Source organism: Acidobacteriota bacterium, from assembly GCA_003225175.1.
Lineage (GTDB): Bacteria > Acidobacteriota > Terriglobia > Terriglobales > Acidobacteriaceae > Gp1-AA112.
On the sequence record QIBA01000037.1, the window covers coordinates 115,343 to 172,662 of the forward strand.

The 57,320-nt window shown below is 55.7% G+C and carries 55 protein-coding genes (1 of these 55 cut by a window edge); 21 read left to right on the forward strand and 34 right to left on the reverse strand.

Going from position 1 to position 57,320, the window contains the following annotated elements; translation table 11 throughout:
- Positions 1–3 precede the first annotated feature (3 nt).
- The 4 genes from DMG62_07740 (at position 4) to DMG62_07755 (ending at position 4,249) form a co-directional block, all read left to right on the forward strand.
- Positions 4–1,311 (forward strand): DUF1015 domain-containing protein, encoded by a 1,308-nt coding sequence (locus tag DMG62_07740; GenBank protein ID PYY23548.1) that lies wholly within the window; start codon positions 4–6, stop codon positions 1,309–1,311.
- A 123-nt stretch (positions 1,312–1,434) separates the two neighbouring features.
- Positions 1,435–2,865, forward strand: coding sequence for a hypothetical protein (locus DMG62_07745; protein PYY23549.1), 1,431 nt, complete (start codon positions 1,435–1,437; stop codon positions 2,863–2,865).
- Entirely contained in the window at positions 2,862–3,452 is a 591-nt protein-coding gene (locus DMG62_07750; GenBank protein PYY23550.1) for a hypothetical protein, read from the forward strand. Before DMG62_07745 ends, DMG62_07750 begins: the two co-directional genes overlap by 4 nt.
- On the forward strand, positions 3,449–4,249 hold the full coding sequence (locus DMG62_07755; GenBank protein PYY23551.1) for a glutamate racemase: 801 nt from the start codon (positions 3,449–3,451) through the stop codon (positions 4,247–4,249). Before DMG62_07750 ends, DMG62_07755 begins: the two co-directional genes overlap by 4 nt.
- A 174-nt stretch (positions 4,250–4,423) precedes the next feature.
- Here DMG62_07755 and DMG62_07760 read toward each other — a convergent pair whose 3' ends face one another.
- The gene (locus tag DMG62_07760) at positions 4,424–4,636 is read right to left on the reverse strand and encodes a hypothetical protein (GenBank protein PYY23552.1); all 213 of its coding nucleotides are present in this window, start codon (positions 4,634–4,636) and stop codon (positions 4,424–4,426) included.
- A 474-nt stretch (positions 4,637–5,110) separates the two neighbouring features.
- Here DMG62_07760 and DMG62_07765 point away from each other — a divergent pair, with 474 nt between their 5' ends.
- From DMG62_07765 to DMG62_07795, 7 genes are all read left to right on the forward strand, one after another.
- Entirely contained in the window at positions 5,111–5,623 is a 513-nt protein-coding gene (locus DMG62_07765) for a DUF2062 domain-containing protein (protein PYY23553.1), read from the forward strand.
- A 120-nt stretch (positions 5,624–5,743) separates the two neighbouring features.
- Positions 5,744–7,639 carry a peptidase M1 gene (locus DMG62_07770; protein PYY23554.1) on the forward strand — a complete coding sequence of 632 codons (1,896 nt, stop codon included), beginning with the start codon at positions 5,744–5,746 and terminating at the stop codon, positions 7,637–7,639.
- Positions 7,639–8,565, forward strand: a complete 927-nt coding sequence (locus tag DMG62_07775; protein ID PYY23555.1) for a hypothetical protein — start codon at positions 7,639–7,641, stop codon at positions 8,563–8,565. Before DMG62_07770 ends, DMG62_07775 begins: the two co-directional genes overlap by 1 nt.
- 167 nt (positions 8,566–8,732) lie before the next feature.
- Entirely contained in the window at positions 8,733–9,581 is an 849-nt protein-coding gene (locus DMG62_07780) for a 3-hydroxybutyryl-CoA dehydrogenase (GenBank protein PYY23556.1), read from the forward strand.
- 68 nt (positions 9,582–9,649) lie between these two features.
- Entirely contained in the window at positions 9,650–10,405 is a 756-nt protein-coding gene (locus DMG62_07785; GenBank protein PYY23557.1) for a hypothetical protein, read from the forward strand.
- 54 nt (positions 10,406–10,459) lie between these two features.
- Positions 10,460–11,287, forward strand: coding sequence for an MBL fold metallo-hydrolase (locus DMG62_07790; protein ID PYY23558.1), 828 nt, complete (start codon positions 10,460–10,462; stop codon positions 11,285–11,287).
- The gene (locus DMG62_07795) at positions 11,287–11,715 is read left to right on the forward strand and encodes a hypothetical protein (GenBank protein ID PYY23559.1); all 429 of its coding nucleotides are present in this window, start codon (positions 11,287–11,289) and stop codon (positions 11,713–11,715) included. Before DMG62_07790 ends, DMG62_07795 begins: the two co-directional genes overlap by 1 nt.
- A 340-nt stretch (positions 11,716–12,055) precedes the next feature.
- On the opposite strand, the gene DMG62_07800 is transcribed toward DMG62_07795, so the two are convergent.
- The 11 genes from DMG62_07800 to hfq all read right to left on the reverse strand — a co-directional run bounded on the left by DMG62_07800 (position 12,056) and on the right by hfq (position 23,167).
- Positions 12,056–12,451, reverse strand: a complete 396-nt coding sequence (locus tag DMG62_07800; GenBank protein PYY23560.1) for a hypothetical protein — start codon at positions 12,449–12,451, stop codon at positions 12,056–12,058.
- A 250-nt stretch (positions 12,452–12,701) separates the two neighbouring features.
- A complete protein-coding gene (atpC, locus tag DMG62_07805; protein ID PYY23561.1) occupies positions 12,702–13,130 on the reverse strand; it encodes an ATP synthase F1 subunit epsilon in 429 nt (142 codons plus the stop codon).
- A 3-nt stretch (positions 13,131–13,133) separates the two neighbouring features.
- Positions 13,134–14,576, reverse strand: coding sequence for a F0F1 ATP synthase subunit beta (atpD, locus tag DMG62_07810; GenBank protein PYY23562.1), 1,443 nt, complete (start codon positions 14,574–14,576; stop codon positions 13,134–13,136).
- A gap of 6 nt (positions 14,577–14,582) precedes the next feature.
- Complete coding sequence (atpG, locus tag DMG62_07815) at positions 14,583–15,626, reverse strand: ATP synthase F1 subunit gamma (protein ID PYY23563.1); 1,044 nt, start codon at positions 15,624–15,626, stop codon at positions 14,583–14,585.
- Between the two features lie 3 nt (positions 15,627–15,629).
- On the reverse strand, positions 15,630–17,171 hold the full coding sequence (locus DMG62_07820; GenBank protein PYY23564.1) for a F0F1 ATP synthase subunit alpha: 1,542 nt from the start codon (positions 17,169–17,171) through the stop codon (positions 15,630–15,632).
- A 48-nt stretch (positions 17,172–17,219) separates the two neighbouring features.
- Positions 17,220–17,759 (reverse strand): ATP synthase F1 subunit delta, encoded by a 540-nt coding sequence (atpH, locus tag DMG62_07825; protein ID PYY23565.1) that lies wholly within the window; start codon positions 17,757–17,759, stop codon positions 17,220–17,222.
- Positions 17,759–18,580 carry a hypothetical protein gene (locus tag DMG62_07830; GenBank protein PYY23566.1) on the reverse strand — a complete coding sequence of 274 codons (822 nt, stop codon included), beginning with the start codon at positions 18,578–18,580 and terminating at the stop codon, positions 17,759–17,761. Before DMG62_07830 ends, atpH begins: the two co-directional genes overlap by 1 nt.
- Positions 18,577–19,056: a hypothetical protein gene (locus tag DMG62_07835; GenBank protein ID PYY23567.1), complete on the reverse strand. Its 480-nt coding sequence runs from the start codon at positions 19,054–19,056 to the stop codon at positions 18,577–18,579. Before DMG62_07835 ends, DMG62_07830 begins: the two co-directional genes overlap by 4 nt.
- Positions 19,057–19,335: 279 nt before the next feature.
- Positions 19,336–21,279: a RecQ family ATP-dependent DNA helicase gene (locus tag DMG62_07840; GenBank protein PYY23568.1), complete on the reverse strand. Its 1,944-nt coding sequence runs from the start codon at positions 21,277–21,279 to the stop codon at positions 19,336–19,338.
- Positions 21,280–21,331: 52 nt separating this feature from the next.
- Entirely contained in the window at positions 21,332–22,834 is a 1,503-nt protein-coding gene (gene hflX / locus DMG62_07845) for a GTPase HflX (protein ID PYY23569.1), read from the reverse strand.
- Positions 22,835–22,849: 15 nt separating this feature from the next.
- On the reverse strand, positions 22,850–23,167 hold the full coding sequence (hfq, locus tag DMG62_07850) for an RNA chaperone Hfq (GenBank protein PYY23570.1): 318 nt from the start codon (positions 23,165–23,167) through the stop codon (positions 22,850–22,852).
- A gap of 299 nt (positions 23,168–23,466) precedes the next feature.
- Here hfq and DMG62_07855 point away from each other — a divergent pair, with 299 nt between their 5' ends.
- From DMG62_07855 to DMG62_07870, 4 genes are all read left to right on the forward strand, one after another.
- A complete protein-coding gene (locus DMG62_07855; protein PYY23571.1) occupies positions 23,467–24,030 on the forward strand; it encodes a transport-associated protein in 564 nt (187 codons plus the stop codon).
- Between the two features lie 101 nt (positions 24,031–24,131).
- The gene (locus DMG62_07860; GenBank protein ID PYY23572.1) at positions 24,132–25,967 is read left to right on the forward strand and encodes a glycoside hydrolase family 15 protein; all 1,836 of its coding nucleotides are present in this window, start codon (positions 24,132–24,134) and stop codon (positions 25,965–25,967) included.
- Complete coding sequence (locus DMG62_07865; GenBank protein PYY23573.1) at positions 25,964–26,446, forward strand: hypothetical protein; 483 nt, start codon at positions 25,964–25,966, stop codon at positions 26,444–26,446. The genes DMG62_07860 and DMG62_07865 overlap by 4 nt, the downstream gene beginning before the upstream one ends.
- 182 nt (positions 26,447–26,628) lie before the next feature.
- Positions 26,629–27,024, forward strand: coding sequence for a hypothetical protein (locus DMG62_07870; GenBank protein ID PYY23574.1), 396 nt, complete (start codon positions 26,629–26,631; stop codon positions 27,022–27,024).
- Positions 27,025–27,101: 77 nt separating this feature from the next.
- On the opposite strand, the gene DMG62_07875 is transcribed toward DMG62_07870, so the two are convergent.
- The 5 genes from DMG62_07875 to DMG62_07895 all read right to left on the reverse strand — a co-directional run bounded on the left by DMG62_07875 (position 27,102) and on the right by DMG62_07895 (position 35,576).
- A complete protein-coding gene (locus tag DMG62_07875; GenBank protein ID PYY23575.1) occupies positions 27,102–29,468 on the reverse strand; it encodes a penicillin acylase family protein in 2,367 nt (788 codons plus the stop codon).
- A gap of 435 nt (positions 29,469–29,903) precedes the next feature.
- A complete protein-coding gene (locus tag DMG62_07880) occupies positions 29,904–30,299 on the reverse strand; it encodes a peptidoglycan-binding protein (protein PYY23639.1) in 396 nt (131 codons plus the stop codon).
- A gap of 292 nt (positions 30,300–30,591) precedes the next feature.
- The gene (locus DMG62_07885; protein PYY23576.1) at positions 30,592–32,175 is read right to left on the reverse strand and encodes a peptidase S1; all 1,584 of its coding nucleotides are present in this window, start codon (positions 32,173–32,175) and stop codon (positions 30,592–30,594) included.
- Between the two features lie 707 nt (positions 32,176–32,882).
- Positions 32,883–34,547, reverse strand: a complete 1,665-nt coding sequence (locus tag DMG62_07890) for a hypothetical protein (GenBank protein PYY23577.1) — start codon at positions 34,545–34,547, stop codon at positions 32,883–32,885.
- Between the two features lie 168 nt (positions 34,548–34,715).
- On the reverse strand, positions 34,716–35,576 hold the full coding sequence (locus DMG62_07895) for a hypothetical protein (GenBank protein PYY23578.1): 861 nt from the start codon (positions 35,574–35,576) through the stop codon (positions 34,716–34,718).
- 165 nt (positions 35,577–35,741) lie between these two features.
- Between DMG62_07895 and DMG62_07900 the strand changes: the two genes are divergently transcribed.
- A complete protein-coding gene (locus tag DMG62_07900; protein ID PYY23579.1) occupies positions 35,742–37,847 on the forward strand; it encodes a hypothetical protein in 2,106 nt (701 codons plus the stop codon).
- Positions 37,848–38,090: 243 nt separating this feature from the next.
- Here DMG62_07900 and DMG62_07905 read toward each other — a convergent pair whose 3' ends face one another.
- The 3 genes from DMG62_07905 to DMG62_07915 form a co-directional block, all read right to left on the reverse strand.
- Positions 38,091–38,384 (reverse strand): hypothetical protein, encoded by a 294-nt coding sequence (locus DMG62_07905; GenBank protein PYY23580.1) that lies wholly within the window; start codon positions 38,382–38,384, stop codon positions 38,091–38,093.
- Between the two features lie 69 nt (positions 38,385–38,453).
- The gene (locus DMG62_07910) at positions 38,454–39,728 is read right to left on the reverse strand and encodes a hypothetical protein (protein PYY23581.1); all 1,275 of its coding nucleotides are present in this window, start codon (positions 39,726–39,728) and stop codon (positions 38,454–38,456) included.
- On the reverse strand, positions 39,719–40,321 hold the full coding sequence (locus DMG62_07915) for an RNA polymerase (GenBank protein ID PYY23582.1): 603 nt from the start codon (positions 40,319–40,321) through the stop codon (positions 39,719–39,721). The genes DMG62_07910 and DMG62_07915 overlap by 10 nt, the downstream gene beginning before the upstream one ends.
- A 180-nt stretch (positions 40,322–40,501) precedes the next feature.
- Between DMG62_07915 and DMG62_07920 the strand changes: the two genes are divergently transcribed.
- Positions 40,502–41,323: a hypothetical protein gene (locus DMG62_07920; protein PYY23583.1), complete on the forward strand. Its 822-nt coding sequence runs from the start codon at positions 40,502–40,504 to the stop codon at positions 41,321–41,323.
- A 205-nt stretch (positions 41,324–41,528) separates the two neighbouring features.
- Here the strand turns inward: DMG62_07920 and DMG62_07925 are convergent, their stop codons facing one another.
- Positions 41,529–42,476, reverse strand: coding sequence for an EamA family transporter (locus DMG62_07925; GenBank protein PYY23584.1), 948 nt, complete (start codon positions 42,474–42,476; stop codon positions 41,529–41,531).
- Positions 42,477–42,514: 38 nt separating this feature from the next.
- Between DMG62_07925 and DMG62_07930 the strand changes: the two genes are divergently transcribed.
- Positions 42,515–43,012: a DUF4112 domain-containing protein gene (locus DMG62_07930; GenBank protein PYY23585.1), complete on the forward strand. Its 498-nt coding sequence runs from the start codon at positions 42,515–42,517 to the stop codon at positions 43,010–43,012.
- A gap of 49 nt (positions 43,013–43,061) precedes the next feature.
- Here the strand turns inward: DMG62_07930 and DMG62_07935 are convergent, their stop codons facing one another.
- Together DMG62_07935 and DMG62_07940 are read right to left on the reverse strand one after the other, a co-directional pair.
- Positions 43,062–43,886, reverse strand: a complete 825-nt coding sequence (locus DMG62_07935; protein ID PYY23586.1) for a hypothetical protein — start codon at positions 43,884–43,886, stop codon at positions 43,062–43,064.
- 219 nt (positions 43,887–44,105) lie between these two features.
- Positions 44,106–44,795, reverse strand: a complete 690-nt coding sequence (locus tag DMG62_07940; protein ID PYY23587.1) for a succinyl-CoA--3-ketoacid-CoA transferase — start codon at positions 44,793–44,795, stop codon at positions 44,106–44,108.
- Positions 44,796–44,830: 35 nt separating this feature from the next.
- Between DMG62_07940 and DMG62_07945 the strand changes: the two genes are divergently transcribed.
- Positions 44,831–45,106, forward strand: coding sequence for a hypothetical protein (locus DMG62_07945; protein PYY23588.1), 276 nt, complete (start codon positions 44,831–44,833; stop codon positions 45,104–45,106).
- 103 nt (positions 45,107–45,209) lie between these two features.
- Here DMG62_07945 and DMG62_07950 read toward each other — a convergent pair whose 3' ends face one another.
- The 3 genes from DMG62_07950 to DMG62_07960 all read right to left on the reverse strand — a co-directional run bounded on the left by DMG62_07950 (position 45,210) and on the right by DMG62_07960 (position 48,706).
- The gene (locus DMG62_07950) at positions 45,210–45,905 is read right to left on the reverse strand and encodes a succinyl-CoA--3-ketoacid-CoA transferase (GenBank protein ID PYY23640.1); all 696 of its coding nucleotides are present in this window, start codon (positions 45,903–45,905) and stop codon (positions 45,210–45,212) included.
- A 150-nt stretch (positions 45,906–46,055) separates the two neighbouring features.
- Positions 46,056–46,916 carry a prephenate dehydrogenase/arogenate dehydrogenase family protein gene (locus DMG62_07955; protein ID PYY23589.1) on the reverse strand — a complete coding sequence of 287 codons (861 nt, stop codon included), beginning with the start codon at positions 46,914–46,916 and terminating at the stop codon, positions 46,056–46,058.
- A gap of 14 nt (positions 46,917–46,930) precedes the next feature.
- Positions 46,931–48,706 carry a hypothetical protein gene (locus DMG62_07960; protein PYY23590.1) on the reverse strand — a complete coding sequence of 592 codons (1,776 nt, stop codon included), beginning with the start codon at positions 48,704–48,706 and terminating at the stop codon, positions 46,931–46,933.
- 126 nt (positions 48,707–48,832) lie between these two features.
- Between DMG62_07960 and DMG62_07965 the strand changes: the two genes are divergently transcribed.
- Positions 48,833–49,627 carry a DUF72 domain-containing protein gene (locus DMG62_07965; GenBank protein ID PYY23591.1) on the forward strand — a complete coding sequence of 265 codons (795 nt, stop codon included), beginning with the start codon at positions 48,833–48,835 and terminating at the stop codon, positions 49,625–49,627.
- 53 nt (positions 49,628–49,680) lie between these two features.
- Here the strand turns inward: DMG62_07965 and DMG62_07970 are convergent, their stop codons facing one another.
- Complete coding sequence (locus tag DMG62_07970) at positions 49,681–50,073, reverse strand: RidA family protein (GenBank protein ID PYY23592.1); 393 nt, start codon at positions 50,071–50,073, stop codon at positions 49,681–49,683.
- Between the two features lie 155 nt (positions 50,074–50,228).
- Between DMG62_07970 and DMG62_07975 the strand changes: the two genes are divergently transcribed.
- Positions 50,229–51,926 (forward strand): peptidase S10, encoded by a 1,698-nt coding sequence (locus tag DMG62_07975; protein ID PYY23593.1) that lies wholly within the window; start codon positions 50,229–50,231, stop codon positions 51,924–51,926.
- A 74-nt stretch (positions 51,927–52,000) separates the two neighbouring features.
- Here DMG62_07975 and aroF read toward each other — a convergent pair whose 3' ends face one another.
- The 7 genes from aroF to DMG62_08010 form a co-directional block, all read right to left on the reverse strand.
- Positions 52,001–53,017 (reverse strand): 3-deoxy-7-phosphoheptulonate synthase, encoded by a 1,017-nt coding sequence (aroF, locus tag DMG62_07980; protein PYY23594.1) that lies wholly within the window; start codon positions 53,015–53,017, stop codon positions 52,001–52,003.
- A 56-nt stretch (positions 53,018–53,073) separates the two neighbouring features.
- On the reverse strand, positions 53,074–53,394 hold the full coding sequence (locus DMG62_07985; protein PYY23595.1) for a chorismate mutase: 321 nt from the start codon (positions 53,392–53,394) through the stop codon (positions 53,074–53,076).
- Positions 53,391–54,182: a tryptophan synthase subunit alpha gene (locus DMG62_07990; protein ID PYY23596.1), complete on the reverse strand. Its 792-nt coding sequence runs from the start codon at positions 54,180–54,182 to the stop codon at positions 53,391–53,393. The genes DMG62_07985 and DMG62_07990 overlap by 4 nt, the downstream gene beginning before the upstream one ends.
- 4 nt (positions 54,183–54,186) lie before the next feature.
- The gene (gene trpB / locus DMG62_07995) at positions 54,187–55,395 is read right to left on the reverse strand and encodes a tryptophan synthase subunit beta (GenBank protein PYY23597.1); all 1,209 of its coding nucleotides are present in this window, start codon (positions 55,393–55,395) and stop codon (positions 54,187–54,189) included.
- Positions 55,392–56,114 carry an N-(5'-phosphoribosyl)anthranilate isomerase gene (locus DMG62_08000; protein PYY23598.1) on the reverse strand — a complete coding sequence of 241 codons (723 nt, stop codon included), beginning with the start codon at positions 56,112–56,114 and terminating at the stop codon, positions 55,392–55,394. The genes trpB and DMG62_08000 overlap by 4 nt, the downstream gene beginning before the upstream one ends.
- Positions 56,051–56,875, reverse strand: a complete 825-nt coding sequence (locus DMG62_08005; GenBank protein PYY23599.1) for an indole-3-glycerol phosphate synthase TrpC — start codon at positions 56,873–56,875, stop codon at positions 56,051–56,053. The genes DMG62_08000 and DMG62_08005 overlap by 64 nt, the downstream gene beginning before the upstream one ends.
- A 215-nt stretch (positions 56,876–57,090) precedes the next feature.
- On the reverse strand, positions 57,091–57,320 hold the 3' portion of the coding sequence (locus tag DMG62_08010) for a hypothetical protein (GenBank protein ID PYY23600.1). It continues 136 nt past the right edge of the window; 230 of the gene's 366 nt are visible here — the last part of the coding sequence; the start codon falls outside the window, past its right edge; the stop codon is at positions 57,091–57,093.

Below are 57,320 nucleotides of genomic sequence, written 5' to 3' on the forward strand. Positions count from 1 at the left end.
GAGATGGCCCAGATTTCAGCTTTTCCTGCGCTCCGTTACAGCCCAGAAAAGGTGCGCCTAGGCGACGTAGTCACCCAGCCTTACGACAAAATCACTCCGCAAATGCAGGACGGCTACTACAAAGCCAGCCCTTATAACCTGGTGAGAATCATCCTGGGACGACCTGAAGGCAACGAAACAGAGCACAAGAACCGCTATACAGATGCCGCTGAATGCCTCAAAAACTGGCGAAAAGCCGGTATTTTTTCCCAAGATCCGCCCTCAATTTACGCGTATTCGCAGCGATTTGTAGTGCCCGGAAGCTCTGAGAGCGTCGAAAGAAGGAGTTTTATCGCCGCAGGAACACTCTATGACTACTCAGAAAAGGTCGTATTTCGCCACGAACAAACGTTAGCGAAGCCCAAAAGCGATCGCTTGAACCTGCTGCGAGCCACGCATGCGCACTTTGGGCAGATCTTTATGCTCTACAGCGACCCGGCTCAGACCATCGATTCGCTATTTTTTGAGGATGGAAATCACGAGTGGCAAGAGGTTACGGACGAGTACAAAGTGCTTCACCGGTTGCGCAGAATCAGCGATCCTGCCACTTTGAACATCGTCAAAACCGAGATGGCGGACCGGAAATTGATCATTGCGGACGGTCATCATCGCTACGAAACGGCCTTGAATTTCCGCAAGGAAGCGGCAAACGCGTCAAATCAGTGCCTGAAAGACAACGCAAATCGCGTGATGATGGCGTTTGTGAACATGGATTCGCCGGGATTAGTGATCTTACCTACCCATCGCGTGGTCTTCGGATTGCCCAATTTTGATGTTCCAAGCTTTGTGAAAAAGGCAAAAGAGCTATACGACGTGCGCGAACTGGGTGCACTCGATGCCGCAAAAGCAGCAAGCTTGCTGGCACAATCGGGCAAGAACGCTGTCTCATTTGTTGCGGCGACCAAACAAGGAAGTTTTCTTCTCGCTGCAAGGGTAGGCAGCGAGGCGCAAATTCCGGGCGAGTTTTCTGCCCGGCAGCGCAAGCTCGACGTCGTGAACCTGCATTCGCTTCTGCTCGAAAACACACTGGGAATCTCCCATGAACAAGTGACAAATCAGCAGCACATTCGTTATTTGCGCGGCGCTGAGGAGACATTCCGCGCTGTGAAGTCCGATCCAGAGGTGAATGTCGCATTCCTTATGAGTCCAGTTTCGATCGAGCAGGTACGCGAAATCGCTTTTGCAGGCGAGGTTTTGCCGCAGAAATCGACTGACTTTTATCCCAAACTTCTCAGCGGACTGACGATTTATTCACTCGACAACGGGTGTTGAACTGGGGCAATAGGCAATCGGCAAAAGCCAGGTGATGTTCAGCCTCCAAATCTGCTCGGCCACGGCTCATGCGAGACACGTCGCGTGAGGAATTGTGGAATATTGCCTATCATTTATTGCCTATTGCTCTGCTTTCTGCTTCCTCTCTCGGCGGCGGAGCCGGAAAAGCTCTCCGTTTACGCACCGCAGGCGCGCTACAGCATTCCCATAATGACTCTCGACGGCCGGCAATATATCGGCCTACTGGAGCTGGTAGAGCCTTTGGCCGCGCCGCAATTGACGGTGGAAGGCAAGCGATGGCGGCTTCGCATGCCCGATCCCAAAACTGCAGGCAAGTTTGCTGAAGTGGAATTCGAGGAAGGCAGCACTGTGGCCAGGATTCGCGGTCACCTGACGAACCTCGCTGGCCCGGCGCGAAGCGAAAATCGACGCTTGCTGGTGCCCATGCACGGCATCGGCACGATCCTAATTCCCTTATTAGGAACCGACGTAACCTTTCACGAGGCCGCGCGACGACTGTTTCTGGGAGGAACGGCGTCAGCGATTTCTTCAGAACTCCGAAAAGGCGAACCCAGCACGCTCGCCTTGCACTTCGCCGAAACCATAAACCCGAACATACACTCCGAGGGAAACGCGCTGATTCTGTCTTTCACGCGTGATCCGGTTGTCTCATTTACGGAATATCAAAGCCTCGATGACAAGCTCTTCAGCTCCTCCGCCTACGAGGAAAAGAATGGCACGGCGACACTGACGATCAACGGCAGCGCGCCTTTACTGGCGAAGTTCGCCGACAACGGTAGAACGATCTTGATCAGCGCAGCTCCTGCGCCTCCGGCGGCTCCGGCGGCTACAGCCTCGACTCCTCCGGCTGCGCCGCCACAGTCACAGCTGGAACCGCCGGTTCAAGTCCCAATTCAGAGTGAGCCCGCCCTCCCGGGCGCCGTGCCAGCTCCCGTGCGACGTCCGCAGATACCGGCTTTTGTGGTCGTGATCGATCCCGGACACGGCGGCACCGACACAGGAGCTCGCATCACTCCGAGTCTGCCGGAGAAGGAGATAACACTTTCCTTAGCGCGAAAGCTGCGTCAGGAGCTGCAAGCGCGGCACATTGCAGTCAGCATGCTGCGCGATTCGGACGCGGATCTCACGCTCGACCAGCGTGTTGTAGCCGCGAACCTGGCTCACCCCGCCGCGTTCATTAGTCTGCACGCAGAGCCCGGAGATTCCCTACGCCTCTATACGGCGGCGCTTCCTGCATCCTCCGGAACGGCATCTGAGCGAAATTCATTTCTGCTATGGCAATCCGCTCAGGGCGCCTTCTCCTCTGAGAGCAGTTCTCTTGCTTCTGCCGCCGCAAGTGCAATCAACAAACGCAAGCTGAGCGTGCAGGTTCAGCCTGCGTTCCTTCAGCCTCTGCATTCGATCGCCGCACCGGCGATTGCCGTCGAGGTGCCGGTCGACGCAAAAGGAATAAAGATCCCTGAGGATCAGGTTGCCGACGCTCTCGCTGAGGCGATAGCGCAGCGCAAGCCCAACCTCGGAGGCGGACAGTGATCCCGCGCAACGTTCAGATCACGCTGGTGCTGCTGCTGGCCGCTATCTTCGGCAGCGGAATCTACATCCTGGCGCTGCATCTTGGAACGCAAGAGGGCCTGCGACGCGGTGCAGATCAGCGTCCGATGACGGCTCCGGTGGCGGGCGCAAACGAGATCGTGAAGCTCACGATCGCATACGACGAAGATGGCGTCTTTCGGACGCGGGACGTTTCCGCAGTTGTTCCTGCAGAACCGAGCGCTCGCGCAAAGAGTGTGCTCGAGACCCTGATCGGTTATTACCTCAGTAAGCCTTCTCCACACGAATTAGCAGACGGCTCAGGGGTAAACAGCGTATTCATGGTGAATAAGAAACTCGCTGTCATCGACCTGAACCAGGCGCTTGCAGAAGGTCATCGTTCAGGCGTGATGGTTGAAGACTTCACCCTCATGTCGCTCATCGACACCCTGGCAACCAACCTTCCCCAAGTGGAACAGGTGAAGATCCTCATCAACGGCAAAGAGCGCGAGACACTCGCCGGCCACGCGGATATCAAAAGCACTTACAGCACGGCGGCAATACACAAGGTAGTCGCGCAACTGCAATGAAGATCGGTGTCTTCGACTCTGGAGTCGGCGGCCTCACGGTGTTACGCGAATTGCTCAATGCAATTCCGCAAGCGGATTACCTGTACCTGGGCGATACAGCGCGTTTGCCCTACGGCTCGAAGTCCGCAGCTACGGTCGCGCGCTACGCGGTCTCCAGCGTGCAATTTCTCGTAGAGCACGGCGCTGAGTATCTGGTCATCGCCTGTAATACCGCCAGCGCTTTGGCCATGCGTGAGATTCGCGCGGCCGTTTCGGTGGAGGTTCTAGGCGTGATCGAACCAGGAGCGCGCGCTGCTTCGCAGATCACGCAAAGTAAGAATGTCTCCGTGATTGGCACTGCCGCGACCGTGGCCAGTCACGCTTACAAGAAGGAGCTGCAGAAGCTGAGCATTCAAGCGGTCGAAAAGGCGTGCCCTCTGCTCGTGCCGTTAGTTGAGGAAGGCTGGACCGATCATCCGGTTACGGAACAGGTGGCGAGAATCTATTTGGAAGAATTGGCCTGTGAACAACGCCGCTCTACCGGAAACCATGCAGACGTCCTTGTACTAGGATGTACCCATTATCCACTGCTCAAGCCGCTGCTTCGCCGAGTACTGCCAAGCGATGTGCATCTGGTGGACTCAGCGCAATCTACAGCTCACGATGCAGCGAAGTCTCTCTCCAGTCGGAGCTCGAGTTCCAGCAAACCTCACGTGCGATTCTTCGCGACAGATTCTGTGGAGAAGTTCCGGCAATTGGGCAGCAGGTTTCTTGGACGATCAATCGACCATGTTGAGCTGATCACGTTGGCGGAGTGAAACAAGCGTTCGGCGCTCGGCGTTCAGCGTTCGGCCAGCTAACGGGGTGGGCAACTGAAGGAAGCTCTTGTCCCGAAAAGTAATGCTCGGAACAACCAGGAAAATAATACTTTTATAACAACCATAGGTCTCAAGGCCGAACGCTGAATGCCGAGTGCTGAGCGCCGCTCTTCTTCACAGCCTTTTCACTGCAACACTCTTTACGTGGCCATCATTGCCGTAAACCGGAACGGAACCGTGCTGCGCGAGGTGCCAGGTATCGAGAATGTGAACTTTGCAGAGGTGTAGTGCAAGCGCCGGGCGTCCGAGGTAACTGATCGTAATGGCGTACGACGCATCGTTAGCGCAGTTCTCAAGCGCGCTCAGTTGTTCGACCTCACACTGCATGCGGGGCCGCGTTTCGTGGGGGAGTGCTTCGGAGTGTACTAGGGATTAAGGCAAACAGGCGGCAATCACTAACGCCATCATACGCCACCGGACCCAATCGCCTTCGCGGAGACCAGCAAGCTACGTTCTCCGTGCTTTAAAGCCATCGATACGAACTCTTCTCATGCTGTTCTTCGAATCAATCGTCATATTCATCGTGACAATTATCTGTAGCAGTGGATGCAAGTCATTTGTTTTTGGACTTCCTGATTCGCGTCGACACCCTCCTTTGAACCGATAAAAATCTTTGGGGCGCGTACTTTGGATTCATCAGATTCTTCGTATGCTCTGCTAAAAGAGATATCTATGAGGTGCAGGTCTCATGGTTTCTAGTGATTATGAGATTGGGAATCTAGCGCTATCCTTCTATGTATTGCCCCCATTTGCTTTGGCTGAATCGGATGAAACTCTTACGAATATGGTCGCCCGCCGCGGATGAAGAATAGCTTTTTCCATCGCAAACTGGTTTTGCCGGTTATCAATCTCCTCCGACAGGGAATCACGCCAGAGAAGATCGCGCTGAGTCTTGCCATCGGCATTTGCCTTGGAGTGTTTCCTCTCCTAGGCAGCACCACGATTCTCTGCACCTTGGCCGCAATCCTGTTTCGTCTGAACCTGCCGGCGATACAGCTGGTGAACTACTTCGTCTATCCTCTGCAACTCGCGTTGTTGATCCCATTCATTCGCCTCGGGGAAGCGCTTCTCGGCGCGCCACATGTGCCCTTGTCCTTGACCATTCTGTTTGAATCATTCAAGCGCAGCGCCTGGGCAGCCGCAAAGACATATTGGATCTGCGACTGGCATGCACTCATCGCGTGGTGCCTGGTGGGCCCATTTGCGATCTGGATCCTATATCTCGTGCTTGCTCCCGTGTTGCGAAACCTCGCTGCTGTCAGCGAAGCTGTTATGAAGCAGGAGGAGTCGTCCCGGCCGGGCGCGCAAGCGTAGGGAGCGCGGCCGAGCAGAACCAACGAAGCCTCCCCGTCCCGTCGTTCGCGTTAAGGCGAGCTGAGCCGATCGGTCCGATCGTCATCAGTTTGGAGCTTCTGAGTAGAATGTCCACGTTCTATGAAATCGGCAATTTTGCTGCTGCTCCTGTTTCATACTTGTGTTGCGCAGACCACTCAACGCAATCGACCTCTGTCGAATCGGATCGTGCATTACGACATCGATGCAAACTATGATCCGAAGTCGCACACGCTCGATGCAACTGAGATCCTGACTTATAAGAACCTCACCGGTCAGCCGTTGTCGATCTTTCCCTTTCACCTCTACTTGAACGGCTTTCAGGCGAACTCTACCTTCAGCCGGGAGGCGCACCGTGATTTCCCCGATGAGGAATGGAAATCGAGTTACCAGGGCGCGATTGACATCAGGAAGTTCGAAGTCGTTGGACAAGGGGATCTGACTTCGCGGCTGCAATTCGTTTCGCCCGATGATCGCAATCCCAACGATCGAACCGTGATGCAGGTCCAGCTTTCACGACCTATTGCTCCGGGAGAATCGGTCGAGTTCCGCACCCAATTCCATGACAAGTTTCCCGAAGTGGTAGCTCGAACCGGCTACAAAGGGACCTTCACCATGGGTGCGCAGTGGTTTCCCAAAATTGGCGTCTGGTGGCATGGCGCGTGGAACTGCCACCAGTTTCACGATACGACCGAGTTCTTCGCTGACTTTGGAGTGTTCGACGTAAAGCTGACGCTGCCACAGGATCAGATCGTCGGTGCTACGGGGCTACAAACCTCGAGCGCGAACAATCCGAACGGCACGAAAAAGCTGCGCTTCCATGCAGAAGATGTTCACGATTTCGCCTGGACCGCGGATGCGCGATACAAGGTATTCGAAGATACATTCACTGGGAGCGCAGGCCCGGTCCATATTCGCACGCTGATGCAGCCTGAAAATGCCAAGCAAGGTTCACGGTACAACGCGATTGCCAAGCGCACCATGGAGCTATTCGACAGATGGTATGGCCCATATCCATACCAACAGCTCACGATCGTTGATCCAGCGACCTTCCGCGCCGGTGGCATGGAATATCCGACACTCATCACGGCAGACACCGAGTGGTTTATTCCCAAAAGCTTTCTGGTACCTGAAGTAGTAGTGGTGCACGAGTTCGGACACCAATACTGGTACGCCATGGTGGCCACAAACGAGTTCGAAGAAGCATGGCTCGATGAAGGCATCAACACCTACACCGAAAGCAAGGTCATGAATGCTTTGTACGGCGCGGATCGCAGCCTCGTAAACGGAAAGCGGATCACCTGGGGCGATGCCGAGGAACAACATTTTTCTTATGAGCGAAATCCGACGTTCGATCCAATCGCGCGCTATGCCTATCAGTTTGCCAGTGACCGTTCATACGGCCAGATCACTTATGGAAAGACCGATTGCGCTCTGCTGACGCTTGAAAGCCTGATTGGCGAGGACACGCTGCAGCGTGCGCTGCGCACGTGGTTCCAACGCTATCGCTTCACGCATCCAAGCGGACCGGATTTTCTGAGGACCATCGAAGAGGTCTCTGGACGAGATCTGGATTGGTATTTCAAACAGGCCATCTATGGCACTGAGGTCCTGGATTACGAAATTTCAAGCGCCGAGTCCTGGCCCGGCAAATGGTACGAAGAGAATGGTGACAGCAGCAGGGACTATCACAGCGAGGTCATGGTCCACCGCAAAGGAGAGTTCGTGTTTCCAGTCGAAGTGGAGATCAAATTCGACGACGGCTCACATCTACGCGAACACTGGGACGGCAAAGATCGCTGGACACGATTCAGCTACGACAAGAAAGCCAAATTGGTTTCCGCAGAGATCGATCCCGAACACAAAGTCTGGCTGGATGTGGATTTCTTCAACAACAGCCGCCTTGCTCATCCCGACGGAAGCGCGCGTCGCAAGCTGAGCAATTATTGGATGACCTTCTGGCAGGTGATGGCACAGGTACTCGGGTGGCTGGCGTGATGGTCAGTGGAACGCTCGTGGTTGATGGCGGACAGCGGTTGCTCAGAGCGCGACGGCACATCGTTGTTCTCTTCGTCGCGAATCTTGTACTTGGCTGGTTTGCCGCGTTTGGACTGTCGTCCCGGATTGGAGCTGTTACTGGCCCTAGTCTCATTTCGGAACAATTGCTGCGTGGCTTCGATCTTGGCACATTCCTTGAGCTCATCAACAAGCCCGAGATAGCCCCGGCGTCGCAGGCTCCTTTAGGGCTGGTGTTCTCTGGAATCTTCGTGGTTCTTCAGCTGTTTCTTACCGGCGGAATCATCACGCAATATCTCGCGGCGGAGCCCATCGATCGCGGTCGGTTTTACGCTGCCTGCGGGGAGAACTTCTGGAAGATGGTTCGCATTGCGGTTCTCATTGCGGTGATTACGGCGCTCGTAGCCGGCGTGTTTTATGCATTCCGAGCAGCTTTGCAGGCTGCGCTGAAGGCGGAAGGAAGCAGAGCCTTCATAGTCCAAAGTGCGGTGCTGTTGATCGAAGCTCTCGCACTTCTCTGGATACGTATGTGGTTCGATGTTGCACAGGCACAGCTTGTCAGTACAGGAGCGCCGCGCGTGCGGTCGAGTGTGGCGTACGGGTTCAGGTCGATGCGAGGCGCGATCGGACTGTTCGCGTCCTATGTATTGCTTGCGGTGTTGATGTTTCTAGGAGCTGCCTTGGGTGTGTTCCTTTGGTGGACAGCGGCTCCTGCATCGCAGGCGGTCGTAAGCTTCTTGATCCTGCAGTCGACTCTCGCCTGGCTTCTGGCACTGCGATGGTGGCAGCGTGCTCTTGCTGCAGATTGGCACCAACGCAAGCGTCAGGTCGCGATTACCATTGAGTCGCGATTACTCCAAGAACTTCCGCCAGAATCAGCGGTGCCTGAGGCTCCTCTCTCGCAATAGTGCGGCCCGTGTTTGCTAGACTCGACAGTTTGGTTCTGAGCTCTTCCTGGTGGAGACGCAGCATGCCGCGTCTCTACTATGCGGCTGATTAGTAGAAGAGTCGTCCAGAACCTGTAGCGCATGGAGGAGACGCAGCATGCTGTGTCTCTACTGAGGAGAACGACTCTGTGGAAATTCAGAGGGTAGGCGTCATCGGCGCCGGAACAATGGGCAATGGGATCGCTCATGTGCTCGCCAGAAGCGGCTACAACGTAGTCTTATGCGAAGTGGCACAGCAGTTTCTCGATCGCGGTCTGGTTATGATTCGCAAGAACCTGGAGCGCGAAGTAGCGAAAAACAAGATCACGGCAGAGGACAGTGCGGCAGCGATTGCACGCATTCACGGCGCAGTGGATCGTACTGCGCTTGCTGACTGTGACTTCGTCGTCGAGGCCGCCACTGAAAAGTTCGAGGTTAAATCTGAGATTTTTCGCGATATCGACAAGATCTGCCGTCCTGAGATCGTGCTTGCCAGCAACACTTCTTCTATATCGATTACAAAGATCGCGGCGCTCACGCGCCGTCCAGACAGAGTAATTGGCATGCACTTCTTCAATCCAGTGCCGGTGATGAAGCTCGTAGAAGTAATCCGCGGTCTGGCGACGTCGGACGAAACCTATCAACTCACGAAGCGATTGGCAGAAAAGCTTGGCAAAACACCAGTGGAGGTCAACGACGCTCCCGGCTTCGTCTCTAACCGCGTGCTCATGCCGTTATTGAACGAGGCTATGTATTCCGTCATGGAAGGCGTCGCGACTCCCGAAGCGGTCGATGAGGTTTTCAAATTGGGAATGGCGCATCCCATGGGACCTCTCACTCTGGCCGACTTCATTGGCCTGGACGTCTGTCTTGACATCATGCGCGTTCTCCACGAGGGCCTGGGCGATCCCAAATATCGTCCGTGCCCGCTTCTGGTCAAGATGGTGGACGCGGGATGGCTTGGTAAAAAGAGCGGAAGAGGCTTTTATCGGTACTAAAGGCCCAGTCTTTACGGAACCTAGGCCCCTTTCAAATTTACATACATACTGACGAACAGGAGACTTCCTTGCGAAACTGCGTTGCAGTGATAGTGCTCTCTCTTATCTTCTGTTGGACGTCAGCAGCGCAGACGAAGACCGGCGCCACGGCAAGTTCCTCTTCCACAACACCACAGGCTTCACCTACTCCAGGCGGGGCTCTGCCAGCTGCGCAGCGCGATTGGCATCCTACTACCGAGGATCTTCTGCCGGAGGTACAGAAGAATGTCGGACGGAACGGTCGGGTAGCATTCCTCTGGTGGATGCCCGCCGAGTATTTTGAAACGAAGCAGTCCGCAAATAACCCAGCCTATTTTGCCGGCTTCAGAAACAACACCGTAGTTGCTGTCGCATTCGGCAAGGTCCAGCCTTTCGGCATACTGGATTTCGTGTCGCTCGATACGGCGCGCTCCAGGGTCACGATGCGCGATGCGAATGGCACCGAATACAAACCTGTGGAGAACGTTCCAGAAGACGTAAGAGTTCCACTTGAAATGATGAAACCTGTGTTTTCCGCGAGCCTTGGCAAGCTGGGCGAGAACATTCAGTTCCTGGTATTCGCGGGGAGAGCCCAAAATGGGACTCGCATCGCCGATCCGCGTGGACAGCGCGAGTTCTCAATGGTAGTGAAAGAGCTGACGGGAGAACCGGAGACAACTGTCACATGGCGTCTTCCGCTGAGTGGATTGTTTCCCCCCAAATATTGTCCAACCGGCAAGGAAAAGGTTGAGGCCAGTTGGAAATTCTGCCCATGGCATGGGATTCCTCTGCCAGAATCCCAATGAAGTAGCCACTTATTCACTCGCTTTCCCACAGGTTTTTCGTCTATCCTTCGCTCCATGGTGCGTATGACGGTGCTGGCCTCGGGGTCACGTGGCAACACCGCTGTCCTCTCCAGCTCGGATACAAGCATTCTCATCGATGCGGGCATCTCCTGCCGCGAAACACTGCGCCGCATGCATCGCGCCGCTGAGGATCCATCAAAGTTGTCGGCCATCGTGATCACTCACGAGCATCAAGACCACGTTTCCGGTCTTGCTGTGCTGGCGCGACGACTGAAGATTCCCGTTTACATCACCGGAGATACTCACCATGAGTGGCAACGCTGGGTGCGTGGGCCGATTACGCCACAGGCGCAACTCTATGAGGACGACGATAAGGCCCATCTGGATCGCTGCGAGCATTTCCGCGCTGGTGTGAAGTTCCAGATTGGGGATATTGAGATTCTTCCGTTTACGATCCCGCACGATGCGGTTGATCCCGTGGGGTTCGTGTTTCGTACCGAAGGCATAAAGATCGGCATGGCTACCGACTTGGGATATATGCCGGCCAACATCAAGATGCATCTGCGGGGATGTGATGCCCTGGTGCTCGAATCCAATCACGACCTCGAAATGCTGCGCGGCGGACCTTATCCATGGTCGGTGAAGCAGCGAGTGATGTCCCGTGTTGGGCACCTTTCCAACGACTCTCTCGCGCAATTCTTCTCCAACGATTATGATGGAGGAGCAGCATTCCTGGTGCTGGCACATTTGTCGGAGGCGAATAACCATCCCGAACTGGCACTGCAGTCGGCAGAACGCGCTCTTGGCGGCCGTCTGAACCTGATCCAGAACCGGCTGGTGCTCGCGTCTCAGACAGAACCGATGGAAGCGATTCGTTTTTGATGTCAAAATGTGTTGATCAGGTAGTAGGCGATATCCTGGCAGGCTGGCGATACGACATCTCCGGCATCGCGCCGGAGATGTGCGGCGACTACGAGCAGCACTTCGCCGAATGCGTTCACTGCCGCTCGCGCCAGCGTCTCCATCGCACGATTGACATAGGGCTCATCGCTGTTGCCACAGTTTCCGCCGCACTCTTCCTCATCGCCTTCGGAGCCATTCGCCACTACGATCCCAATCACGCCCACTTGCTGGAGTTCATTGCTCTCACTGGATTTGCCTTTTCGAGCCTCGTCTGGCTTCTTGTAGCACTCGCTACACCAGCTCCGGTAGTGATCCAGGACGTGGCAAAGATGAGCGCACGCCGCATTCAGGCAAAGCTCCCGCCCGAGATCCGAGAACGAATCCCGGCGATTGGGAATCGGCAGTAGCAAAGAAGCATTCAGCCGTCAGCATTCAACCGCTGAACCTGTCGAGCCTAGCCTGCGTCCTGAACCAAGAACAGCGAAAATAACGCTGAATTTTTGAGAAGTAACGGGGTTGTTCTCGTTTTTCCAAGAACCACGGGAATTCGCATTTCAAGAACAGTGAATAACAGTGAACCAGCAGTGAATTTTTCTGTACAGCTCCTGCCTACTCACCTTTTTTCGATCGGGATCCCATCGCGTTGAGCGGCTGAGTGCTGAGTGCTGAGTGCTGACGACTGAATGCTAAAACAAAAGCCGTCCATTTTTCAGAACGGCTTCTAACGCCTTCGACGTCAGCCTGAACTTAGCTCTGTGTCTTGTCCGCGGCTGCCTCGCCTTTGTGCCCATGGCGATGATGTCCGCGATGTTCTTTCTGCATCTCTTTGAACTTCGCCTGCTGGTCGGGAGTAAGCTTGGCCATCATCTGTTCATGAGTGCTCTGGCGCAGCTCCTTGAACTTTGCCTTCTTCTGATCGGCTGTCAGCGAGGAGTCATTCTTGATCGTCTGCGCTTGCTGCCTCATGTTTTCGCGGAGGCTCTTCAGCTCAGATTGCTGGTCCGGAGTCAGGTTTAATTGTTGCGCGAACTTTTCTCCGCGTTCTCCGCGCTCTTTGGGTTGGGTTTGAGTCGTGGCCGCGTTGCCGTTGTCACCGCTGGCCGTGCTGCCTGTCTGTGCGAGCGCTGCCATCGGCAACACCATGGCTCCAGACAGAATGAATGTGAAAAGTCGGTTTGACTTCATCGATCACCTCTGTGGGATGAAAACCCACGGAAGACGCCGAAGTTGCGAGAAACGAGAGCAGCGAAGAGTTGCTACACGGCTGCTTTGTACCTTACTTTCAAAGAGTTAAGGGGCCCAGCATGCTGCGTCTCGGCCACTGCCACATGCGAGCACCCGAAGAGCGACTATCTATGCGTATTGTGAGACCTGGCATGCTGCGCCTCTACTCTTAAGGCACCAGGTTCAGAATGCTGCTGTCCTGACGGCCAGCTACTGTCATGCGGGTCTTGGCACGCTCAATCAGGCGTAGCGCTTCTTCTTTGTTTGCGTTGGGATCTTTGAGCTGCTCTTCGCCCATCTGCTCCTGCTTTTTTGCGCCTTCCAGATCGATATCCGCTGCCTTCTCTGCGCGCTCCGCAAGGACTGTGAGTTTGTCCGGCAGGACCTCGGCGAATCCCCAGTGCAGTGCGAGGCGCTCTATGCTGCCATCCGGACGCCGGTAGTTCAGTTCACCGCTACGCAACTCGGTGATCAGCGGAGCATGACCGGGGAGAATGCCGAGATATCCCGACGTTCCCGGCACCTGCGCCTCTGTGGCCTGATCACTGACCAGGAGGCGCTCCGGCGTGACAATCTCGATTTGGAACGTGTCAGCCATTGGTTATGCGGCGGCCTTCATTTTCTGAGCATCTTCGAGAACTTCTTCGATCGTGCCCTTCATGTAGAACGCCTGCTCCGGCACGTCGTCGTGCTTGCCTTCGATGATCTCTTTGAAGCTGCGAACCGTGTCCTGAATCTTGACATAGCGTCCCTTATAGCCGGTGAACTGCTCGGCCACGTGGAACGGCTGCGAGAGGAATTTCTGCACCTTACGCGCGCGCGCAACGGTGATCTTGTCGTCTTCAGAAAGTTCGTCGATTCCCAAAATGGCAATGATGTCCTGCAGATCTTTATAACGCTGCAGTATTCGCTTGACGCCCTGAGCGACGTCATAGTGCTCCTGGCCAACAACGCGCGGACTGAGAATTCGCGACGTGGAAGACAGCGGATCGACGGCCGGATAAATGCCCAGCGCGCTCAGAGGACGCGAGAGCACGGTGGTCGCATCCAGGTGAGCGAACGTCGTTGCGGGCGCCGGATCGGTGAGATCGTCCGCCGGCACATACACTGCTTGCACTGAGGTGACCGAGCCCTTTTTTGTCGAAGTAATTCGCTCCTGCAGCTCTCCCATTTCCGTGGCGAGGTTGGGCTGGTAGCCCACAGCGGAAGGCATACGCCCGAGCAGCGTGGAGACTTCCGATCCTGCCTGAGTGAAGCGGAAGATATTGTCGATAAACAGCAGGGTGTCCACGCCTTCCTTGTCGCGGAAGTATTCGGCGACCGTTAATCCGGTGAGGGCCACGCGCAGGCGGGCGCCGGGCGGCTCCGTCATCTGACCGTACACCAGAGCGGCCTTCGAGGCGCTGCTGTCACCGGGCTTGATCACGCCCGACTCGCTCATCTCCAGCCACAGATCATTGCCTTCGCGAGTGCGCTCGCCCACGCCGGCGAATACCGAATATCCGCCGTGCTGCTTGGCGACGTTGTTGATCAGTTCCATGATCACAACCGTCTTGCCTACGCCCGCGCCACCGAAGAGTCCGATCTTGCCGCCTTTCAAGAACGGCTGGATCAGATCGATAACTTTGATTCCCGTTTCGAACATCTCCTCGCTGGTCGACTGCTCTTCAAAGCTCGGCGCAGGACGATGGATCGGCCACTTCTCGGTGGCGCCAAGGGGCCCAAGCTTGTCTACCGGCTCGCCGATTACGTTGATGACCCGGCCAAGAGTCGGCTTTCCCACAGGTACCGAAATGGGACCGCCAAGATCGATTGCCTTCATGCCCCGGACCATGCCTTCAGTGGCTTCCATGGCGACGCAGCGGACGCGGCCTTCGCCCAGATGCTGCTGCACCTCTGCGATGATGCTGATGGGCTCGGGCACATTGAAACCTTCGCTGGTGATGCGGATCGCCTGATAGATAGACGGCAGGTTGGCTTCTCCGAACTGAATGTCCACGGCAGGGCCGGAGATTTGAATTACTTTTCCGATGTTCTGTGCCATAAATCCTTACAGAGCGGCTGCGCCGCTGACGATTTCGATAATTTCCTTGGTAATCGATGCCTGACGGACGCGATTCATCGTCAAGGTGAGTGAATCGATCATGTCCGAGGCGTTGTTGGTGGCCGAGTCCATGGCCGTCATGCGAGCGGCGTGCTCGGCTGCAACCGATTCGAGCAGCGCTCGGTAAATCTGAATGGCCAGATAGCGCGGCAGCAGGTCGTTGAAGATCCGCTCCGGAGACTGCTCATAGATGTAATCGCCGGTACCGAATTTCGCCAGGCGCTCGTCTTCAGCCGAGGTGTCAGGTTCCCGAACTGAAACTCCAGTGCGAGCAGCAGCCTGCGCCGCTTTCTGACGTTCCTCGAGCGTGAATTGATCCACTTGCTCTACGTCCGGCTCGCCGACTTTCACGATCGGCAACACGTGATCGACTACGAGCCGCTGCGCAATGACCGACTTGAACTCGTTATAGACCAGGTAAACAGCGTCGATTTCTCCACGCGAATAGCGCTTGATGATCTCTGTCGCCAGCTCGCGAGCCTGAGCAAACTCCACCTTGTTCAACACGCCCACTTGCTCGCCAACGATTTCGACGGGAGCCACCCGCCGATATTCCCCGTCTTCACCCCCCGGTTGAGCATAGGGGAAGCGGCGGCGGAGCATATCGCGTCCTTTACGGCCGATGGCGATGATGTCTACGTTTTTCCCAATCTTAGCTTGCAGAAAGCGGTTCGCTGCCTTAATAACGTTGGCGTTGAAAGCTCCGGCGAACCCTTTGTCGCCGCTGATCACCACCAGCAGGATGTTCTTCTCTTCGCGACGCTCGAGTAGGCGATGATGCGGCTCACCAGTAATTGGGTCGTAAATCTCGGCCCGGTTCACCAGCGATTTCAGCACGTTCACGAACATCTGCGTGAAGGGGCGGGCGGCCAACGCCTTCTCCTGCGCGCGCCGCAGCTTCGCTGCGGAAACCATCTTCATGGCTCCGGTGATCTGCTTCGTGTTCTGCACGCTGCGAATGCGGCGTCGTAAATCAAGAACGTTTGCCATGAATCAGGACGCTTTCGCTCCAACCACCTGTCGCTGGCCTGCAAACTCCTGCTTCGCTTCTTTGATGAGCTGCTCCATTTCGCGCTTCATGCCGTCGTCGAGTACTTTTTTCTCCATGATCTGGCTGAGAAGACCAGGATTTGTCGTATCGACATCTCTGTAGAGCAAATCTTCAAAGTCACGCACTTGCGAGACCTGCAGATCGTCGAGATAGCCGTTTGTGCCGGCATAGATCGAGAGAATCTGCTTGCTGAAGGGCAGCGGCGAGAATTGCGGCTGTTTCAGCAGTTCAGTCAGCCGCTGGCCGCGATTGAGCTGTTGCTGCGTAGCCTTGTCCAGATCTGAACCGAACTGTGCGAACGCTGCTAGTTCCCGATACTGCGCAAGCTCCAGCTTCATCGATCCCGCAACCTGACGCATGGCCTTGATCTGCGCAGATCCACCCACGCGGCTTACTGAAATACCGACGTTTACTGCAGGACGCACGCCCGAGTTGAACAAGTCCGTCTCGAGGAATATCTGACCATCAGTAATGGAAATTACATTCGTTGGGATGTAGGCGGAAACGTCGCCTGCCTGAGTTTCAATAATGGGAAGCGCGGTGAGGGAACCGCCGCCAAGTTTGTCAGAGAGCTTCGCTGCGCGCTCGAGAAGCCGCGAGTGCAGATAAAAGACGTCTCCCGGATACGCCTCACGTCCCGGTGGACGGCGCAGCAGGAGAGAAATCTCGCGATAAGACGCAGCGTGCTTCGAGAGATCATCGTAGATCACGAGCGCGTGCTTGCCGTTATCGCGGAAGTACTCTCCGATCGCGCACGCAGCATAAGGAGCAATGTACTGCATGGGGGCGGGTTCGGAGGCTGACGCAGCGACCACTACCGTGTAATCCATAGCGCCGTAATCAGTAAGCGTCTTCACCACGTTGGCGATCGAAGAGCGCTTCTGGCCGATCGCGCAGTAGATGCAGATCAGGTTGTTACCCTTATTGTTGATGATCGTGTCGAGGGCGACCGCGGTTTTGCCGGTTTGGCGATCGCCGATGATAAGCTCGCGCTGCCCGCGGCCGATGGGAATCATCGAGTCGATAGCCTTGAGGCCTGTCGCCATTGGCTCACGGACCGGCTGTCGGTCGATGACGCCAGGAGCGATTCGCTCGATGTGAATCGAATTCTTGGTGTTAACTGGTCCCTTGTCGTCGATGGGCTGCCCAAGGGAGTTCACGACGCGGCCGACCATGCCTTCGCCCACCGGCACTGCCATGATTTTTCCTGTGCGGCGCACTTCATCGCCTTCTTTGATTTCCGTGTACTCACCCATGAGCACGGCGCCGACCTGGTCTTCTTCGAGGTTCATTGCGATGCCGCTCACGCCGTGACCAAAGTCGATCAGCTCTCCAGCCATCACTTTGTCGAGGCCGTAGATGCGCGCGATACCGTCGCCGAGCGAGATCACAGTGCCGACTTCGTCGACCGCAAGCTTAGATTCGTAATTCTCGATTTGCTCGCGAATGAGTTTCGTAATTTCGTCTGCTTTGATTTGCGCCATTTTTTAACTCTTGAGTGATAACTAACCGTTTGGTTTGTCTGTCCGGGACTAACTTGCTATGATTTGCTCTCGAATGCGCTGCAGTTGACCGCGTACAGAACCGTCATAGACGGTACTCCCGACTTTAACCAGAACACCGCCCACTAATCCTAGATCGAGCGAGTATCGCACCCGCAACTTTTTGCCTGCAGCTTTGGCGACCTGCGCTTCCAGTCTGTGCTTTTCTTCAGCACCCAATTCGCGTGTGCTGATGATCTCGGCATTGGCAATTCCAAGCTGCTCGTTGATCTGCGCGATCGCTTCCCTGGCGATCTGGTTGAAGGCATGGATACGGCCGTTAGAGATCAGCACAGCGGCAAAATTGCGAATTTCAGAGAGCAGACGAGCTTTCTTAGCAATTGCATCCAGCAGCTTCAGCTTCTGTTCGCTGCCGACGGACGGAGTATCCCAGATCGTTCTCAGATCCGCGCTTTCCCGTAAAAAAGTTTCGAGTGAGTTCAGCTCCTCAGTCACTCGATTGGCATCGAGCTTTCGATCGATCACTACATCGGCGAGAGCGCGCGCGTAAATTCCGACGAACGAAGCCATTAGCTGCTCCCATTTCTGCGCGCATCGCCGGCAAGCTGCTCGGTAAACTCCTCCACTAAGGCTTTGTCCGAGCTGGTATCTATGCGAATTCCCTTTTCAGCAATGGAAACCGCCAGCTCAGCTGCATACTTCTGAAGATCACGGCGCACGGCGTTCGTTGTCTGCGTGATTTCCTGCTCAGCAGCCTGCAGTATCTTGTGCTTCTCCTCATCGATCGAAGTGCGAATGCGATCTTCTTCGCTCCTCGCTTCGTCCTCGGCACGTTTTTGCATCTCTTCGATCTCGGAAGACATGCGAACGAGGCGCGCTTCCACTTCCCGAAGCCTGCGGCCGGCATCTTCACTGGCGCGGCGCGCATCTTCCATTCCCTTCTGGATCGACTGGGTGCGGCTGCGCAACATTGTGGGAAGGTTCGACCTCATTACGAAAATGACAAAGGCGGCAATGATCGCGAAATTGATCATTACACAGAGCCAGTATGCGGTAACCAAGGAAAGGCCAGTAATTCTGGCGATGGCACGCACCGCAGCCGAATACTTGAAGGCGGCTTCTTGATCGTGCGACTCGCCCTCACCTTCCTGCCTGCCCGGCTCCGCCTCCTGAGGCGTGCGTCCCGCAGCTTCGTTAGAAGCGTGAGTCAATTCCTGATTCGGAGTTGAGGATCCAGGCTTTGTGGCTACATTCGCACTTGATTGCGGACTCGCAGCCGATGAAGCCGAGCCCTTCTGAGTGCCGGCTGCGGATTTCTGCAAGGCCGCGCTGCAGACTGCAAAAAACGCGACCGATAGCAACAGCGCTAATTTGAGCAGGAGTCGTTTCATCTGCGACCACCGACAGCGGGCTGTTTCACTGCCGCGCCTGTGCGCAGGACGGCGCGGATAATCTCTTGCGCGAGCGTGGCGCTTTCGGACTGCACCAGAGCTTTGGCGATCTCCGCCTCTCTCTGGATCTCGCCACGGGCAGCGGTGATTCGAACCTCGCCAGCAGCCCGCGCCTCAGCAATGGCAGCGGTTTTCTGCTCAAGAATCTGCTGACGCCGGCTCTCCTGACGCTTGAAAACGGCCAGTCTCGCATTGTGAATCTTGCGTTCGTATTCAGCGGTCTTCTGCTCGGCTGCGGCTACGTCGCTCTTGGCTCTTTCCATCGCTCCTACGGTTTTGCTGTGACGTTCAGCCAAGGCCTTGGTGAGAGCGTTATGGACGATGACGCGATACAGAATCCAAATGAAAACAAAGAGGATGATGGTCGGGATTGCTCCGAGCGCAAGTTCGCCTAATTGTCTGAGTGTCGCGTCCATTCACTTGGGTGGTATTGTCTCGCCGAGGATGGGATAGACAACTGTTTAAGCTAACATTCGATTTTTGCAGGTGTCAAACGTGGAGCGGCCGCAAAGCATTGAAAATCTAGGTAAATTTAACCGTGCTCAGCTCTCAAGTTTCCTTGACATGTTCCGATGATGGGCGGAGACTAGTGGGTATCACCTCCGATCCGATTCAGGATCGAATGGGCTCGTGGCCAAGGAATGTCACCGCTTCTCGGCCGCGAGCCTATTTAATTTTTTCCGTATAAACAGCGTTCAAGCGAGTGCGGATTTCGCAACATCCCGCCCTGCGGCCCGCCACTTCAAGTGGGCTACAACAAGGCGAATTTCGTCGAAGCTGATGGTTTCTGGCAAAGCATCTTTGATCGGCTTTAGACGTTCCATCCCAACTTTGGCGCAGGCTGTTTCAATCTCCGTGACCTTCTGCTCGCCGATCCAACTGCGCTGAAACTGCAACTGCCCGGCTTCGATCATCTCCGCGACGAGTTGAACAACACTGCTCATCTGCCTTCCGCGAATGGCTGCAACTTGTGCCAGCGAGTGCCCTCGAGCCAACAGATCAAGCGTTTCAGCCGCGGGCTTCGATTGCTTCCTTTGAGGCGAGTAGGTCGCTCGTGCTCCCTCATCAAACCGACGCAAAGCCTCGAGTATCTGCTTGCCGTACACTTCGATCTTTCGTTCGCCGAAGCCGGGTACACGACGAAGATCAGCCAGAGTTCGGGGACGAATACGGCACAACGCCTGAAGCGTTGAGTCGTGCATCACAACAAACGCAGCGATCCCCTGTTCTCTTGCCGCGTTTCTACGCCATTCGCGGACATAGTCACTGAGGTCGTAATCAAGGTCAGACTCGGGTTGAGGCGAAGTCGACGGAGTACCGTTCTGGGAGAATCCAACCGTCTCTCCCCCCGCTCCAATCTGCTCCGACAGAACATATTTGCGGCGTTTCCGTGTAGCTACCGGTTCCGCAATCTTCAACCAGTCTGGTTCGGCGCCACAGACATCGCATGCGCCGCAAGTGTCCCATTTTGGCGTTTCGCCGAAATGTGAGCAAATCTGGAGATGGCGGCATTGCCCTGTTTCGACAAAGCGCCGAATCTGGTGATAGCGCTGCCAGGATCGTTCCTTTTCAGCCGAATCGCTGATCTGCTCGATGAAGTATGTCAGCAGGCCGACATCGCGCGCCTGCCAGAGCAGAAGGCAATCCGCCGGGACTCCGTCCCGCCCGGCACGTCCGGCCTCCTGGTAATACTGCTCGATTGATTTCGGCAGCGCCAGATGAATCACCGCGCGGACAGTTGCCTTATTAATCCCCAGGCCAAAAGCGATTGTGCCAATGAGCACGCGAACCTCATCGGACATCCAGCGCTCCTGGTTCTGCCGGCGCGCCTCGCTGCTCATCTTGCCGTGATAAGCAATGGCCGGAATGCCGCGCTCCTCGACGAAATCGACCGTCTGCTCGACACGGTTGATGGTGGGCGCATAAACGATAATGTTGCTGCCCGAGTATTGACGCAGGGCTCGCAAAAGTAGAGCCTCCTGCGTGCCAGACTCGCACTGCTTTACTAGATATTTGAGGTTCGGGCGATGAAAACTCGCGATGTACTTATCTGGGTTGCGCAGCCGCAGTTGCGCGATGATGTCGTGCCTCACATGCCTGGTTGCGCTCGCTGTGAAAGCGGCAATTGGCACATCCGGAAAATGTTGGCGTAAGGCATTTAGCTGCCTATACTCCGGCCGGAACTCGTGTCCCCATTCGGAAATGCAATGCGCCTCATCGATCGCGAAGAGCGAAACCGGCACACGCTTCAGCCATTCGATCGTGTCTCGGCGAGCCAGCCGTTCCGGGGAGAGATAAAGCAGACGAAACCGCCCCTGAAGTGCATCATGAACCGCCTTTCCCTGGGCGTCAACCGCAAGCGCGCTGTTGAGGCTGGCAGCTGGAATCCCCATTTGCCCTAACTGCGCGATCTGGTCCTGCATCAACGCAATTAGGGGCGAGATAACGATGACTGTCTTCTCGGAAAGGATCGCGGCGGGGAGTTGATAGCAGAGAGACTTGCCTCCTCCAGTGGGCATCACCACACAAGTATCGCGACCGCCGAGCAGACTTGAGACAATGCGCTCTTGCAGCGGACGAAAGGAATCGTAGCCCCAGTATCGCTTCAAAGCTGAAAGGATTGCCGAGTTGGAATTCATGCCTGGGATTCGGGGCACACTCTTTTATCACGAGACCCGCAGAGTGCAAAAGCTATTCTGAACTTTTACGAAGCTGACGAACGGAAGATTGCTGCTTATGTGACTGTCGATTTGAAATAACGGAAGTCGTTCGATTCAAGAACGGCTGCAATTGCCGTAAAAGCGACTGTGGACCTTCGATACTGAGCTGAACGCGCTCATTTCTGTATTCCCGCTTCAGGACGTTCCCTCGGGCCTCAATCATGGCAAGCACTTTGCCCTCGCTTTGGGGGACGCTAATCTCAATGTGGGCTATGGGATCAACTGTGAGTGCAGCATCAATTTTCTGCAGCAGGGTCTCGAGTCCAATCCCCTTTATCGCGGACACTTGAACCACATTTTCACCGGTAGGAAGCGCATTTCGTTGTGCGGCTGAAAGGAGATCAATTTTGTTCAGAACGTGCACTGCCGGTTTGTTCTGCGCCTCCAGTTCGGCAAGTACATTCTCCACTTGCTCCCGCTGTTCGGTCGCGTTTGGACTCGTGGCATCCGCAATATGGAGAATCAACGAAGCGCGCTGCACCTCTTCCAAAGTCGCGCGGAAAGAAGTGACTAGGGTATGCGGCAGGTTGCGAATGAACCCGACTGTGTCGGAAAGCAGGATTTTGCGTTTGGAAGGTAACGTTATCGAGCGCAAGGTGGGATCGAGCGTCGCGAACATGCGCGACGAGGCAATAACACCGGCATTAGTCACGGCATTAAATAACGTCGACTTGCCCGCATTCGTATATCCGACCATCGCGACTGTCTCTACCGGGACGGCTTCGCGCCGCTGGCGCTGCTGAGCTCGCACTCGCCGTACATTCTCGAGCTGCTGCTGAACATGCCGCATACGCCGGTAAATCTTCCGGCGATCGGTTTCGAGCTGTGTTTCACCGGGGCCGCGAGTACCAATGCCTCCGCCGAGCTGCGACATTTCGGCTCCGCGCCCCGCCAGGCGAGGCAACAGATATTGCAATTGCGCAAGCTCTACCTGAAGCTGGCCTTCGCGAGTGCGGGCATGCCGCGCAAAGATGTCGAGGATGAGCTGTGTGCGGTCAATCACGCGCGCATGCAGCTCGCGTTCGATGTTGCGCTGTTGCGAAGGAGAAAGATCGTGATCGAAAAGGACAACATCTGCAAGCGATCCGGCAACAGCTCCGGTGATCTCTTCGAGCTTTCCGCGACCAATCAACGTCGCTGGATCCAGCTTGTCGCGACGCTGTATCACTTCGCCGACCACTTCAGCACCGGCGCTTGTCGCGAGCTCGCGAAATTCCGCCATCGAATCTTCGACAGAGAAGCCGGTACCAAATTTGCGCTTCGACGAACTGTTCTGTTCGTCATTCTCAGGAGATTGCGCGCGGCAGACTTCTGTCGCCTGTCTCGCCAGACGAGCCTGGGCGCTGGGGCCGCTGCTGCGCTTGGAGCGCAGATCAACTCCCACCAGGAAAGCCCGCTCCTGCCTGTTGGCAGGATCAGTGCCGGTTGGATTCGGGAAGGAGGGACTCCGTGCCACTTCAATTGCCCGCGCTATCGCTCAACAGTGCGCTCAGCCTTCGGAAACTGCTGTAGGAGGCGCAGCTTCATGGGCAACGCTCGGGCGCTCCGAAGCGGGCGGTCGATGCTCGGAGGCTGCAGGACGTTCTCCGTAATGCGAGCCGCGCGCCATCACCACTGTGGAGATCGCATGCTTGAAAATGAGCTGCTCCTGGTTATTGGTTTCGAGTACGACTGAGTATTTATCGAAGGATCGAATGCGACCGCTCAGTTTTACTCCGCTCATCAGATAAATCGTGATCGGAGACTTGTCCTTGCGAGCTGTATTGAGAAAAGTGTCCTGAATATTCTGCGCCGGCTTTGTATCCATTTTGCCGATCTCTCCTTGAACGAGAACCACATAGGAACGCGGGAACGTCCATCAATAACGCCAGTCCTTAAAATAGACCCGGAGGGCGGTCTTGGCAAATCTGGAAGCTGAGTTGGCGGCGGGTCCTGCAGAAGGCGCGATTTGGCGCGGATCCCAGCAGGTATTAACACGCGACAGGAGGGCGAGTTGCGTTCTGGGAAGCGTATGATCCGCGCATCGAACCGAGTGTTATCAGCATCTACTTCATAGGTTCCCAAGTTAGAAATAATAAAAAAGTAAAGTCCATGGAGGCAAGACAAATGAGGTTATTGGCAACGTTTGTAGTTCTCGGGGGCCTCGCTTTCGCCCAGTCGGGCAGCAACACTCAGCTGGCGATCCGTCCGGGGACACTGGACCCGAACGAGCAGCGCATCGTGAAAGAAGTTCGTCATGAGCTAGTCATGCTGCCGTATTACTCATTGTTCGATGATCTTGAGTATTCCGTGAACGGGGACGCCGTTACCTTGCTCGGCTCCGTAGTAAATCCGACGCTGAAGAAAGATGCTGAGAACGCGGTAAAACGGATTGAAGGCGTAAACACGGTCAACAATCAAATTAAGGTACTGCCGCCTTCCCCAATGGATGATCGCATTCGACAGCAGGTAGCGCGAGCGATCTCGAATCAGGGTGGCCTGTACCGCTACTTCATGGGAGCGGTGCCTTCGATCCACATCATCGTGGATGGCGGTCATGTAACCCTGAAGGGCGTAGTAGACAACGAGGCCGATGATACGCAGGCAAAGTTAGCTGCGAATCAGGTGCCGGGCGTCTTCTCAGTCAAGGACGAACTCCAAGTCGTGAATCAGAAGGCGGCCAAGAAGTAAGTGCTTTGCAAGTCCAAGGCGATAGCTGCGATGACGCTCGGCCAACGTGAGCTGTCGCCTTTCGCATCCGCTTAAGTGTGCAGGACGTACAACAGAGCGGAATGTTATATGGGAGCGACGTTACTCCCTCAATTGGCGAGTACGCCATCATCGGCGATTGCAGATCAGCAGCGCTGATATCCAAAAACGGCTCACTCGACTGGCTGTGTTGGCCCTGGTTCGACAGTCCTTCACTTTTCGGTGCAATTCTGGACTTGGGAAAGGGAGGTTTTTGGCGAGTCTCTCCCGCCGGCGAGCATAGAAGTACCCGCCGATATCTTCCGGGCACCAACGTTCTCGAAACCACCTTCCAGTCTGAAACGGGAACACTCCGCCTCCTCGACTGCATGCCGGTTTACGATCTGGCTTATGAACGCCAACACATGATTCCCGATCGGGAAGTCCTACGGATCGTCGAGTGCACGTCAGGCGAAGTGCAGTTGGAAGCTGCGTTTTGCCCTGCTCCTAAATATGGAACCGTCCGCGCTCACTGGAGGCAGCAGAAAAGTCTTGGGATTCACGTGCAGTTCATCGGCGGAGCTCTGTGGCTACGCAGCGATCTGGATTGGCAAATGAAAGGAGATCATGCCCAATGTGAGGCGCGGCTCCGCGCCGGGGACCGCAAGTACTGCTCGCTGGTCATGATGCAGCATGGACCCGCGGTGCTGTCTCCTCTCGGGGATTCCTCCGAAGCTGCGCTTTCGCAGACCGTAGCATGGTGGAGGAAGTGGTCTGCGCGATGCGAATATCAGGGACCATTTCGGGAGAACGTACTACGCAGTGCGCTGGTGCTAAAGCTTCTAAACTTCGCACCGTCAGGAGCAATCGTCGCTGCTCCCAGCACGTCGCTTCCCGAGCACATTGGTGGAAATCTGAATTGGGACTACCGCTATTGCTGGCTGCGAGACGCCTCTCTGACCGTCTCCGCACTCTTTGGACTTGGATATCACGATGAAGCGGAGTCTTTCATTGATTGGCTGCTGTATTCCACTAATCTTACGCAGCCGCGGCTGCTGGTTATGTACACGGTCTACGGCAAACCCGTAAGAAAAGAACGGGAAATGAACTGGAAGGGATATCGCAACTCCCGGCCGGTGCGCATAGGCAATGATGCCCGCGGCCAGTTGCAGCTCGATGTTTATGGCGAAGTGATCTCGGCCGCCGCGCAGTTGGACGAGTACAACAAGTCCATCGATCGCTCCAGTGGACGGGTACTGCGCGGCATCGGGAAGTATGTCTGGGAGCATTGGACCTTGCCGGATAAAGGCATCTGGGAGCCGCGGGCTGGAGATCAGCATCACACCCACTCCAAAGTCATGTGCTGGGTTGCCATGAAGAAGCTGTTAGAGCTTTATGACGCGGGGCTGCTGAAAAAGCTGGATCGCGAAACAGCTAAGCATACGCTTGAGGAAATAGAGGGAACGATCAAGCAAAAAGCCTGGAATGAGGAGCGGCAGACTTACACCGCCATTTTTGGAGGATCGGAGGTTGATGCGAGCCTTTTGCTACTGGCAAAGCATGGATTTGAGCGCGCAGATTCAGAACGAATGCGCCGGACGTATCAATGCATCCGAAAAGAAATCGGCACCGGCAGGGGACTTCTTTATCGATATCGCAATAGACTGAGTTCCGGCGAGGGCGCATTTGGCATCTGCTCCTTTTGGCTGGCAGAGTATCTGGCTTTGGGAGGGGGCTCCATTGAGGAAGCCGAATCGGAGTTCCAACGCCTTCTCGAGTATGGCAATGATCTTGGTCTCTTTTCCGAGGAGATGGATCCCAGAACGGCAGAAGCTCTAGGGAACTTTCCCCAGGGATTCACGCATGTAGGCTTGATAAACGCGGCTCTTACAATGGCTGATCGGCGCGAGAAAGAGACGAAGCGAGAGCAAGCTGCATGACGCTTCAACTCCACTGGAGCAGTTGGCTGTTTTGGGGATTTGTTGCCAGTCTCGCCTTGGTGAGCGCTGAAAGCATTGCACAGGGCTTGGGGCTCACTCGGCTTAACTTGCCCTTGATCCTGGGCTCTGCAATTTCTCCGCATCGCGATCGCGCACGAGCACTCGGTATCGTCATTCACATCGGTATAGGGTGGCTGTTCTCTCTTTTTTATGTAGTCGCGATGCAATTTCTGGGGGGTCCCACCTGGTATCGGGGTGCTCTCATCGGACTTGCTCACGCTCTATTCATTTGCCTCATCGGCTGGCAAGCATTGCCGGGAATACACCCACGCATGGCGAGTGAAACGCATGGACCAACCTCAACTCGCATGCTGGAGCCGCCAGGCTTTATGGGACTGAATTATGGCGTCAGTACGCCGACGGCGGTCTTCGCAACCCATGCAATCTTCGGCTCTATCATTGGGCACTTCTATCGCTAAGTGAGAGCACTTAATCCTAACTCAAGCCTATTGCCGGCTTGGATCGTAGAACTCTCATTCTTGCTTGTATATTTCCTATCCATGTCCCGATCTGGAACAATCTGAAATGGTACTAAGCAGGGTTAAGTAGGGTAATTTTCGGGGTTCCGGCTCTCGATTGCGTGTGAGAGGATGCTCCAGACATGACTGAATCTCGACCGAAAGTCTTAAGCATTGATGACAATCTATCGCTCAACTCGATGCGCCAAATGGTCCTCTCCGTTAGCGGGTTCGATTGCGATTTAGCCGGGACAGCCGAACAGGCGCTAGCTATGGTTCTTACCAGTTATTACGACGCCATTTTGCTCGATTATTATCTTCCCGGAACGACAGGTACGCAGGTAGCGAAGACCATCAAGACGTTGCGGCCCCAAGTCCCAATCATAGTCGTTACCGGCGAAGAGGTGTACGAGCACAGCGACGCCGTTCACAGTTACGTCATCAAAGGTGAGGGGCCGGAGGTCCTTTTAGCGCGGCTTCGCGCCGTTGTAACCTCTAAGAGCATGATCGCTCAGGCCATGCATGCCGCTGCAAGTTGAGAAAAGCAGCACTGGGCAATTAGCGAACAGCTAAAAATCCGAAGGCGCGAGTTCTTCTTCTGCCTGCCGTCCATTGCTTATTGCCGATTGCTTTTCGCGGGCGTCAGAACCAGCACATCCGTCACATTCTGCTCAATACCCTCCTTTGAATAGAGCAAAGGGAAATACTGTCCGGCTGCCCAAACGGGGAGGAGGTCAGAGTAATGCCGGCTGCCAGGCTCGCCGGATTGACCTGGAGTGTTGATTGCGAGGGAATTATCCCAGTTGCTCAAGTCAAAGATCTCTCGATAGCTGGCGCCGGAGGCCTGCCGATATCCGGCGGTTCCGGAGCCAGTCGCATTTACAGTATTGGCATCTCCCGGTCTTGCGACCGGCCCGAGATCGAAGAGTCCCTTGGCTCCCTGCAGTTGATCAAGCGGGTGCCTGAACGTCATGGTGTGCAGCGAGCCCCACGACCACAAGGCTGGATCGGGTCCTGCCTGTTGTTCTAATTCGTGTCCCGCGTCGGCAAGTGTTGAGAGCAACAGGCGTTGTTGCTGATCAGCTGGCAAAAACTTGAGAAAATCCATGGCTTGTTGCGTGTTCAAATGGACCGTTTTCGGCGCTGATGTGCCGGCGATCTTTTCCAGCAAGGCACTCCGCACGTGGTTCTCCCAAATTTCGTAAAGCCCAGCGGCAACCGCAGTGGAGCGCATCATGCGGTCCCAGTCTTTCAGGATCTCGAGAAAGCGACGCTCAGGACCGTCGCTATGCCGAGGCAACATGCGGATGAGTTGATCGGCGGGCAGCGAATAGACATCGCGCTGCAATTCTTCGACATCCTGCAGGCGTATCTTGCGTTGCCTCTCCGCAAATTCGGACAAGACCTGACGAATCCTCTCAACGCGATACGTTGCCCATTCATATCCCACCTTGTACTTGTAGTTTTCGGCGAAGGTGCGATTATTAGCAGTGGCAAACCATCCTTCCACAGGATTGAAAGTGCGAGGCAGCTGCTCCAGCGGTACGAAGCCCGACCATTCATGGCCGCCATCGACTCCCATTATGGGAAGCAGGCCGGTCCAGGTGCGAATCGGAGTTAGTCCCGCCGACTGTTCTCCTATATTTCCCTCGGTATCGGCGTAGACCATGTTTTCCGGAGGAAGCTTCCAACGCTCGAGCGCGGCGAGAAACTCGTTCCAGTTTTGTGCACGATCCAGCGAGAGTGAAGCCAGATATCCGGCAGTCCCGGGTTCGGCTCCCACCCAACGCAACGCCAGCGCACGATTGTGGGAGGCGGCTTCCCAGAGCAGGGGCCCGTGCTGAGTGAATTTGAGCGTTATCGTTTCGGGAGAGCCGTCTTTCACCTGGATGACCGACCTCTCGGTTCGCATTGCCTGCCACTTCCCATTGCGCTTGTACTCCAGCGGATTCGCCGGGTTGAGTTCCTCGATGTAAAGATCCTGTTGATCGACAGGGAAGATCGTTAGTCCCCAGGCGATGTGCTGGTTGTGTCCGATGGCAACCCCGGGTAAGGCGGGTTCGCCGGCACCAATTACGTCCCATCCTGGCGCACTCAAATGCACCATGTAACGTAGAGACGGCAAAGCGATCACGCGATGCGGATCGTTGGCTAGTATCGGTTTGCCGCTCTCAGTCAGCTTGCCGGAAATCGTCCAGTTGTTGCTTCCCACGGGAGCGTTGTGAACTGCAAATTCGATGCGCGTGTCCCCACCGACCAATCCATCAAGCAAGTTCGGCGAAAGACCGGAATAATCGACGCCCTCGGCCGCATCAAGCTTAGCGGGTGGATCGGGATCGAGGATTCGTTGGGTTTTCTCGGCCCCGATCTTCGTCAAGAGCTCAGCATTTGTCAGCTCGATACGAGCATTTCCCGTCATCGAGTAAGCTGCGATCCGCGAGAGGCAATCTTCAGGCTTCCATGGCTCGGGCCTGAAGCCGGCTAGTTGAAAACTGATTGGCAGCCCCGGACCAGTTTGGGAATTCAAGTAGCGTATGTAAGCGTTTATGCCATCAGTAAACGCCGACAATATCGACAGAGTATCCGTCGCGTAACTCTTGTATTCGCGCCGCACATCGCCGCGATATTTGAGCAGGCGGGCAAAACGATCGCGGTCAATTGCGAACTTGCCCAAGACTTCTGCCAGCCTTCCCTGTCCTGCACGCTTCCATAACTCCATTTGGAAGAGACGATCCTGCGCGGCCACGAACCCCTGGGCAAAGAACAGATCGTGCTGATTCGCCGCATAAATGTGCGCAACGCCCCAATTATCGCGCATGACCGTCACCGGGCTTTGCAAACCATCAAGCTTGAGCTCTCCCGCAATGGGAGGATTGGCTTTTTGCGCCCGCTCAACGAGGTCTGATGAGCCTTCATGCCGGCCAACTGCAGAGGCAGAGAAGAGGAGGAGAACGGCCGCGAATAGTGTGCGCGCAGATTTCATCGCGCAACGATTATAGGGGCGGTGGAGGAATTGATTTCCGAGCGGAAAACGGGAAAAGAGGTTTAAATAATACGAATCGTCGGACAGCTCTCGATATCACTGATAGAGCGACTACTGGCATGACGTTCCAAAATGTGGCGCTGAAATGCCGCGGTCCATAGGTGATGAGTGTCTGCGGAATCCAGTTCCCTCGACGAAGCGTTCACCACCAGGAATTCATCGCAAAGCGAGCACTGACGCGTGACGCCGCCAATCTGTCCGAAGAATGTAAAGTGATTTGCCACGGTCTGAGTATCTATCGAAGACCCGAGACACGCAATTTACGCTGGTAACGGCAGAGTGGGTACTTTGGAATTGCCCCGCAAAACGCGTTTTTCAAAAGCAGAACGCCTGAGGAATCCATTCCTCAGGCGTTTCCGTACTTGATCCAGAGGGTTAGCGCTGCGCGATATCGGCTTGCGGTGCCGTTGTAGTTCTCAAGGGGCTGAATGCGCCATCGCCCATCAGCTCGGGATTGAGATCATTTTCGTGGCTCGGCCCAAGTCCAAGTTTGATCAGAGCGCGGGAATCAGGAACAACTTTGCTTTGCCATCCCTGGTCAGATTGGAACTTGCGCATCGCTGCCGTGGTTCTGGCGTCCCACATACCAGTCGGCTGGCCCTCGAGATAGTGCTCGCGGATCAGGGCTTCCTGAATCTCGCGGGCTCTATCGCTGGCAATCTGCTGCTGCCCGTGCCGCTTCCACGCCGATCTATGCAGCCTGGCGAAGCGGGAGTGACTCTTGATTGAGGTTTTGGCTTTTGGTGTAACTGCAAAAGCCGACATACCCATCACTACCGTGACCAGAAATGTGACACCGATTTTTTGAAACCGCATAAGCTCCTCTTTTGAAGCCGAGCTACTCCCTCGGCCCAATTCGGGGATTTCTTAACGGGGTATCAAGCAGCTTACCCGACCACGGATACCTTTGCACAGGATTAATTCGAGGCCCAGACCCGGTAGTGCTATGTACCTTCGGGTGAAGTAGGATGCCACATTCAGCAGCGATTCTGCCCGAAGTTCCGGGATTTTTGACTGGATTGCAACTAACTCGTTGCAATCCAGCCACTTAGATCTTAGGATTTTACGGCAGAGTGCCCGCGAGGAAAATGGTGCTGGCGTTTCGACCGCGGCCCTGACGTACCAGGAAGACTACATCCTGGCCGCTCTTCAGCTGACCGGTGATGCGACGGAAATCGTCATCGCTGTTCACCGGCTGCTTGTTGACCTCTAGGATCACGTCGCCGCGGCTCAGCCCAATGTCCTCGGCGAAGGATCCGGCTTTCACATCGGCGACAATTACACCCTTATTTGCGGGAATTCCCAGTCTGTCGGCCATATCGGGGGTGATCGGCCTGACAGAAAGGCCGAGTTTGCCGGAAACCGGCTGCTCTTCATTCCCGGATTCTTCTTCATTTGACGCGGTATTGCCGTACAGCTTGGCACGATCTGCGATGGTAACTGTTGTTTCGGCCGGCTTGGCTCCGCGTTCATACCCGATCTTGATCTTGGTGCCGGGTTTTTCCGCCGAGATGCTGCTGACGAGTTCGTCACCATTCTTAACCGGCTTGCCATTCACCGAGGTGATGGTGTCGCCGATCTTCAAGCCAGCCTGATCGGCCGGACCATTCGGGGTAACGCTCGAGACTGTCACTCCAGTCTTGGCGCCATAGACGCGAGCGATCGCCGGATTCGGTTGAGCGCTGAAGGCAACACCGATGGATCCGCGCACAACTTTGTGTTCAGGACCAGTGAGCTGGTTGTAGACCTCTACGACTGTGTTTGATGGCAGAGCAAAGCCGATGCCTTGATATCCACCCGACTCGGTAAAGATCGCCGTGTTGATCCCGATCACTTCCGAGTTCATATTCACCAGCGGACCGCCGGAATTTCCGGGATTGATGGCCGCGTCGGTCTGAATGAAGTGCTGGAACTGCCGCCGATTATCAATATCGCGACCCTTCGACGACACAATGCCAGCAGTCACGGACTCTTCCAGCGCGAACGGACTCCCAATCGCCAGCACCCAGTCGCCAACATTCATCGAGTCCGAGTTGCCGAGTTTTGCTGCGGCGAGTGGGTGATCCACCTCAATCTTGATGACCGCCAAGTCAGTTTCTGGATCGGTTCCAATCACCTTCGCATCGTGCTGGACGCCCGGCGGATCGCCGTCCAGTTTCACCCGAATCCGGTCTGCCTTATCGACTACGTGCTGATTAGTAATGATGTAGCCCTTGGAATCGACAATCACTCCCGATCCCAACGAGTGCTCGGTCGTGCTGCCGCCACCGCCGAACGGACTTCCACCTTGTCCGCCAAAGAAGCGATCAAAAAAGTCCTGAAACGGATCGCCATCCTGATCGTCCGGTACCTGTTGGCCGCGACGCCGCGTGCGTGGAGTGGTTTTCGGCGTCGATTCCGTATTGATGTTTACCACGCTAGGCTCAAGTGTCTTGGCTACCTGGCTGAAGGCGTTCGACAACTGCTGCGGCGCCGGAACTTTCAGCTGGGTTGCATCCGAGCTATTGACACTTTTCGTGGCGCCCTTCACACCTTTTTGTATGACCGTACCGATAAGAATGCCGACAAATAAGGTCATCACCACGAGCACGGTGGACAAAAAGCGGTGTGACCGCATGCGATCTCTTAATGACATACGCGATTCCATGAGATTTCCTCGCCCAGAATTGGCAAACTCTCATTATATCGAGTCAGACGGGACCGGCTGGACAGCAAGGAAGGCAAATTGGTTTTCACTTCTATGAGTTAGACGCGACTTCCATGGCAATAGACGCACGACTCATAGCGACGTGAGCTGGTAGTGCTGGGACTTCAGCTGCAGCTCTGAGCTGAGAGCAAGTCTATTAGCTTGCTCTCTCCTGCTCCGCGATGCCAAATTCAGAACGCGGGCTTTCAGCTGCCAGTCCCCTGCTTCAGGGAAACGAGCAAGGTATGTTTCCCAGGAAAATTTCTCGTTCACGCGATCCGCGCAAGTAGAGGGCATCCACAATATCGACCAGAGAATTCTGAGGGAGTTTACAGGGAATCGAATTTACCAGAACACCCGCTCCTGTGGTCACACTTGCTTAGGAGGCGCCGACTCCTGAGCCGGAGAAACTACAAACGCACTGCAACTGATCGCGAGCAGAGCAAATGGCCGTCGAGTCATGGTGGTCTCCTTGTGGGAAGGCTTCCGGAAGAACGCAAAAGATAACAGACCGCCTGCGGTAGCAGGTGCGTGCAAGCCCCAGCGACCAGCGGGACGCCTGCTGGCAGCCCACCTCGGCCGATTACTGTGGGCTTGGCGAAAAGCAGGTTTACAGTCCGACTTGAGTTGGACGATTGAGGATCTACATGATCGATAGAATCCCCCGCTCATGGCAACACGCCGTCAATCATCTCCCGTACAATCGCCTCGTAGGCTTTGCTTCCGTGCTGCTTCACGTATTCAAATTCCACGCGTCGGAGTTCCTGCTCTTTCTCTTGCGCGCGAGCGAAGGCTACTCGATATTCCCGAAGTTGCTCTTGCGAAGATGGTGAGCTCTGCCGCGCCTCAACTGTGTGGGAGGCCACTGGATTTTGCCGCAGCCGCTCACGTGCGTAGATCGCGTTGGAAAACAGATGGTTGAGCGTGTACAGCATCTTTAAGGCCTCGACCGCGCGGCATCCTGGCGCCAGGTTTCCCGCAGAGCCAACGTGGTAGATGTTAGGCATCAGCCAGATATTCGGATATGAATTCCAGGTAGCTTTCGCCGATGCCAACTCGCCAGCGCGAATTGCGTGCAACTCTTCGGGTGTGACATGCGCCCAATCCGGAGCGCCGATGCGCTGCACGAAGTTGTTGAAGGAATTCGCGATGCGGTCTTCTGGAATGAACTCTCCGCCAGCGACCGCTGCGTACTCGGCGCGCGCCACTCGATCCAGAGTGGAACGCGCGATCCACTTTGGAACATCCGGAGCAAAGTGCTTCCAAAGCAAGTTTACGTATTCGCGGGCGTCCGCCTCGCTATGGATAGAACCCGCGACATTGTTGATGTGCCTCGTCTGAAGGTTGCGCTCCGCAGCTTCTTCATCCGTCTCGCGCTTTTGTTGCTCGCGCGCTGCGCGCAACTGCTCAAGCGAATCTATTACGACAGGACCCTTCGTGGATACAAATCGGAGCGCAGCAGTAGCGGAACCGAAACTGAACCACTCACCGCCTTCCCGGCGCGAATGCTTTATCTGACTGCAGAGCGGCGCGCGGCAAATGAAGTCGGAGGCCTTGCGCACTGCAGCTTCAAATGGCGTGCTGAAAGCGTCCGGCAGGATCACCCGAACGGGCTCTCCCGCCAGGGCATGCAAGCTACCGTTGAACTTTGTGGCGGTTAATTTCAGATTGATCTCATTCGCGGAGTTGAGCCTTACTTCTCCGCGTTCACCTGCAAAATCAATCACGCCAAACTCGTCCGCCTCCGCGTCCACGCTTCCGGAAGTTCGCATGATCTTGATCCGCGCGTGCGTTGTCCGGACCTTTACCGGAGCAGCCATATCCATGATTTCCACGGCCGAGAACGAGCCATCGACGCTGAGCGGCAGATCTCGCGGCGCAGCGATTCGAAGTTCCGAGCGTGATGGACGCTCCGGATCATAAGAGGGCGCAGTTAGAGTAAGCGTGTCGCCGCTGCGCGACAGCCGGATTCCATCGAGAACTTGCTGCGCGTCCGGCCGGTCAATCTCTCCTGCGGCGGCGCACAAATCGATCGAGTAAGCATCGCGCTGCCCTCCCGAAATAGCCACACTGCTAAAGGCCGGATGAAGTGTTAATCCAGATACTTCCGTTCGCGCTAACGAGAGTTGATCCTTGCGATGCAGCACGAACACATTGCCCGCTGCATCCAGATAAGCCACTGGCCCCTTTCCGCTCGGAGCTGGAATCGGATCACAGGGACTCAGTGTTGGCGATTCCTCAAACAGAAACAGGGAGCCAGGCTGGATCTGGTACTCTCGCCGCGCTCGATCTTCCGCTCCAATCGCACAGCCACAAAGCAGCAACAGCAACAAGGACAGACGAAACCTCATGGCGCAACATGCTACAACGTTTAAAGTCGAAGCGGCAGATGAAGCACCCACCGACAACACGAGACTGTTCCCGCCTCGGGACCTCCTCCGTCGACATGAAAATCTCCCAAGTCGCTCGGATTCAGATCCGCACGAGGCGGGCAGCTGTTTTTACGGAAACAAAGGTTGCGGCTCGCCATAGATGAAGTCGTCCATGGCAACGACATCTTGTTTCCGGCCGTCGTCCGGACCTAGGGCGACATTACCGGTTGTGATCCGAACTCGGGCAATGCGGGCATCCTCAAAGATAATCCCAAAAAAGGAAAGGTTGCCATCGCCAGGCGAGGCCGGCACCAAGCTGCTGTAAATCAGCCGGCCTTCAGCGTTGAAATACTCGATCTTAGTGCTGGCATGGCGGTTTCCATGCTTGTCGCCAGGACCGCTCCCATTTGGCTCGTCAACATCTGTGAAGATCGCTCCAAACCCAGTAACCTTTGCCGCCGCAGAACCATTTGATCCGGGCAGAAAAAATTGAGCTTCGGTAAGGTTGCTCCCCACGGGAACGAATAAGCGCAACGGACTGAATGCACGGAAAATAGTCGCGTAAGTCGCATTATTGAACAATGCAGCGAGTCCGCCCTGCGGTCCGCCGGAGGGAGGAGCCTGCGTCAGGCCAACCCCCGGTGTGGTGAATTGGCTTCCACGAGTGTTCAGAAAAACGTTGAATGGTGTTACCGGGGCAGTGGTAGCGTTGGAGCCGCCGCCGTCCCAGTTGATCTCACGGCGACCGCTCGCCTGCGAGGTCAAATTGCCATTGTTGATTTGGCCGAGTGCACCACGATACTCGTCCACCGCCGACTGAATCGACGCAGCTGTGGGACCGGCTGCCTGAAATACCTTCGGAGCAACGAAGTCGCGGGGTCTGTCGTCATCATCTCCATCGACCGAATTAAAAGTTGAGTTTTGAGCCCCTGCGGTCAAGCTCGCAAAGATCAGCAAAACAGAGATTGCCAGTAAACTGCTTTTCTTCATCTAGTCTTCCTTCAAATATCCAGTTGAATTGGGGGATTTGGCAGATTGGATGAGAGCTACAGCGACAAGATGTAAATACCTTGTAACGGTGGAAGAGATTGCGGGGACAGGCGGGGAAATTCTGAAGGCATTCCCGAAAAGGGATGGAAAGGCGATAACACGTTGATGCTCAAGGCTAGCAGGAAATGGGAATCGGCGACCACTCAAGGTTGCGGGATTAGTTGGCTGCGGATCGCAGTAATCGCATGTTGTGCGTTACTCGCATCCGCCTTATTGCCGCTCCCGATCCACGGTGACGAAAAGGTGGAGATCTTACGTGACGACTACGGCGTCCCGCATATCTTCGCGGCGACTGCGGCGGCGGCGGCGTTTGGAGCCGGATACGCGCAAGCTGAGGACCGTCTGGAAGAATTATTGCGCAACTACCGCCGGGCCGAAGGCACCATGGCTGAGGCTTTCGGTGAGGAGTATCTCGCGCAGGACTATTGGCAGCGGGTATGGCGGCACCGGCAAGTGGCGCAGCAGCACTACAAGGATCTGGATCCGCAGCTACGCGCTGTCTGCGAAGCGTTTCAGGCTGGGGTCAAGAAATTCATGAGTGAACATCCAGAGCAAGTGCCCGCATGGGCTCCCAAACTGGAACCTTGGCAGATCATTGCTTTGGGCCGGTACATTATCTGGGCGTGGCCGGAAGACGAGGCGCGGGCCGATCTGAAGCGAGCCGGCATCGAGCCCGATCGCACCGGACCCTACCGCGGATCGAACGAGATGATACTGGGCCCATCACGCACAGCTTTGCATGTTCCAATCGCCATCGTCGATCCTCACGTGAGCTGGTACGGAGAGCGTCGCTGGTACGAGATGCGGATCTATGGCGGAGAGCTGAACGTAGCGGGTGTGGCGATTGTGGGACTGCCATTTCCCGTTCTGGGACACAGCCGTTATCTCTCGATTGCCATGACTACAGGTGGTCCGGATACTTCGGATGCGTATGAAGAAGAGATCAAGGACGGCAAATACAAGTTCAAGGATGAATGGCGGCCTCTGGATGTGCGAACCGAACGCATCGGGATGAAGGTGGGAGACACGGTGAAGTGGCAGGAGATGCGGATCGAGTCGACGCATCATGGGCCCCTCGTCGCGCACAAAAACGGGAAAGCTTATTCCGCGGCGATTCCTTATGCCGAGGAGTACAAACTTCCGGACGAATTATGGCGGATTATGACTGCGCACAATCTGACCGAAGCGAAGACGGCGCTTGCAGAGCTCCAGCTAATGGCGCAGAACGTGATGATAGGTACTGTCGACGGCGACATCTATTACGTGCGCAACGGGCGCGTGCCCGTCAGGCCCAAGGGATGCGATCCGTCGAAGCCAATGCCGGGATCCACAGGCGAATGCGAGTGGCGCGGGATCCACTCCTTCGACGATCTTGTGCAGATTACGAATCCGCCGCAAGGGTACATGCAGAACTGCAATGCTCCGCCATTGACTATGATGAAAGACTCTCCGCTGGCGCCGGAAAAATGGAGTGAGCATCCTTATCTTTATAATGACTCGCGACGTGTGCCGCTTCAGCGTCCAGCGATGGTGTTGGATCTGCTCGATGCAACTAAGAGTGCCACGCTGGAACAGGCGACCGCGATTGCCCTCTCGCCGCAAGTATGGCACGCGGAGCTGTGGCAAGAACGCATCCGCAAGGCGGCGCCAGAGAATGCTTTCGGCAAGATGCTCACCGAGTGGGATCGTCGCAGCGACGCCGATTCGCGCGGGGCGCTAGGGTTCTATCTGTTCAAGACAGCCTTGGGCGCTGACGGTCGGGCCATGGATCCTCCGGATAGTTTGAGCGATGAGGCGGTGCGGGAGGCGCTCGCGAAAACGGAGCAGCGGCTGAAAACAGACTTTCCACCGGATGCGGTGTTCGGCACGCTGTTCCGAGTTGGGCGGAAGGGCGGCTCGCACACCTGGCCGGTAAGCGGCGGAACGCTGAACGAGGCCGCGATGGCGACGCCGCGCGCAATCCATTTCGCCAAAGCCGGCAAAGAAATGGTGGGTGTAGATGGCCAGTCGGCCACCCAAATCGTGATTTTGACGAAGCCACCACAGTCGTACATGGCGATGCCGCTGGGCGAAAGCGACCATCCCGAATCGGGACACTGGGACGATCAGGCGGAAAAGCTGTTCAGCAGGAGCAGGCTGAAATCAACGTACTTCGCGAATCGTGCGGAACTGGAGAAGCACACAACGCGAAGAGAGGAGCTTACGTTTTGAATGATCGTGCCGGGCCTCACGCAGCAGTCGATATGACCCCGGCATACCAAGCCGGGTAGGAGATTCTCGATTCTCGAGCGCTGTAGGCGCGGCACGTGCGATGCCGCACGCCCATTGAGTGCAGCCTAGGGGGACTCGGGATCTTGAATCAGTTCCCGGCACGTTGTGCCGGGCTCATGCGCAACGTGCCGCGAGAGGCGGCACGTTAAGCCAGGGCGGCAGTCGCATGCTGGCGGTTCTGCTCTACTGCACCAGCTCCGACGCACGATGGAAGAGATTCGCGAGCTGCAAGGCCACGCTCTCCGGAGCCGCGCTTTCTTCTACGCTTACTGTCATGAATCGCTGCCGAAATGCGGGAGCGGCAACGTCATCCTGCAATTCGTGATCAATCACAACCGCGCCAAAGTCAAAAAAGTCGCTCTTGGTCCAGGCTTCGTCGAGTCCGCGCGCGGAAATGAGCCGAAATCCGGCTGAATGGATCGCCTCTTTCAGGCGAGCCATGCGCGCTTCGTTCGGACAGACAAGCAGGATGGTCACGCGATGAGTGTGCGCGGAGTCATCGCTCTGGTCAATGACAAGGGTGATTACTCCCGCAGCAGAGTACGCCTAGACAGCTGCGCTCAGTCTTCGATATCGGCGCCAGATCGCAACAACCGGCAGTGACAGGATTGCCAGCCAGATCAATATCGCCGGACCGAACTCGGCAAAGAAGAGAACAATTCCGAGAAGCGTCTCGGAGACATTCTGATAGCCGGCCACGAAGGCGTTATGGACACGAGTAGAAACCGATGGCGCGGGCGGATTTAACTGCGCTTTGTACTCTTCCGTAAGTTGCAGTTCGACAGTAGCGAAGTCGACGCGGTGCTCGAGCGCCTTCTGCTCGGCCTCCATCTCCTCAATCTCGCCGCGGACTCGTGCGATCTCTTGTTCGACCTTCAAAACATCCGTAACCTTTCCCGTACGCTGCTGCAATATCTCGCGCAAACGCTGCTCGGTTTCCCGGGAGTTTTTTAGCCGTGCCACTAGATCCTCGTGTTGCCGAGTCACTTCTTCGCCCGATTGCGATTCCCTTTCCACGCGGCCTAGCGTCTTCAGATCGCGAATGGTGGAAGAAAGCGCTGGAGCGGGAATCCGCAACGAAGCCTCCAGGCTGCGCGGAGAATTCTCGGTGGTACTGACATTCATCTGCGCCGAATACCCCTGATAGCGCGCCACGATAGCGTCGAGAGACGAGCGGGACGCGGCGAAGTCTCTCGTCATCATCGATAGCGCAACGGTGCGGGCGATCATAGGAGCGTCTTCAAGCCGCGGCGGCAGAACATCCTGCAACGCTTTTGCCGATTCTGGAGTCCCTATCAAGGCGCCCATCACGGCGCCATCTTTCTGCAGGCGGCCGATACTACCTCGAGTCACTACACGGTCACGGTCACCGCCTGTCCTCTGGTCCAGTCTCTCTGTGTGTTCTGCCGCAAAACCGTCGATTCGGTGCTGGGCAACTTGGCGACGCTCATATCGCATAGGTAAGAAGATCGCGAACAGCAACAGTGCCGACACTGCTGCCCCGCAGCCCAGGCCAGCCCACTGCTTCCAGCTCCAAAAGCTCGTACGAACGAAGAGGCCTGAGTTTCCGATCTCCGCGCCGGAACCTGCTTTGGCTGCGACCTCTGTGATCGAGTCCTCCAACCTCGTCGGAATTGCGGCGACTTTCCACGCCGAGAGGGCCTGGGAAGTAGTGCGCAGTTGCTCAGCAAGCCTGGCGCACTCAGCGCAATCTTCGATATGTGCTGAGATAGCTTGAGCCTCTGCAGCGGAGAGTTCGCCATCGAGAAGCTCCATGATCTCTTCCGGAGCTACATGTTGTGCGGTGATATTCATACACATCCCTCCGACGGCGTCAGCTCCGAAGCAGGCTTAGCCACCGGAGCTGCCAGTAAGTCGCGCAGAGCCATACGCGCGCGAAACAGGCGCGAGCGCACCGTATTCACCGGCATGTGCAGCACTTCTGCGATTTCGGCGTAGCTTAGCTGTTCAAATTCACGCAACAAAAGAACCTCCCGCTCGTGTCGCTCCAGCTTCCCTAGAGCCTCGCGCAACACAATCTCATGTGTGGCAGGTTCTGAAATGGGCTCGCGTGATTCGTGCGCTGTTCCCAGAAACGTCGCCCGAAAGGCTGCCTTGCGGCGATGAGCACGTAGGATCTTTAGGCCAATCGCATAGAGATAGGTTCGAAAGAGGGCGGACGGTTCATAGCGTGCCGAGCCGCGAAGCACGGCGAGAAAGGTTTCTTGTGTCAGCTCCTCCGCCTGCGCGGAATCGGCAAGGCGTCGCCGAAAGAATCCAAACAGCGGCTGCTTGTATCGTGAAAACAGTTCGGTGAATGCATCCTTCGAGCCTCGACAGAACGCGAGCATTAACAACTCATCGCTTTGCACCGTCGCAGTCTGCGCGTCAGGATGTTCGGGCGTAGGATTCATCGCCTTCTCTGGCCGCCTCCGAGTCTAGAACGAACGCCGGCATCGCATCTTGCATTCCATTCCAGTCACGTTCCACACACTTGTAATGTCACGGGACGGCAAAAAGTTCCTGGATCGATTTCGATTTCTTAAAGTAATCACCTTCGGGAAGGATGGCTGCGACATTCATGCAACCACCAAGTGCCAGGGGTTCTGCTTGTCCTTGATCCGGCAGCTGCTTATAGTTCTGGGGCAAACGATCCTGATCACATTTCCGAGTTGATGGTGAAAGAGAGCCAGACAAAGCTTCCGGAGCAAGTTCTTCGTCCTGATGAATCCTCTGCCCGCACCACGGGTGATCGCTTCGCCGTGGAGCTGCGGAGCTTCGGCCCACTGGGAATTCTGGCCATTCTCTTCATTCTCCTTACCGGCAACATTTCGATAGGAAAGGTGGTGTTGCCGCTGGGCGCTATCCTCGCACTCACTTGGAGGCACCTGTCGCGAACACCCTGGCACGAGATTGGATATATCAGGCCTCGGAGTTGGATCGGCGCAATCGTCCTTGGGATTGTGTTCGGGATGGCATTCAAGGTTGTGATGAAAGCGATTGTGATGCCACTGCTCGGAGCGGATCCCGTCAACCACGCGTACCACTACCTGGCTGCGAACAAAGCCGCTCTTCCGGGCGCAATCTGGATGATGTTTGCTGCAGGCTTCGGCGAGGAAACTGTTTACCGCGGCTACATGTTCGAACGCCTTGGCAAATTGTTCGGCACTAGCGCCCTGGCCCAGACCGCAATTGTGCTGCTGACCTCTCTATGGTTCGGAGTCGGACATTATGCGAACCAAGGCTTTGCCGGAGCCGAACAGGCGGCAATTGTCGGGCTCGTGTTCGGCTCTACTTATGCTTGCACTGGCCGGATCTTCATGGTGATGTGCGCGCATACTGCCTTCGATCTGACCGCGCTCGCGATGATTTATTGGAATCTTGAGTCGCGCGTTGCCCACTTACTATTCCGATGAGTTCAGATCATCCCGGGAATCCGTTTTGCATATCAAAAGATCTTTGAAATTGAATTCTCCGGGCATTCTCGTATAAGTTCTCCGCCACAAAGTTTCTCTCCTGAACAGCTGCGTTTTGCAGGAAACGAGCCCGGCAACAACACTCGTGGGCAGGCGATCCAGGATCCGCGACAAGTAGAGATGGTGGCGCGCTTCACCTTCTGATCTATGCTTTTGCATCTGGGAAAGACGCAGCATGCTGTGTCTCTCCCACTCCTGCCGACGCGCTAATCGCGGAACTCGAACCTAGCAGCTCCGAGATCAATACCCCAGCCAGGATGAGCGCAGCGCCAAGAACGGCGCGAAGACCGAGGTGCTCCCCGAGTACAACGTACGAAGTCATCCACGCGAAGACCGGCTCGAGCGATAGGATGAGCGCAGTTTGTGTGGGTGAAACAAACCGTTGTGCCCACGCCTGAATCGTGAATGCCGCCGCTGTTGCCAACAAACTCGTCAGCACAATTGCCCAAACTACTCGCGCTGACCACATGATATGTGGCTTCTCCAATAGAGGCGCGGTGATTCCCATAAGAACCGCGGCGATGGCGATCTGGAGGAATCCTATTTGCGCCAGTAAAAACCGTTCAGTTGCCCTGCCCAGAAAAATCACATGAAACGCAAAACTGACAGCACACCCGAGAGTGAGTACGTCTCCGCGGTTCACGCTCGCCCAGTTTCCTAGTGTACTTTCGCTTGCGGGAACACTAAGAAGGAAAAGACCGGCGAATGCTGCGAGTACCCCGAGCGCTGTCCATAAACTGGTTTTACGTCCCCAGAAAACCATAAGCAAAAGCGGGACGAGTATCACTGATATGCCTGTGATGAACGCGGACTTCGAGGCTGTCGTCAGGCGCAGGCCACTGGTCTGACACTCGTAACCCAGCCAGAGAAAGATTCCAGGCAGAGATCCAGCGAAGAATGCGGAGCGCGGAATTTTTCTGAGTTCTCGATGAAAGAAAATGCCGAGCGTGACTGCCGCCAGCGTCATGCGGATGAAATTAAAGAGCAAAGGACTAGCGTCGTGCTCAACGGCGTTCTTGACAATGACGAAGGTTGCTCCCCAGATGAACGTAATCAATATTAGGAGCGCGTGAGCTTTCACTGCTCTCGGCATGGCAGCAGAATAACAAGTACCATTGAGCTAGACGCTATATGCCGGGCATTGAACCAGAAATTCTTCCGCCACGACGAGTCCCTGCGCGCGGACTCAGCGACGAGCAACTCGACCATCTTGCCGGCGTCCTGGATGACATCTTTCACATTCCCGGAACTAAGATTCGCTTCGGGCTCGATCCCATTGTGGGACTCGTGCCGGGCTTGGGCGACATCATCTCGGGCCTACTGTCGTTCCTGATCGTCTTCGCCGCCTGGCAGCGCGGATTGCCTCGCGTAGCGATTATGCGCATGGTGGCCAACATCGGTATCGACACACTTACCGGAACAATACCCATCGTCGGCGATCTCTTCGACATGATGTGGAAGTCGAATCGCATGAATTACAACCTCCTCGTGCGCTATCGAGGAGGTACGCGCAAAGGCTTAGTGGCAAGGGATTGGCTGTTCTTTCTTCTGCTGCTCTTCTGCGCTGCGGCATTAGTGGTGCTGCCGATCGTGGTGATTGTCGCGGTGTTCCATTGGCTGCGGCAGTAGACAGTCCCCACGTTGCGCGTGCGTACGGCCATGTTCTGAGTGATTGGGCTTAGTTCTGTTGTGAAGCGCGATCCGCCAGACGGCGCAGCAGCATCCAGCGCGGATTCAAGTGGCGAGCGACGTCCGGCAGAAACTCCGTCATCAGATTCCACGCGGCATCAGAGCCGATGCTGATCGCTATACGGCCGGCGGCTGCGCCGGGCCCTTTCTCCCACTCTGGATGGTAGCTTCCTTCGAGGAGCGAGGAGGAAGTGGTGCCGAGAACTTCAGCAAAGTTGAGCATTCGCTTTCCCGAATCGGAGCGTGTCACGAACACGTACGCGAGCGCTTTCTCAATACGGGTATGGGTCGGGGCGCCGGGATCGCGATGGTAGTGTGGGTCCTGATGAAAGATGCTGGAGATCAGGAAGGTCGACATCAGTTCGCTGGTCGCTTGGCCAGCCATTGACGCGCCAAAACGTTGTCCGAAGCCGGCCGCCCCTGTGCGCAGCTTGGTGTGTCCTTGGATCGCGTCACCGAATTCGGAATCAAGTGCAGTGGTGATAATGGCAAACGGATCCGAGACGTTTGCCACCGCCAGCCGGAACTTTCCAGAAACACCCAGCGGCGGACCCTGTTCAGGTCCTTGAATCCTTTGAAGATCTTTCGAGGAGAATCCGTGCTCGAACTGCTCTTCAAGGTCGGCGAGCTTTGCGCAGTTGTCGCTCTCTGCAACAGCTGAATTGGGAATCACACCAGGATCGTAATTCGTGTTCGGAGATGCAGGCTGGTATACGTTCGTGGGTAGCTCGGCCGGAATCGCTGCAGCAAGAATGCAGGACAGGGAAATCGCTGCAGCTAAAACAAGGAGCGATCGAAGGCGACAGCGAATCATGGTCAATCCTGACCCGGCGAGCTTTAGGGGATCCGCAGCCGATTGCTAAACCTGTTATTAAGCATGGCTGCCCTACTTACAAGGTGACTCAGGTCACGGTAAGTTTCAGTAAAGAGTCGTTAAAGTGGGTAAACACCTGAGCAGACAGGAGATTGCAAACATCGCGGAGGCAGGGTTTGCTCTAGAGGTACATGTACCTTAGGGTGAGTCCCGGAGGGCTCAAGATGCCATTTGCTTAAGGTTCGGAGAGATGTTGAGCTTGGCTTCTGTCGCCTTCTGTACGTCATCTGGAGACAGTCCAGGCGCGATTTCCTCCAGCACTAGCCCGATGGAGGTCACCTTTATATAGGCCATTTCGGTAACGATCGTATCGACGACCTTTAAGCCCGTCAGCGGCAGAGTGCATTTGCGCAGGATCTTCGGTGCTCCTTCGCGGGTGGTGTGCTCCATGGCGACCACGACGCGACGCGCGCTGGCGACCAGATCCATGGCTCCTCCCATGCCCTTCACCATTTTCCCGGGGATCATCCAGTTCGCGATGTTGCCTTCCTGATCGACCTCCATTGCGCCAAGAACGCTGAAATCGATGTGTCCGCCACGGATCATCGCAAATGAATCTGCGCTGGAGAAGTAGGCAGTACCGGGAATCTCCGTCACAGTTTCTTTGCCAGCGTTGATCAAATCGGGATCTTCTTCACCCTCAAGCGGATATGGACCAATTCCGAGCATCCCGTTCTCGCTTTGCAGCACTACCTGCATCCCCGCGGGAACGTGGTTTGCGACCAGTGTCGGCATGCCGATTCCCAGGTTTACGTAGAAGCCATCGCGCAGCTCGCGGGCGATGCGACGCACGATGCGTTCGCGCTTTTCAGCGTCTTTGCTCTTGTCCGATTTTGGAGTAGTGCTCATGTCGGGTTCGATATCGTCTCAGTAGAATCAATCCAATGCGCAACTCACAAGGGACTACCTTATTGTTTCTTGCCGTTGCTGTAATCTTGTTCTTTTTCTCGCTGAGCCTGTTGCCTGCCGTGGAGTTTTACTGCCGCTTTCAACCTCCGGCGATGGTTCTATTGATTCTTCAAATCGCGTTGCTCGCAATTCGTACACGCGTTCCACGCGCCTTAGCAGATCGTGCGCTATGGATTGCTACATTCGTCTTCACTGTCCTCGGCGTTATCTTCAACGTTGCCCTCTTAGCGATGGCGCACAGCAAATGCTGATTCACCCAGGTAGAGAGGCAGAATTCTGCCTCTGATTATGCTAAGGACCACGGGATTCAACGGTGGGCGCAAAGCGCATCGTGTGACGTAGTATGCTGCGTCTCTAACGTTTTCGCACCGTTCTGCGCTCAATCCGCTTTTCGTATTTCTGTCCCTGGAAGATTCGCTTCACGTAAATGCTTGGCGTCATCACTTGGTCGGAATCGATTTCGCCTACCTCGACCAGGTGCTCCACTTCCACAATGGTGACCTTGGCCGCGGTGGCCATCATGGGAGAAAAGTTTCGCGCCGTTTTACGGAACACGAGATTCCCCCATTTATCTCCCTTCCAAGCCTTGATCAGTGCGAAGTCGGCGGTGAGTCCGCGCTCCATCACATAGGTGCGACTATCGAAATCGCGGGTTTCCTTCCCTTCTGCGACGACCGTACCTACTCCAGTTGGAGTAAAAAAAGCCGGAATGCCGGCGCCACCGGCGCGAATCCGCTCGGCGAATGTTCCCTGCGGCACTAGTTCCAGATCGAGCTTCCTGGTCAGAACCAGATCCTCAAGAAATTTATTTTCCCCGACGTATGTACCGATATGCCGCTTGATCTGCCCAGCCTCGAGCAGCAGTCCCAGTCCCCAATGATCAATCCCGACGTTGTTGCTGATGGTGATGAGGTTCTTCACTCCTCGGCGAACCATGGCAGCAATGAGGTTTTCCGGAATACCACAGAGCCCGAAGCCCCCAAACATCACGGTGGCTCCGTCTTGAATGTCGAAGACCGCCTCGTCGGCATTAGCGAAAACTTTGTTCATGGAACTCGGCAGAATATCAGACTCTTTTTCACCGCGGAGACACGGAGGCACGGAGAAAACAAGAATCAGAGAGGACAAAAAAACTGAAAAAGGTGAACGATCTACATTGGCGCCGAAAAGCAACTCCTGTGCTTCTCTGTGTCTGCGTCGTTAATCCGTCTTTTTAAATCGCGCAGCACGCTCGAACTCAGCACGCAGCTCGGGCGTGCGTAGATTCTCACGGATATGGGTTAATCGCTGCTCCAGCTTGAAGATTGCATCTTCGATGTTTCCCGCATTGGTCAGCGCGATATCACGCCACATGGAATAGGGACTCGCGGCGATGCGAGTCATCTCGCGCAGTGCTCTTCCCCCGACCTCCTGCATTTGGGTTCGTGTCACGTGGGCTTTTTCTTCTAGTTCTGCTTCATCATGAAGTGTGGCAGCGAATGCTGTTGAGAGCATTTGCGGCAGATGACTGGTCCATGCGACCAGACGATCGTGCTGTTCCGGAGAGAGATAAATGGTCTGCGTGTTCAGCGAGGCGATCAGAGTGATGTACTCGTGAGCTAAATCGTTGAGGTTTTCCCCATCAACAGTAAATATCCATGTGGAACCGGAAAACAGGGCGCGATCGGCGTTCTCGATTCCGGAATGCTCCTTGCCCGACATGGGATGTCCACCGAGAAAACGCGAGTTCACGCTGGCTCCGAATACAGATCTCGCGCGCTTGACAATTTCGACCTTCGTGCTGCCGACATCTGTAAGCAGAACGCTGCGTGGCAACATTGGCCCGAGGTTCTCAATCGAATCGATGATACCGCCTACGTTCGCCGAGAGAATGACAACATCGCTGCCCACGCATGCACGCGCGGGATTTTCAATGCCGGCATCAATGGCACCCATCTGCTCCGCCCTGGCGAGCACTCGCTGCTTGTCGGAACCGATCACGCGAATGCCCTTGTGGCGCAGACACAGACCCAACGAGCCGCCGATAAGTCCAGTGCCGACGATTGTGACTTGCTTAATCATCCGTGTGAATCGGTTCAGTGCCGCAATGCCGCTGGCTCTGCGCCGCGCTCGTTCGGGTGTGGTGGAGCGATGCGATTCGCAGTCACAAAGATGGGTTCAATATCCGTGGGAATGTGCGTGAGTCGATCAAGCCCGCGCTGTACTTCGGGACGAATCACGGCAAACGTGTCCAGCATCTTCTTCGCGCCTGCATAATCTCCCGTCGCCTCGAGGGTAAGGAACTCATGATCAAGATCGCGCACAGCCTGTTTGATCTTGCTGAAATCCACTGCGAACGTTCCGTCGGGATTGGCTTTGAAGCCACCTTTATCCAGGAGATAGTTCACCTGGATCGCCATCCCGCGCGCGTGAGCCTCCTTCAGCCCAAATCGCAAAGTGCGAAACGACGAAGCAAGAAACGTGGTGTAGAGGTTGCGCTCAGCTTGCTCTCCATGGGGAACAGTGGGACTGCTGTGGTCCATTAAGAACTGTAAGGCAAACAATCCGGTGATATCGGCTTTGGCCTCCTCGATCGCGCTGTAGAGTTCCTTCAACTCGAGCCGCGGATTCGTGCTGCGTCCGTTAATGGTGATCTGATGGGGTCCAATTCCGTGGGTGAGCTCGTGAGCGAGGATGTGCGTGAAAAATGATTCAAAATCGAGATATTGCCGGTCCGCCGCAGGCAGAACCTCTGCGGCAATCGGCTGCAGCACGCTTCGGAACTTCGCCTCCTGCACGTTCTTCAGCATCACGCGCTTGCTTCCCTTCTGCTGAATCACACGGTCGTCGTTCGGGAGGTTGTAGGCTGCGGTCTGCACGCCATGATTTCCATCGCCGGCTGAGAAGACCTGGTTCACAACGCGGATCGGGGATGAAGCTCCCAATTTGGGATTTCGGTATTGCGGATCTTCCGGAAGATTGTTCTCGATCTCCTGCAAATGTTCGGAGAACGAAGCCAGCTTCGCCGACTCCTGCTCGTCCCGGATGTTTACGTATGCCTCGTAAGCTGCCTTGTAGCCGAAGATTTCGTCGTTGTAGGTCTCATAAGGAGCGATGGTAATGTCGAGCGGCGCGTCGAGGTCCATCCACGCCAGGTCGCTTTCGTAGTAGTCGTTGGAGAGAAAGGCTGTGGCTCGTATCTCAAGAAACTTCTTGAGTGTTGCGTTGTCAGTGAGTGAGGCGGCTTCCTTTAGCAGCCGAGAGGCGCTCTCCAGATCGGCTCGATATTCCTGGCTGTACGGAACAATCTTGAGCTTGCGCGACGGGTCACGGCGAATCACCGTGAAGAACCCCTCCGCTTGCTCGCGTTGATCTGCCGGAAGACCCTTCACCCACGACTCGAACTCCGATTTCGTCATCTGTTCGGGATAGAAGTTTGCGCCGGGCAATTTCTTTGGCGGTACGCCAGGAACGAAGGCGATGTGCCCATCAATTTCTGACCACGGGCCTTTGTTGATCCAGAAGTAGTGGAGGCGCTCGCGTCCTAACTGGGATGTGTCCTTTTCGAGCTTAGCGAGTTCAGCGTGATTACCGGACCAGAGCTGCGTAAGAAAGATGTCGTTGATCAGGCGGCTCGCTTGTGTGAGCTGTACTAGTGCTTTCCGGTCGCCGTCGCTCAATCCGCTGGTATCCACTTCCAGCGGAGTCGGCGCAAAGCGCGCGGCCATCTTCTTGAGCTGCTCCGCATCCGGAAGCTTGGCCGCACTGTCATTCGTGCTGCGCGCTTTGGCTGCGCTCGCGGACTCTTTCTGCTGTGCCTGCATCGTGACCCCCAACATGATCGCGCAAACGATAGAAAGGATTCTCGGCATTCTCGAAAGCTCCAGAAGAAACCGACTATTATTGCAGTTTTGTACGAAAGCGTCTTCGCGCTCGAAACGGGGTTTCAGGTTCGAATTTCGAGGTTCGGCGCTCCTATATTGAGGCACACTCCCTCGATGCTGGCATCGCTCCAGCAGCATTCGCGCCTCTTATCACAAGATATGGCCAACATCCGCATTGGGACCTCCGGATGGCATTACAAGCACTGGGTAGGAAAATTCTATCCCTCGAAGTTTCCAGCGTCGAAGATGCTGGCCTACTACTACGAGCATTTCGACACCGTCGAGATCAACAACAGCTTCTATATGCTGCCCAAGATCGAAACGCTCGCTGGGTGGCGTGTGGCTACGCCGAAGAGCTTTGAATTTGCTATTAAAGCCAGCCGGTTTCTTACGCACAACAAAAAGCTCAAGGAGCCGGAGAACGCTTTGAATAATTTTCTTCCGCGTGCTGAGGCACTCGGCGAAAAACTCGGGCCGATTCTCTTCCAGTTACCTCCCAGATGGAGAATCAATTTGGAACGATTGGCGGAGTTCCTTGATGCGCTGCCGAAATATCACCGGTACACATTCGAGTTTCGTGAGCCGAGTTGGCTTGTGCCTCAGGTTTACGAGCTGCTGCGCAGGCACAACGCTGCATTCTGCATCTACGAACTGGCCGGCTTTCACTCTCCCATCGAGATCACTGCTGACTGGAGTTACGTCCGCCTTCATGGCCCAGGAGGCAAGTATCAGGGAAGCTACAGCGACAAGGTCCTGCGCGCCTGGGCCGACCGCATCGTCGATTGGAGCAAAGAGCTCAAGAGTGTCTACGTTTATTTCGACAACGATCAGGCAGGCTACGCGGCGTCCAATGGGCTAACGTTGAAAAAGTTTATTGCAGAAAACCTCGTGAAACGCAACGCGGCTTAATCCAACTCGCAATTCCTGAATTCAAGATTGCTAACGGAGTGTCCGGGCGGCCGTTAGTTCGATCGTCTCACTGCGATGCCTATGATTTCGAACCTCGCACCGAACAACAGCTGCCCTGAACCGAGGAAGGCGCGTGCCGGCAGATCTCCGGAAAAGTATTGCCGATAAACCAGGTTGAAGGTGTCGAAGAGAGAAACGTCTGAGCAAAAGATCTGGACGTAAACCAGGTCATTCATTCCAGCACCCGATTCCGTAAGCACGGAACGCACGCCATCGAGCATGAGCCGCGCCTCTTCGGCGGGATCATCCGGAACTTGCGTCGTCCCCGGCTTAAATCCGATGCGTCCTGCGAGGTAGATAGTGTCGCCGCTAATTACAGCGTCGCTGAAGGGCAAGTTCCCTCGCCGGTTCAGCAGATTGATGTAGTGTCTCTCGTTCTTGGTCATCAAGCTTCCTCCGTGAGATTGAAAAACTGTCTTCCAGCGTCGCCCTTTGGCCGATCCAATTGCGAACAACGGGCCACGGCGTACTTGATCATTTCGACAGCTGTTAAAATGCCCAGTCTTTTGAAACTGACGCAAAAAAATGCGAGGTGCAATAGATGCGAAAGCTGGTTCTGGTCCCAGCAGTCTTGATTTCCCTTCTCGCCTTTGGACAACAATCAAATCCGCCACGCCAACGCGTGGAGCGAACGCCGCCACCGAACACGCCCACAACGCAAACACCTACTGAGCAGCCTCCACAAACGCAGGAGCCACGCACGGCGCGCACTCCGCAAGCTGAGCAGGCTCCGGCGACTACGCCCTCAGCCCCCGCGCGTACCGAACCCTCAGAGGGCGAAGGACCGCAGATTCGTCCCATGCACTTCGACATGACCGAAGTTCCGCCGGTGCAGACTCATCACAGCATTCGCGTCGGCGGACGTGAACTCCGATACACAGCAACCGCGGGCAGACTGCCGATCAAAGATGCCGAGGGCAAGGTTGAGGCGGAAATGTTTTTCGTGGCGTACACGCTTGATGGAAGCGACCCAAGCACGCGGTCATTGACGTTCTCATTCAATGGCGGACCCGGCTCCGCTTCGATATGGCTGCATATGGGAGCGATGGGACCGCGCAAAGTGGTCCTACAACCGCAAGGATGGATGCCGCCAGCGCCCTACCGCCTCGAAGACAATCCGAACACTCCACTCGACAGGACCGATATCGTGATGGTCGACGCCATTGGCACCGGTTGGAGTCGTCCGGCGGATACCGCGGCAGCGCGCAAGTTCTGGAACATGCGCGGCGATATCGAAGCCTTTGGCGAGTTTATTCGTCTCTATCTGAGTCGCAACGAGCGCTGGTCGTCCCCGCTTTACTTATTCGGTGAAAGCTACGGCACAACGCGTTCTGCCGGAATTGCAGGCTATCTGGCGAATCGCGGCATCTCCTTCAACGGAATCGTCCTGCTCTCCACAGTGTTGAGTTTCGAGACACTGGAATTCGCGAAGACCAATGACGTTCCGTTTCCGCTCATTCTTCCCAGCTTCACTTGGATCGCCGGGTATCACAAGAAGCTGCCGTCTGATTTGCAGGGCGACGTTGCCAAAGCAGCGCAGGAGGCGCGCGACTGGGCGCTCGGCGAATATTGGGCCGCTCTGAACAAAGGCGACGCGCTCACTCCGCAGGAGCATGCCAACATCGTGGACAAACTTGCGCGCTACACCGGTCTGAGCAAGCAAATCATTGAGTGGGCGAATCTCCGAATCGACGTGCGCACCTTTACGCACTACTTACTGTCAGATCAGAAATTGCACGTTGGACGTCTCGATGGGCGCTACACCGGTCCGGATCCCGACGGATTCATGGATACGCCCTTCTATGATCCGACGAGTTCCCAAACTGGTCCTCCTTTCACCTCGGTCTTCAACGACTATGTACGCCGCGAGTTGAATTACAAAACCGACATGCCTTATTGGACATCGGCGCAGCAATCAGGAAACTTTCGCTGGAGTTGGAGTGGAGTGGAAGGCTTTGGCGGGGGGTATCCCGACACAGCTTCTGCTCTCCGTCAGGCGATTGTGAAGAATCCATATCTTCGCGTGCTGGTGATGGAGGGCCATTATGACTTGGCGACTCCTTACGCCGCGGCGGAATACACGATGGATCACCTTGACCTTACGCCGCAGTACCACAAGAATATCTCGTACACGCAATACGAGTCGGGACATATGGTGTACCTGGACTCGCAGTCGCACGCGAAGATGAAGCAGGACTTTGTGAATTTCATTGATGCGACTATGCAGAAGAGTCGGTGACCAGGATTTTGTGTCGGTACGGTCTGCAGCAGACGGTCACCGCGCACGGACCCGCTACCGCAGGCGGTACTGACTTAGATACTTCTTCCTACAGCGGGCGCAATCATGCGCAACTCGTCCATTAACTGTGAGAACTGCGTGGGATATAACGACTGCGGACCATCCGACAAAGCCTTGTCAGGATCAGGGTGGACTTCGATCAGGAGCGCATCGCAGCCAGCCGCGAGCGCGGCGCGCGCCATCGGTGCAACTTTATCCCGGCGGCCGGTGCCATGCGATGGATCGGCAGTCATGGGCAGGTGTGATAGTTTCTTCACAATGGGAATGGCAGAGATGTCCATCGTGTTACGGGTATAAGTTTCGAAGGTGCGAATGCCGCGTTCGCATAGAATCACGTCGTAGTTTCCGCCGGCTAAAATGTACTCCGCCGAAAGCAGCATCTCCTCTATAGTCGCTGCGATTCCCCGCTTCAACAGGACCGGCTTTCGAATTTTTCCGAGTTCGCGCAGCAGATTGAAGTTTTGCATGTTCCGCGCTCCGAGTTGAAAGAGATCCACATAAGGCAACATGAGCTCAATTTGGCCGATCTCCATGACTTCGGTGACGACGAGAAGTTTGAACCGGTCGCCGGCTTCGCGCAGCAGCTTTAGTCCTTCGACTCCCATGCCCTGGAAGGAATAAGGCGAGCTTCGAGGTTTAAAGGCGCCTCCTCGGAGAAACTTTGCGCCTGCCTTTGCGACTTGCTCCGCCGCTGACAGCAGTTGCTCGCGTGACTCCACGGAACAGGGGCCAGCCATCACTACAACTTCGCTCCCGCCGATGCTTACTCCGTTTGCGAACTTGACGATTGTGCCATCCGGACGAAAAGTTCGTCCGACAAGCTTGTATGGGGCACTGATGCGGTGAACCTGCTGGACAGCTTCGAGCAGTTCAATCTCGCGGATATCGAAATCGACCTTCGCGCCCACTGCGCCTAATACTGTCTGCTGCTCGCCGGTGGAACGATGCACTTCAAATCCACGAGTGACGAGGCGCTCGATTACTTTATCGATCTGCTGCTCCGTCGCACCCGGTTGCATGGCAATAATCATTGTTAGAAAGCCTTTACGAAATTTTGTGCCGGCGATTTCGCCTGTGACTTGTGTTACTACTCGTTCACTTCTAAATCGAACTCGGTTTCTCCCGAAGATGGCGCCTTCTGCCGATGGATCTCCTGCTGCTGCAGCTTGCGCATAACATCGATGATTCGCTCGAATACATGCTGAACCTCGCTATCGGGTAATGGACCCCTATTTGCCTTCTTCACCGCCTCCAGAATCTTCTTTTCGCGCTCCGGTTCGTAAATGGGAAGATTCGTATTGTTCTTAAGCTTGCCGATCTCTCGCGCGGCCGCGGCGCGCTGGTTGATCAGCTCAACGAGTTTGAGGTCCATTTCATCGATTTTCGTACGCCAGTCTTCTATAGTCATTTCGTTAACGCCCCGCTTTGCGCGACCGACTTCTCTGTGCGCAGTCCGCGGATAAAGTTTGCCACGGGCTCCGCGGAATTGCGCCCGTGTTTCTCCACGATGTTTACAATTGCACTGCCGATTACGGCTGCATCAGCAAACTCACCGACCGCCTGAAATTGTTGTGCGTTAGAGATTCCAAATCCGACTGCGATTGGCATCGAACTGAAGCGCCGAACGCGTGCGACGAGCTGGGCGGCGTCGGCTGCGATCTGCTGTTGCTCGCCAGTAATGCCGGTTCGCGACAACGCGTAAACAAAGCCGCGCGACTGCTCTGCGATTGTCTTAAGGCGAGCATCTGTGCTTGTGGGAGCCACCAGAAATACCGTCGCCAGGTTGTGAGCATGCATCGTCTCTATGTACTCGGTCGCCTCTTCGATCGTGAGATCGGTGATGAGCGCTCCGTCGATTCCGGCAGAGGTCAGTTGTTGCGTAAACGAACTAATCCCTACGCGCAGAACCGGATTTAGGTAGGAGAAGATGATCAGTCCCGCCTTGGGCCGGGCCTTGCGGAGTTCCGCTCCAAGAGCAATACACTGCGTGAGAGAGGTTCCACAGCGCAACGCGCGCTCGCTTGCTCTTTGAATCACGGGACCATCGGCGACAGGATCACTGAATGGGATTCCTAACTCGAGCACGTCTGCACCGGCGTCGATGGCTGCCAGCGCCACGGCGCGCGAGGTCGCGAGGTCAGGATCTCCGCAAGTGAGATAGGCCACCAGTCCCGGTTGGTTCTCGAAGGCAATCATGGATTCAGAGTTTCAACTCTTTTGTGAGAATCCCCATGTCCTTGTCGCCACGGCCGGAGACGTTCACAATGACGATTTCATCTTGGTTCATGGCGGGCGCGCGACGAATGCATTCGGCCACAGCGTGCGCCGACTCGAGCGCGGGCACAATTCCTTCGGTGCGGGCTAGCGTTACACAAGCTTCAAGAGCTTCAGCATCGGACGCGGCCACGTACTCGGCGCGACCGGAATCGTGCAACGCCGCGTGCTCGGGACCGATGGATGGATAGTCAAGTCCAGCGGAAACCGAATGCGTGGTCGCGATCTGTCCCGCATCATCCTGGAGAACGTAGGAATAAGTTCCCTGCAGGACTCCGGGCGATCCTCCGCGAAAACGCGCTGCATGTTCGCCCAGATCAGAACCACGTCCGCCAGCTTCAACCCCAATCAGCCTCACCTGTTGATCGGGAAGGAATTCGTAGAACGCGCCCATTGCATTCGAGCCACCGCCGACGCAGGCAATCACCGCGCTCGGAAGTCGGCCGACCTGGGCAAGAATCTGCTCGCGCGCTTCGCGCCCAATGCAACGATGAAAATCTCGGACCATTACGGGGTATGGATGAGCGCCCAGCACCGATCCGAGCAGGTAGTGCGTGGTTCGCACATTTGTGACCCAATCGCGCATCGCTTCGTTGATGGCATCCTTAAGTGTGCAGGAACCTGAGTTCACGGCGCGCACCTCGGCTCCCAGCAGGCGCATGCGAAAGACGTTCAGCTCCTGGCGTCGCATATCCTCGCTGCCCATGTAGACCACGCAATCGAATGCAAACAGTGCGCACACGGTGGCGCTCGCAACTCCGTGCTGCCCTGCTCCGGTTTCGGCGATGATGCGGCGCTTGCCCATGCGGCGCGCCAGCAGAGCCTGTCCGATGCAGTTGTTGATCTTGTGCGCGCCGGTGTGAAGGAGATCTTCGCGTTTGAGGTAAATGCGCGCGCCGCCTAGCTTCTTAGTTAGCCTGGCGGCATAGAAGAGAGGAGTGGGACGCCCGGCGTATTGGTGGAGCAGCTGTTCGAACTCATTTTGAAATTCCTGGTCCTGCTTGGCGTTCTCATACGCAGCTTCGAGTTCTTCGAGCGCGGCCATCAGCGTTTCTGGAACATAGCGTCCGCCGTAAGGACCAAATCGACCGGCTCGCGCGAGTGTGCCGAAAGGTTCTATTTGCACTTCTCTCATCGCCTTCGTTCCTTCTGCAGGACTTTTGCTGTAGCAGCGTCGAACTGGCGCACGGCATCGATAAACTGTGTAACCAGTCCCGGGTGCTTGCGGCCTGGATAAGACTCGACTCCTGTTAGAACATCAACTCCCCATGGCTGAAGAATGTCTAGCGCGGCTCGGACGTTTTCGGCATTAAGACCGCCAGCGACGATGACTGGCTCGCGCAATTGCTTGATCATAGGCTGGGCTTCGCGCCACGCGAACGTCTTCCCGGTACCTCCGCGCTGTGAGCCGCGCGCGCTGTCAATTAGCCAGAAGTCAGGCTTATGGTTGCGTAGCTTAGTGAATCCATCTGCGTGGATTACCTTCACGATCTTTATGCCCGGTAAATCCTTTCTGATTTCAGCAACGTAACCAGCGTCTTCCTCTCCATGGAGTTGCACGGCTGAAAATTTGCAGAAACGTGCGGTCTTCACAACGGTCTCGATGTGCTCATTCACGAACACTCCAACGGTTTCTATGCCCTTCGGAACAATCGTTCCGATTGAATACGCGTCGGTATCGGTCACCTGACGCGGGCTTTGGGCCATTACAAAGCCCAACGCGTTCGCGCCGGCGCGAATTGCGATATCGGCGTCTCGCCCATTGGTCGTTCCGCAGATCTTGATCCAGGTCACTGCTTTGCGACCTCGTGCTTCCCGGCGAATTGCGCCGCCTCGGCGCGCAACTTGCGCAATGCGTCACCCGGACTTGGCTGGCGCATGAGAGATTCGCCGATGAGAAATGCGTGATATCCCATCCCGCGCAGGCGTGCAACTTCCGCACCAGTGTGAATCCCGCTTTCCGCTACGCGCACAGCGTTGAGGGGAATTTTTGCGTTGAGCCGGGCGCTGGTCTCCAGCGAAACCTGAAATGTACGAAGGTCACGATTGTTGACGCCGATTATTCCGAAGCCTGCAGCTAGCGCCCGCTGTAGCTCCTGCTCATCGTGCACCTCGCAAAGAATGTCCAGCTCCAAATTGAGTGCCGAAGCTGACAACGTGCGCAGTTCGGAATCTGAGAGCGCCGCCACGATCAACAAGGCGGCGTCGCCGCCGTAGGCTCGCGCCTCGAGTAATTGGATTTCATCGACGATGAAATCCTTTCGCAGACATGGAATCTTCACGCGCTCTGAAGCGATACGCAAGTTTTGGAGTGCGCCTTGAAAGTGCTTCTCTTCCGTCAGAACCGAGAGCGCTGCCGCGCCTGCGTCGGCCATTTCTGGAGCCAGCTCGGCCACCGAAAAGTCGTCGCGAATCAAGCCACGTGAGGGCGAGGCCTTCTTTAACTCGGCAATTACGCCTGGGCCATTCGCGTCGGCTCGCAGCAATGCCTGTCGGAAGCCTCGCGGCTTATGATTGGCAGCCATTTTCTCCAGCTCGCGAAGACGAGAGGGACTCACGCCCGCAGATAATCTCGCCCGCGTTTGAGAAAGGATTTGCTGAAGAATGGAGGCCATGCTGGATTAATTGAACTAGTTTGTACGGCAGGTTGTTGAGCTTATGCTCGGTAAATCACGATTGTGGCAGGATCAAAATCGCCAATATCGATAATACGAGACGCAGGAACGCCAGCAGCAGGAAGGCGCGAGTCTCAGGTCGAGGGGAAGCATTGCACGTCATTATGAGGCAATGGAGCCTCTGCGAGCAACCAGCGAACACGGTTTTCTGGGACTTATTGCGCGGTGAGTGAAAGGGCGCGGCAGGTTCGCGAAAGCTCCTGTGCGGCATCATGGTGCACGCTGCGAAGTTCCATCCCATACCGATTTCCAGAACGGCTGCGCACCATGCCAATCAACTTTAGAGCTTTGCGGGAAAATGGCAGTGTGAATTCCAGCTGCAATTGCTGCCCTTCCTCAAACTCAGCGGGAGCATACATCGAGAGACCTCGTTCGCTGAGATCGT

What these genes read in the sequence shown, in the direction of transcription:
- DMG62_07740 (PYY23548.1), top strand. Translation starts at nt 4, where the DNA reads ATGGCCCAGATTTCAGCTTTTCCTGCGCTCCGTTACAGCCCAGAAAAG.
- DMG62_07755 (PYY23551.1), top strand. Translation starts at nt 3,449, where the DNA reads ATGAAGATCGGTGTCTTCGACTCTGGAGTCGGCGGCCTCACGGTGTTA.
- DMG62_07760 (PYY23552.1), bottom strand. Translation starts at nt 4,636, where the DNA reads ATGCAGTGTGAGGTCGAACAACTGAGCGCGCTTGAGAACTGCGCTAAC.
- DMG62_07765 (PYY23553.1), top strand. Translation starts at nt 5,111, where the DNA reads ATGAAGAATAGCTTTTTCCATCGCAAACTGGTTTTGCCGGTTATCAAT.
- DMG62_07770 (PYY23554.1), top strand. Translation starts at nt 5,744, where the DNA reads ATGAAATCGGCAATTTTGCTGCTGCTCCTGTTTCATACTTGTGTTGCG.
- DMG62_07775 (PYY23555.1), top strand. Translation starts at nt 7,639, where the DNA reads ATGGTCAGTGGAACGCTCGTGGTTGATGGCGGACAGCGGTTGCTCAGA.
- DMG62_07790 (PYY23558.1), top strand. Translation starts at nt 10,460, where the DNA reads ATGGTGCGTATGACGGTGCTGGCCTCGGGGTCACGTGGCAACACCGCT.
- DMG62_07795 (PYY23559.1), top strand. Translation starts at nt 11,287, where the DNA reads ATGTCAAAATGTGTTGATCAGGTAGTAGGCGATATCCTGGCAGGCTGG.
- DMG62_07800 (PYY23560.1), bottom strand. Translation starts at nt 12,451, where the DNA reads ATGGTGTTGCCGATGGCAGCGCTCGCACAGACAGGCAGCACGGCCAGC.
- atpC (PYY23561.1), bottom strand. Translation starts at nt 13,130, where the DNA reads ATGGCTGACACGTTCCAAATCGAGATTGTCACGCCGGAGCGCCTCCTG.
- atpD (PYY23562.1), bottom strand. Translation starts at nt 14,576, where the DNA reads ATGGCACAGAACATCGGAAAAGTAATTCAAATCTCCGGCCCTGCCGTG.
- atpG (PYY23563.1), bottom strand. Translation starts at nt 15,626, where the DNA reads ATGGCAAACGTTCTTGATTTACGACGCCGCATTCGCAGCGTGCAGAAC.
- DMG62_07820 (PYY23564.1), bottom strand. Translation starts at nt 17,171, where the DNA reads ATGGCGCAAATCAAAGCAGACGAAATTACGAAACTCATTCGCGAGCAA.
- atpH (PYY23565.1), bottom strand. Translation starts at nt 17,759, where the DNA reads ATGGCTTCGTTCGTCGGAATTTACGCGCGCGCTCTCGCCGATGTAGTG.
- DMG62_07830 (PYY23566.1), bottom strand. Translation starts at nt 18,580, where the DNA reads ATGAAACGACTCCTGCTCAAATTAGCGCTGTTGCTATCGGTCGCGTTT.
- DMG62_07835 (PYY23567.1), bottom strand. Translation starts at nt 19,056, where the DNA reads ATGGACGCGACACTCAGACAATTAGGCGAACTTGCGCTCGGAGCAATC.
- DMG62_07840 (PYY23568.1), bottom strand. Translation starts at nt 21,279, where the DNA reads ATGAATTCCAACTCGGCAATCCTTTCAGCTTTGAAGCGATACTGGGGC.
- hfq (PYY23570.1), bottom strand. Translation starts at nt 23,167, where the DNA reads ATGGATACAAAGCCGGCGCAGAATATTCAGGACACTTTTCTCAATACA.
- DMG62_07855 (PYY23571.1), top strand. Translation starts at nt 23,467, where the DNA reads ATGAGGTTATTGGCAACGTTTGTAGTTCTCGGGGGCCTCGCTTTCGCC.
- DMG62_07860 (PYY23572.1), top strand. Translation starts at nt 24,132, where the DNA reads ATGTTATATGGGAGCGACGTTACTCCCTCAATTGGCGAGTACGCCATC.
- DMG62_07865 (PYY23573.1), top strand. Translation starts at nt 25,964, where the DNA reads ATGACGCTTCAACTCCACTGGAGCAGTTGGCTGTTTTGGGGATTTGTT.
- DMG62_07870 (PYY23574.1), top strand. Translation starts at nt 26,629, where the DNA reads ATGACTGAATCTCGACCGAAAGTCTTAAGCATTGATGACAATCTATCG.
- DMG62_07875 (PYY23575.1), bottom strand. Translation starts at nt 29,468, where the DNA reads ATGAAATCTGCGCGCACACTATTCGCGGCCGTTCTCCTCCTCTTCTCT.
- DMG62_07880 (PYY23639.1), bottom strand. Translation starts at nt 30,299, where the DNA reads ATGGGTATGTCGGCTTTTGCAGTTACACCAAAAGCCAAAACCTCAATC.
- DMG62_07885 (PYY23576.1), bottom strand. Translation starts at nt 32,175, where the DNA reads ATGGAATCGCGTATGTCATTAAGAGATCGCATGCGGTCACACCGCTTT.
- DMG62_07895 (PYY23578.1), bottom strand. Translation starts at nt 35,576, where the DNA reads ATGAAGAAAAGCAGTTTACTGGCAATCTCTGTTTTGCTGATCTTTGCG.
- DMG62_07900 (PYY23579.1), top strand. Translation starts at nt 35,742, where the DNA reads ATGCTCAAGGCTAGCAGGAAATGGGAATCGGCGACCACTCAAGGTTGC.
- DMG62_07910 (PYY23581.1), bottom strand. Translation starts at nt 39,728, where the DNA reads ATGTGTATGAATATCACCGCACAACATGTAGCTCCGGAAGAGATCATG.
- DMG62_07915 (PYY23582.1), bottom strand. Translation starts at nt 40,321, where the DNA reads ATGAATCCTACGCCCGAACATCCTGACGCGCAGACTGCGACGGTGCAA.
- DMG62_07925 (PYY23584.1), bottom strand. Translation starts at nt 42,476, where the DNA reads ATGCCGAGAGCAGTGAAAGCTCACGCGCTCCTAATATTGATTACGTTC.
- DMG62_07930 (PYY23585.1), top strand. Translation starts at nt 42,515, where the DNA reads ATGCCGGGCATTGAACCAGAAATTCTTCCGCCACGACGAGTCCCTGCG.
- DMG62_07935 (PYY23586.1), bottom strand. Translation starts at nt 43,886, where the DNA reads ATGATTCGCTGTCGCCTTCGATCGCTCCTTGTTTTAGCTGCAGCGATT.
- DMG62_07940 (PYY23587.1), bottom strand. Translation starts at nt 44,795, where the DNA reads ATGAGCACTACTCCAAAATCGGACAAGAGCAAAGACGCTGAAAAGCGC.
- DMG62_07945 (PYY23588.1), top strand. Translation starts at nt 44,831, where the DNA reads ATGCGCAACTCACAAGGGACTACCTTATTGTTTCTTGCCGTTGCTGTA.
- DMG62_07950 (PYY23640.1), bottom strand. Translation starts at nt 45,905, where the DNA reads ATGAACAAAGTTTTCGCTAATGCCGACGAGGCGGTCTTCGACATTCAA.
- DMG62_07955 (PYY23589.1), bottom strand. Translation starts at nt 46,916, where the DNA reads ATGATTAAGCAAGTCACAATCGTCGGCACTGGACTTATCGGCGGCTCG.
- DMG62_07960 (PYY23590.1), bottom strand. Translation starts at nt 48,706, where the DNA reads ATGCCGAGAATCCTTTCTATCGTTTGCGCGATCATGTTGGGGGTCACG.
- DMG62_07965 (PYY23591.1), top strand. Translation starts at nt 48,833, where the DNA reads ATGCTGGCATCGCTCCAGCAGCATTCGCGCCTCTTATCACAAGATATG.
- DMG62_07970 (PYY23592.1), bottom strand. Translation starts at nt 50,073, where the DNA reads ATGACCAAGAACGAGAGACACTACATCAATCTGCTGAACCGGCGAGGG.
- DMG62_07975 (PYY23593.1), top strand. Translation starts at nt 50,229, where the DNA reads ATGCGAAAGCTGGTTCTGGTCCCAGCAGTCTTGATTTCCCTTCTCGCC.
- aroF (PYY23594.1), bottom strand. Translation starts at nt 53,017, where the DNA reads ATGATTATTGCCATGCAACCGGGTGCGACGGAGCAGCAGATCGATAAA.
- DMG62_07985 (PYY23595.1), bottom strand. Translation starts at nt 53,394, where the DNA reads ATGACTATAGAAGACTGGCGTACGAAAATCGATGAAATGGACCTCAAA.
- DMG62_07990 (PYY23596.1), bottom strand. Translation starts at nt 54,182, where the DNA reads ATGATTGCCTTCGAGAACCAACCGGGACTGGTGGCCTATCTCACTTGC.
- trpB (PYY23597.1), bottom strand. Translation starts at nt 55,395, where the DNA reads ATGAGAGAAGTGCAAATAGAACCTTTCGGCACACTCGCGCGAGCCGGT.
- DMG62_08005 (PYY23599.1), bottom strand. Translation starts at nt 56,875, where the DNA reads ATGGCCTCCATTCTTCAGCAAATCCTTTCTCAAACGCGGGCGAGATTA.